Origin of the sequence: Mucilaginibacter sp. OK268, from assembly GCF_900103125.1 — a bacterium.
Taxonomy (GTDB): domain Bacteria; phylum Bacteroidota; class Bacteroidia; order Sphingobacteriales; family Sphingobacteriaceae; genus Mucilaginibacter.
Map to the genome: position 1 here is coordinate 229849 of NZ_FNJV01000001.1, position 57671 is coordinate 287519.

Annotated in this window: 54 protein-coding genes and 1 pseudogene (2 of these 55 only partly in view); 30 read left to right on the forward strand and 25 right to left on the reverse strand. The window is 43.6% G+C overall.

Features of this window, described 5'->3' with window-relative positions; translation table 11 throughout:
- The 5 genes from BLR84_RS01025 to BLR84_RS01045 all read right to left on the reverse strand — a co-directional run.
- Nucleotides 1-423: the beginning of a RagB/SusD family nutrient uptake outer membrane protein gene (locus BLR84_RS01025; protein ID WP_090463076.1), read on the reverse strand. 984 nt of this gene lie to the left of the window's left edge; 423 of the gene's 1407 nt are visible here — the first part of the coding sequence; the start codon lies at nt 421-423; its stop codon lies off the left edge, out of view.
- A gap of 14 nt (nt 424-437) precedes the next feature.
- Nucleotides 438-3968, reverse strand: a complete 3531-nt coding sequence (locus tag BLR84_RS01030; RefSeq protein ID WP_090463079.1) for a TonB-dependent receptor — start codon at nt 3966-3968, stop codon at nt 438-440.
- Between the two features lie 146 nt (nt 3969-4114).
- Nucleotides 4115-5116 (reverse strand): FecR family protein, encoded by a 1002-nt coding sequence (locus BLR84_RS01035; protein ID WP_090463082.1) that lies wholly within the window; start codon nt 5114-5116, stop codon nt 4115-4117.
- Between the two features lie 69 nt (nt 5117-5185).
- Nucleotides 5186-5770 carry a sigma-70 family RNA polymerase sigma factor gene (locus BLR84_RS01040; RefSeq protein ID WP_090463085.1) on the reverse strand — a complete coding sequence of 195 codons (585 nt, stop codon included), beginning with the start codon at nt 5768-5770 and terminating at the stop codon, nt 5186-5188.
- A gap of 189 nt (nt 5771-5959) precedes the next feature.
- Nucleotides 5960-6532: a sigma-70 family RNA polymerase sigma factor gene (locus BLR84_RS01045; protein WP_090463089.1), complete on the reverse strand. Its 573-nt coding sequence runs from the start codon at nt 6530-6532 to the stop codon at nt 5960-5962.
- A 203-nt stretch (nt 6533-6735) separates the two neighbouring features.
- Between BLR84_RS01045 and BLR84_RS01050 the strand changes: the two genes are divergently transcribed.
- The 16 genes from BLR84_RS01050 (at nt 6736) to BLR84_RS01130 (ending at nt 31192) form a co-directional block, all read left to right on the forward strand.
- On the forward strand, nt 6736-7902 hold the full coding sequence (locus BLR84_RS01050; RefSeq protein WP_090463092.1) for a FecR family protein: 1167 nt from the start codon (nt 6736-6738) through the stop codon (nt 7900-7902).
- Between the two features lie 203 nt (nt 7903-8105).
- Nucleotides 8106-11417 (forward strand): TonB-dependent receptor, encoded by a 3312-nt coding sequence (locus BLR84_RS01055; RefSeq protein ID WP_176851904.1) that lies wholly within the window; start codon nt 8106-8108, stop codon nt 11415-11417.
- A gap of 11 nt (nt 11418-11428) precedes the next feature.
- Nucleotides 11429-13240 carry a RagB/SusD family nutrient uptake outer membrane protein gene (locus tag BLR84_RS01060; protein ID WP_176851905.1) on the forward strand — a complete coding sequence of 604 codons (1812 nt, stop codon included), beginning with the start codon at nt 11429-11431 and terminating at the stop codon, nt 13238-13240.
- 30 nt (nt 13241-13270) lie between these two features.
- Nucleotides 13271-14251: a discoidin domain-containing protein gene (locus BLR84_RS01065; RefSeq protein ID WP_176851906.1), complete on the forward strand. Its 981-nt coding sequence runs from the start codon at nt 13271-13273 to the stop codon at nt 14249-14251.
- A 143-nt stretch (nt 14252-14394) separates the two neighbouring features.
- Nucleotides 14395-17601, forward strand: a complete 3207-nt coding sequence (locus BLR84_RS01070) for a glycoside hydrolase family 2 TIM barrel-domain containing protein (protein WP_090463105.1) — start codon at nt 14395-14397, stop codon at nt 17599-17601.
- 1108 nt (nt 17602-18709) lie between these two features.
- Nucleotides 18710-19318, forward strand: coding sequence for an RNA polymerase sigma factor (locus tag BLR84_RS01080; RefSeq protein WP_090463111.1), 609 nt, complete (start codon nt 18710-18712; stop codon nt 19316-19318).
- Between the two features lie 63 nt (nt 19319-19381).
- The gene (locus BLR84_RS01085; protein WP_090463114.1) at nt 19382-20605 is read left to right on the forward strand and encodes a FecR family protein; all 1224 of its coding nucleotides are present in this window, start codon (nt 19382-19384) and stop codon (nt 20603-20605) included.
- 367 nt (nt 20606-20972) lie between these two features.
- A complete protein-coding gene (locus BLR84_RS01090; protein ID WP_176851907.1) occupies nt 20973-24248 on the forward strand; it encodes a SusC/RagA family TonB-linked outer membrane protein in 3276 nt (1091 codons plus the stop codon).
- A 20-nt stretch (nt 24249-24268) separates the two neighbouring features.
- A complete protein-coding gene (locus tag BLR84_RS01095) occupies nt 24269-25831 on the forward strand; it encodes a RagB/SusD family nutrient uptake outer membrane protein (protein ID WP_090463119.1) in 1563 nt (520 codons plus the stop codon).
- 157 nt (nt 25832-25988) lie between these two features.
- Nucleotides 25989-26237, forward strand: a complete 249-nt coding sequence (locus BLR84_RS01100) for a hypothetical protein (protein ID WP_090463122.1) — start codon at nt 25989-25991, stop codon at nt 26235-26237.
- Between the two features lie 519 nt (nt 26238-26756).
- Nucleotides 26757-27347 carry a Crp/Fnr family transcriptional regulator gene (locus tag BLR84_RS01105; protein ID WP_090463124.1) on the forward strand — a complete coding sequence of 197 codons (591 nt, stop codon included), beginning with the start codon at nt 26757-26759 and terminating at the stop codon, nt 27345-27347.
- A 180-nt stretch (nt 27348-27527) separates the two neighbouring features.
- Nucleotides 27528-28178 carry a hydrolase gene (locus BLR84_RS01110; protein WP_090463127.1) on the forward strand — a complete coding sequence of 217 codons (651 nt, stop codon included), beginning with the start codon at nt 27528-27530 and terminating at the stop codon, nt 28176-28178.
- A gap of 89 nt (nt 28179-28267) precedes the next feature.
- Nucleotides 28268-29140 (forward strand): pirin family protein, encoded by an 873-nt coding sequence (locus BLR84_RS01115; RefSeq protein WP_090465662.1) that lies wholly within the window; start codon nt 28268-28270, stop codon nt 29138-29140.
- Between the two features lie 27 nt (nt 29141-29167).
- The gene (locus tag BLR84_RS01120; RefSeq protein WP_090463129.1) at nt 29168-29542 is read left to right on the forward strand and encodes a DoxX family protein; all 375 of its coding nucleotides are present in this window, start codon (nt 29168-29170) and stop codon (nt 29540-29542) included.
- The gene (locus tag BLR84_RS01125; RefSeq protein WP_090463131.1) at nt 29539-30426 is read left to right on the forward strand and encodes a pirin family protein; all 888 of its coding nucleotides are present in this window, start codon (nt 29539-29541) and stop codon (nt 30424-30426) included. Before BLR84_RS01120 ends, BLR84_RS01125 begins: the two co-directional genes overlap by 4 nt.
- Before the next feature lie 481 nt (nt 30427-30907).
- The gene (locus BLR84_RS01130) at nt 30908-31192 is read left to right on the forward strand and encodes a helix-turn-helix domain-containing protein (protein ID WP_090463133.1); all 285 of its coding nucleotides are present in this window, start codon (nt 30908-30910) and stop codon (nt 31190-31192) included.
- Nucleotides 31193-31198: 6 nt separating this feature from the next.
- On the opposite strand, the pseudogene BLR84_RS01135 reads toward BLR84_RS01130, so the two are convergent.
- Nucleotides 31199-32221: pseudogene (locus BLR84_RS01135) on the reverse strand (recombinase family protein); the annotation flags it as partial.
- A gap of 480 nt (nt 32222-32701) precedes the next feature.
- Here BLR84_RS01135 and BLR84_RS01140 point away from each other — a divergent pair.
- From BLR84_RS01140 to BLR84_RS01155, 4 genes are read left to right on the forward strand one after another with little or no spacing between them, the layout of a single operon-like run.
- Complete coding sequence (locus BLR84_RS01140) at nt 32702-33430, forward strand: AAA family ATPase (protein ID WP_143013794.1); 729 nt, start codon at nt 32702-32704, stop codon at nt 33428-33430.
- Entirely contained in the window at nt 33357-34406 is a 1050-nt protein-coding gene (locus BLR84_RS01145) for a hypothetical protein (RefSeq protein WP_143013795.1), read from the forward strand. Before BLR84_RS01140 ends, BLR84_RS01145 begins: the two co-directional genes overlap by 74 nt.
- A 3-nt stretch (nt 34407-34409) precedes the next feature.
- Nucleotides 34410-34940, forward strand: a complete 531-nt coding sequence (locus BLR84_RS01150) for a DUF262 domain-containing protein (protein WP_090463144.1) — start codon at nt 34410-34412, stop codon at nt 34938-34940.
- A complete protein-coding gene (locus BLR84_RS01155; RefSeq protein ID WP_090463147.1) occupies nt 34921-36000 on the forward strand; it encodes a hypothetical protein in 1080 nt (359 codons plus the stop codon). Before BLR84_RS01150 ends, BLR84_RS01155 begins: the two co-directional genes overlap by 20 nt.
- Before the next feature lie 672 nt (nt 36001-36672).
- Here BLR84_RS01155 and BLR84_RS01165 read toward each other — a convergent pair.
- Genes BLR84_RS01165 through BLR84_RS01175 form a run of 3 tightly spaced genes read right to left on the reverse strand, consistent with a single transcriptional unit; the run spans nt 36673 to nt 39483 of the window.
- Nucleotides 36673-37641 carry an ABC transporter permease gene (locus tag BLR84_RS01165; RefSeq protein ID WP_090463153.1) on the reverse strand — a complete coding sequence of 323 codons (969 nt, stop codon included), beginning with the start codon at nt 37639-37641 and terminating at the stop codon, nt 36673-36675.
- Nucleotides 37622-38602 (reverse strand): ABC transporter ATP-binding protein, encoded by a 981-nt coding sequence (locus tag BLR84_RS01170; protein WP_090463156.1) that lies wholly within the window; start codon nt 38600-38602, stop codon nt 37622-37624. Before BLR84_RS01170 ends, BLR84_RS01165 begins: the two co-directional genes overlap by 20 nt.
- A 23-nt stretch (nt 38603-38625) precedes the next feature.
- On the reverse strand, nt 38626-39483 hold the full coding sequence (locus tag BLR84_RS01175) for a COG1470 family protein (RefSeq protein WP_090463159.1): 858 nt from the start codon (nt 39481-39483) through the stop codon (nt 38626-38628).
- A gap of 272 nt (nt 39484-39755) precedes the next feature.
- Here BLR84_RS01175 and BLR84_RS01180 point away from each other — a divergent pair, with 272 nt between their 5' ends.
- From BLR84_RS01180 to BLR84_RS01190, 3 genes are read left to right on the forward strand one after another with little or no spacing between them, the layout of a single operon-like run.
- A complete protein-coding gene (locus BLR84_RS01180) occupies nt 39756-41303 on the forward strand; it encodes an FAD-dependent oxidoreductase (protein WP_090463162.1) in 1548 nt (515 codons plus the stop codon).
- Nucleotides 41293-41757 carry a hypothetical protein gene (locus tag BLR84_RS01185; RefSeq protein ID WP_090463167.1) on the forward strand — a complete coding sequence of 155 codons (465 nt, stop codon included), beginning with the start codon at nt 41293-41295 and terminating at the stop codon, nt 41755-41757. The genes BLR84_RS01180 and BLR84_RS01185 overlap by 11 nt, the downstream gene beginning before the upstream one ends.
- The gene (locus BLR84_RS01190) at nt 41738-42823 is read left to right on the forward strand and encodes a glycoside hydrolase family 130 protein (RefSeq protein WP_090463170.1); all 1086 of its coding nucleotides are present in this window, start codon (nt 41738-41740) and stop codon (nt 42821-42823) included. Before BLR84_RS01185 ends, BLR84_RS01190 begins: the two co-directional genes overlap by 20 nt.
- A 91-nt stretch (nt 42824-42914) precedes the next feature.
- Here the strand turns inward: BLR84_RS01190 and BLR84_RS01195 are convergent, their stop codons facing one another.
- The 5 genes from BLR84_RS01195 to BLR84_RS01205 are packed head-to-tail and all read right to left on the reverse strand — an operon-like array spanning nt 42915 to nt 45265.
- On the reverse strand, nt 42915-43496 hold the full coding sequence (locus BLR84_RS01195) for a DUF4142 domain-containing protein (protein WP_090463172.1): 582 nt from the start codon (nt 43494-43496) through the stop codon (nt 42915-42917).
- A gap of 39 nt (nt 43497-43535) precedes the next feature.
- Nucleotides 43536-43958 carry a DUF1810 domain-containing protein gene (locus BLR84_RS01200; RefSeq protein ID WP_090463174.1) on the reverse strand — a complete coding sequence of 141 codons (423 nt, stop codon included), beginning with the start codon at nt 43956-43958 and terminating at the stop codon, nt 43536-43538.
- 8 nt (nt 43959-43966) lie between these two features.
- Nucleotides 43967-44140 (reverse strand): hypothetical protein, encoded by a 174-nt coding sequence (locus tag BLR84_RS29860; RefSeq protein WP_176851908.1) that lies wholly within the window; start codon nt 44138-44140, stop codon nt 43967-43969.
- Nucleotides 44141-44156: 16 nt separating this feature from the next.
- Nucleotides 44157-44318, reverse strand: coding sequence for a hypothetical protein (locus BLR84_RS29865; RefSeq protein ID WP_176851909.1), 162 nt, complete (start codon nt 44316-44318; stop codon nt 44157-44159).
- Nucleotides 44318-45265, reverse strand: a complete 948-nt coding sequence (locus BLR84_RS01205; protein ID WP_090463177.1) for a manganese catalase family protein — start codon at nt 45263-45265, stop codon at nt 44318-44320. Before BLR84_RS01205 ends, BLR84_RS29865 begins: the two co-directional genes overlap by 1 nt.
- 197 nt (nt 45266-45462) lie before the next feature.
- Here BLR84_RS01205 and BLR84_RS01210 point away from each other — a divergent pair, with 197 nt between their 5' ends.
- The 5 genes from BLR84_RS01210 (at nt 45463) to BLR84_RS01230 (ending at nt 49902) form a co-directional block, all read left to right on the forward strand.
- On the forward strand, nt 45463-47679 hold the full coding sequence (locus BLR84_RS01210) for a hypothetical protein (protein ID WP_090463180.1): 2217 nt from the start codon (nt 45463-45465) through the stop codon (nt 47677-47679).
- Nucleotides 47676-48137, forward strand: a complete 462-nt coding sequence (locus tag BLR84_RS01215) for a low affinity iron permease family protein (protein ID WP_090465665.1) — start codon at nt 47676-47678, stop codon at nt 48135-48137. Before BLR84_RS01210 ends, BLR84_RS01215 begins: the two co-directional genes overlap by 4 nt.
- A 3-nt stretch (nt 48138-48140) precedes the next feature.
- Entirely contained in the window at nt 48141-48623 is a 483-nt protein-coding gene (locus tag BLR84_RS01220; protein WP_090463184.1) for an inorganic diphosphatase, read from the forward strand.
- Between the two features lie 139 nt (nt 48624-48762).
- Nucleotides 48763-49251 (forward strand): DUF421 domain-containing protein, encoded by a 489-nt coding sequence (locus BLR84_RS01225; protein WP_090463187.1) that lies wholly within the window; start codon nt 48763-48765, stop codon nt 49249-49251.
- Nucleotides 49252-49347: 96 nt separating this feature from the next.
- A complete protein-coding gene (locus BLR84_RS01230; protein WP_090463189.1) occupies nt 49348-49902 on the forward strand; it encodes a YciE/YciF ferroxidase family protein in 555 nt (184 codons plus the stop codon).
- Between the two features lie 53 nt (nt 49903-49955).
- Here the strand turns inward: BLR84_RS01230 and BLR84_RS01235 are convergent, their stop codons facing one another.
- The 8 genes from BLR84_RS01235 to BLR84_RS01270 form a co-directional block, all read right to left on the reverse strand.
- The gene (locus BLR84_RS01235; RefSeq protein WP_090463191.1) at nt 49956-50438 is read right to left on the reverse strand and encodes a CinA family protein; all 483 of its coding nucleotides are present in this window, start codon (nt 50436-50438) and stop codon (nt 49956-49958) included.
- Between the two features lie 112 nt (nt 50439-50550).
- Complete coding sequence (locus BLR84_RS01240) at nt 50551-50850, reverse strand: DUF3175 domain-containing protein (protein WP_090463195.1); 300 nt, start codon at nt 50848-50850, stop codon at nt 50551-50553.
- Between the two features lie 47 nt (nt 50851-50897).
- Nucleotides 50898-51563, reverse strand: a complete 666-nt coding sequence (locus tag BLR84_RS01245; RefSeq protein ID WP_090463198.1) for a flavodoxin family protein — start codon at nt 51561-51563, stop codon at nt 50898-50900.
- A gap of 48 nt (nt 51564-51611) precedes the next feature.
- Nucleotides 51612-51800 carry a DUF2188 domain-containing protein gene (locus BLR84_RS01250; RefSeq protein ID WP_090463200.1) on the reverse strand — a complete coding sequence of 63 codons (189 nt, stop codon included), beginning with the start codon at nt 51798-51800 and terminating at the stop codon, nt 51612-51614.
- 99 nt (nt 51801-51899) lie between these two features.
- The gene (locus BLR84_RS01255; protein WP_090463205.1) at nt 51900-52445 is read right to left on the reverse strand and encodes a YciE/YciF ferroxidase family protein; all 546 of its coding nucleotides are present in this window, start codon (nt 52443-52445) and stop codon (nt 51900-51902) included.
- 83 nt (nt 52446-52528) lie between these two features.
- Nucleotides 52529-53533, reverse strand: a complete 1005-nt coding sequence (locus BLR84_RS01260) for an SDR family oxidoreductase (RefSeq protein WP_090463208.1) — start codon at nt 53531-53533, stop codon at nt 52529-52531.
- 20 nt (nt 53534-53553) lie between these two features.
- The gene (locus BLR84_RS01265; RefSeq protein ID WP_090463211.1) at nt 53554-53733 is read right to left on the reverse strand and encodes a DUF6496 domain-containing protein; all 180 of its coding nucleotides are present in this window, start codon (nt 53731-53733) and stop codon (nt 53554-53556) included.
- Nucleotides 53734-53787: 54 nt separating this feature from the next.
- Entirely contained in the window at nt 53788-54642 is an 855-nt protein-coding gene (locus BLR84_RS01270) for an SDR family oxidoreductase (protein ID WP_090463213.1), read from the reverse strand.
- A 493-nt stretch (nt 54643-55135) separates the two neighbouring features.
- On the opposite strand from BLR84_RS01270, the gene BLR84_RS01275 reads away from it, so the two are divergent.
- On the forward strand, nt 55136-55516 hold the full coding sequence (locus BLR84_RS01275) for a single-stranded DNA-binding protein (protein WP_090465667.1): 381 nt from the start codon (nt 55136-55138) through the stop codon (nt 55514-55516).
- A 133-nt stretch (nt 55517-55649) separates the two neighbouring features.
- Here the strand turns inward: BLR84_RS01275 and BLR84_RS29590 are convergent, their stop codons facing one another.
- The 3 genes from BLR84_RS29590 to BLR84_RS01285 all read right to left on the reverse strand — a co-directional run bounded on the left by BLR84_RS29590 (nt 55650) and on the right by BLR84_RS01285 (nt 56821).
- The gene (locus BLR84_RS29590; protein WP_143013796.1) at nt 55650-55856 is read right to left on the reverse strand and encodes a hypothetical protein; all 207 of its coding nucleotides are present in this window, start codon (nt 55854-55856) and stop codon (nt 55650-55652) included.
- On the reverse strand, nt 55853-56146 hold the full coding sequence (locus tag BLR84_RS01280; RefSeq protein ID WP_090463216.1) for a hypothetical protein: 294 nt from the start codon (nt 56144-56146) through the stop codon (nt 55853-55855). The genes BLR84_RS29590 and BLR84_RS01280 overlap by 4 nt, the downstream gene beginning before the upstream one ends.
- A gap of 234 nt (nt 56147-56380) precedes the next feature.
- Complete coding sequence (locus tag BLR84_RS01285) at nt 56381-56821, reverse strand: Hsp20/alpha crystallin family protein (protein ID WP_090463220.1); 441 nt, start codon at nt 56819-56821, stop codon at nt 56381-56383.
- A 290-nt stretch (nt 56822-57111) separates the two neighbouring features.
- Here BLR84_RS01285 and BLR84_RS01290 point away from each other — a divergent pair, with 290 nt between their 5' ends.
- Nucleotides 57112-57671, forward strand: partial view of a sensor histidine kinase gene (locus BLR84_RS01290; RefSeq protein WP_090463223.1) — the 5' portion only. It continues 1411 nt past the right edge of the window; the window shows 560 of its 1971 coding nt (coding positions 1-560); the start codon lies at nt 57112-57114; the stop codon falls past the right edge of the window.

Below are 57671 nucleotides of genomic sequence, written 5' to 3' on the forward strand. Positions count from 1 at the left end.
CATTTCGCCCTTACGTGACTGTTTCTGTGCCGGATCTGTATAGGTTATATTGTCGATCCGGTTGAGCACCACATTGGATTTCTGAATGGCCTGGTAAGAATCTCTCCAGCTAGTTTCGATAATATCATTGGAAGCAATAGTAGTGAATTGATCCAGCTGACCGTAATTACCATTATCATTGGAGGGGACCTGATCAAAAGTATTATCTGATGGAATTTCGGTAAATGCCGGCAAATACAAACCATATAAGCCGGTGGATTGTAAGTTGCCGTAAACGGCATTGATATATTCCTCAGCCTCGGTCTGGTTGGTGAAAAATTTGCTGATATCTTTAGAGGTTATGGGGTTCTGATACAGCTCTTTTTTGCAAGATGACGCCATAAAACTTATGGTTGTCAGTATGATGATGAATTTTGTTTTCATGTTCGTTATATCAATTAAAATGTAACATTTGCGCCAAATATGAATGAACGGGCCACAGGATAGTTGGAATTGGCCAACCCGTCGGTAAGTACATTACTGCTGGTCGCATCGGGATTGTAACCCCTGTATTTTGTCCAGGTGAACAGGTTATTGGCTGTTGCATAAAGGCGTATATGGCTTATTTTTATTTTTGATGTCCATGCTTCAGGCAAATTATACGCCAGTTGGACATTGCGAAGCCTTAAATAGCTGCCATCATAATAAAAAATACTGGATGCACGTGTCAGCCTGCGTGCCGAGGAAAGGTTTCCCAGGTTTGGTGCAGCGTAAGTTCCTCCCGGATTGGCTACAGGATCATAACGGTGATCAAAATAATACTGACTTGGCATAGAAAACCCTTCGCCGGAGTCATCCAAAGTGGCTAAACCTCGGTCAAATATTTTTCGGCCCGATACACCATTAAAGGAGAAACTAAGTTCAAATCTATTATAGCCTATATTACCACCAAAACCGTAGGTGAATTTAGGATTATAGGTACCAAAGGCTTTTTGATCCCGGCTGTCAATGACACCGTCATGATTCACGTCCTCTACCATATAATCGCCTACCAATGTACCTGCCAGGTGCGGGGTGCTGTTGATCAGATCCTGACTTTTATATACGCCGGTTATATTATAACCATATAATTCTGCAACCGGTCCTCCCACTTTGGTGATAAAATTACTTTCAGCACCCTGTATGATCTGCGTTTGCCCAGGGGCAAGTGCCAATACTTTATTTCGGTTAGTAGCTATATTGGCATTAAAGCCCAGCTTAAATGCACCTACATTAAAATTATTTCCGGAAAGCTCGAACTCAAAACCCTGGTTGCTTACTTTGCCAATGTTTTGTATAGATGATACAAAACCCGACTGTTCGGGAATAGGTACATTCAGCAGTAGGTTTTTGGTGGTGGAATTGTAATAATCAGCCACCAGGTTAAAGTTTTGAAACAAGCCCAGATCAATGCCGATATCGGTAGAGTTTTTGGTTTCCCAAGTCAGGTTGTTATTGGCTGTAGTAGTTGCCGCAAAACCCGGAGAAAGAATATTGCCAAAAACATAATTAAAATTATAATCATTGGCCCCATTAGCTGATGCGGACCCGACCAATGCTTTTGAACTGTAGGAACCGATTTGGTTGTTACCAGCCGAACCCCAGCTTGCCCGCACTTTTGCAAAAGTCACTACATTATTCTGCGGAAAGAACGATTCTTTACTCAGTACATACCCGGCTGTAACAGATGGAAAATTTCCCCATTTATTATTATCGCCAAAGCGGGAGGAACCGTCACGGCGCAAGGTCGCCGAAAGTAAATATTTATCAAAGTACGCATATTGGATACGAGCCAGGTAAGAGATCTGCGTCCACTTATACCTTACAGGTACCGCGGTGTAAATGCTCGCCCCGGCTATATTGTTGATATTATCGTCGGATATACCCGAGCCTGTAATTGCTGTTGCATTGCCATTTTCAGATTGGAAGGTATAACCGGCCAATATATCCAGGTCATGGTGGCCTATGCTTTTGGTATAATTGATGGTATTCTCTGTAATATAGTTATAGATATTGCCATCATTTTCTATGGCTATCGCAGGCTTGGGCGCTGCTTGCCGGTAAGCGCCAACGGTTGATGGATTGTAATAATCATAAAAATTGGTCCTGACATCGGCACCAACCAGTGTTTTAAATTTTAACCCGGCCAGGGGTTCAAAGGCTAAATAGGTATTTCCAAAGGTCCGGAAATCATTTCGGTTATTCTTGATCAGTTTAGCTAAGGCCACCGGGCTTTCGCCCAGAGCGCCATCCTCCGGTGTGTTGCCTTTGATCTGCTGGCTTACGGCAATGGATCCATCCGGATTATAAGCCCTAAAAAAAGGATAGCTGATCGTGATGTCGCTGACCACATCACCCGAATTATCGGCATTGTTATTAAAATATTTATCCTTGGTATAAGAGGGGTTAACCGAAACGCCATAGGTAAACATTTTGGATAATTTCGACTCTACCTTAACAGTACCGCTAAACCTTTCGAGGCCATTATTGATTACGATGCCATCCTGCTTAAAGTAATTGGCCGAGATATAATAATTGGTTTTTCCTGATCCTCCTGAAACGGAGAAATCATAGCTGCTCATGGGCGCTTTCCGGAATACTTCATTCAGCCAGTTAGTGTTGGTTAATCCCGGCTGCTTATCCAGGTACGGTTGCAAGTAATTAAGCCGCAGTTCCCGCAGATTGGCACCTTTGGATACCCTGGTGGCACGGTCATCAGTAATGCTTCTGTTCGCTGGATTTTTTGATATGTAGGCATTATCCCTTGCTTCTGTAAAATATACTGCTGCATCATAGGCATTCACATACTTCATATTATCATTACGCTCCTGGAAACCGGTGTATACATCTAAAGAAACTTTTACTTTGTCGGAGTTGCCTTTTTTTGTTGTGATCAGTATCACGCCATTGGCTGCCCTTGAACCGTAGATTGCACCGGCCGCGGCATCCTTAAGTACATCAATAGATTCGATATCCTGAGGATTGATCGAATTAAGACTACTGCCTTCTGATAGTGGAAAACCATCAACCACAATCAGCGGCGACCGACCTGCCGTTAAAGTTCCTATTCCGCGAATGACGATTTGCGGGTCAGTTCCCGGTTGTGCAGAAGCATCGTTAATAACCACGCCGGCAGCCTTCCCGGCAATCTGTTGTGCAAAGTTGCTCCCGGAATAACGGTTCAGATCGGCTGATTTAATTTTGGATATAGCGCTGGTCAGTTTCCCCCTGGATTGATTACCATAGCCGATAACTACTACATCATTAAGCTGGCTTGATGAGGGTTTTAATGAAACGTTGATAATGGTCTGGCTATTTATGAGATGTTCCTGTGGTGTATAACCAATGAATGTAAATATCAAAGCATCTTTTTCATCTGCACTGATGTGATAAATACCCTGGGTATCTGTGGATATCACCTTACCGCCTTCTTTTGCTTTTACCGTTACCCCCGGCAGCGGTTGGCCGGTTTCATCAGTTACTTTACCCTCAATTTTAATGATAGCAGACATCACCTGATCAGAAACCTTTGTCCTGATGGCATCGATCAGTATATTATCCCCGATTTGTTTATAAGTTAAATGTCGGGGTGTTAAAAGGAGGTTTAAAGATTGGGTAATGCTGAGGTTGTTCGCTGTAAATGAGTTCACTTTTTGACCACCTATCTTCGCGCTCGGATACACAAAGTGCAACGAGGTTAAACCTTCTATACGGTGCAGCACATTGGACAGGGCCTCGTTTTTTACGGTAATACTGATGTTGATTTTATCAAGTTCCTGTGCTTTTCCGGTATCGGCCAGTAAAGTAAAAGTGCTGATACTGGTCAGGAAAATTAGAACTGCCGAAATTCTCATGATTTGTTTGATACTTTTTTTAATGCAGATTGAAGCCGTTTCACTGCCATGTGGGCAAAGCAGTTCCTGTTTCTTTTGTTCCAAAAGAAATTTCATAAATTCGTTTGATTTTAAATGTTAGTTGCTAATGATTTAGAGTCGTTTAAAAACCGTTTTGTCTTGACCACAAAGCGGTTTTATTGTTTTCTGTAGATTTACTCAGGTATACTTTTGTTCATTTTTAATGTTTAAAATTGATTTGATTATTCGTTACATCCTGTTCCTAAGAAGGTAACGGTCTTTTGTGTAGTATCTATTTTATAGTTTACCAGGCTTATCGCCTTCATTACCTTAAGCAGTTGTTTCAATGGTATCTGGTTGTTAAAGCTGGCGGTATAGTGGCAGTTTTGGATGTTTTTATGTTCAAACCTGAAAGCGTAACCATACCACCGGCCCAATCTACCGGCAATATCCTGCATGTTTTGATTTTCGAACTGAAGCTTGCCATCCTTCCAGGAAATGGCCGATGATGAAGACATGTCTGATAGTGTGCTTTTGCCGCTTTGGGTATTATATTCTATATGTTTATCGGGCGTAATAAAACATAATACGCGGCGGTTATGCATGACGCTTACCTTACCCCGCATAACAGTTACAGCTTCTGTTGGCATATTTTTATAAGCCGTCACCGAGAAAGCTGTGCCTAATACATGGGTAATTAAACCTTTAGTATGTACCGAAAATGGTCTTGATGGGTCATGAGCTACATCAAAAAAAGCTTCGCCCTCCAGATATACATCGCGATGCTGCGCCGAAAATTGCTGCGGATAACGTAGTTTACTCCCGGCATTTAGCCATATCTCGGTACCATCGGTTAATATGATTTTTTGGATTTTGCCTTCACCAGTTGCTGTGCTCAGCAAGGTTTCTGCCTGGAGATGCGAATTACCAGCATATTTCCAAACCAGAGCCCCGGTAACAAACATCAGGAATATAGCCGCGGCCGAAAACCATCGCAGCCTTTTGCGGTAGTTTATTGATCTAACTGGTGTTTCTTCCGGGAAACCAGCTTCGATGATCCGATTCAGGAGCTTTTGTCTGACCTGCAATTCATGGTCTGCATTTTTAAATACGACCATTTCCCGCTGGGTCTTGTCAAACGAGTTGTACCACTCGTCAAGCAATTGCTCTTCGGCTGAGGTAAGGGTTCCCTGTGCTTCTTTTATAAATAGTTGCCTTAAGCTGGCCTTGTCTTTTTTGGTCATCTACAACATAACCAATTGAAAAAAGCACTTGTACTATGTGAAAGTAAAATTTAATGTTTTAATATGTATTTATTTATAATTACTTAACATTAAAAGACTGATTGTTATCAGGATATTAAGGCTTGTTGCAGATAGCTCGACCCGGTTATATATTTTAACCGTAGCCCTGATCCTTTTGATGGCTGAGCTGATCTGGTTGCGTACAGTTTGGTTGGAGAGATTAAGTCGGGTTGCAATTTCTTCGCTGGTTAAAAATTCATTACGGCTCAGCAGGAATATCTGTTTCATTTTTTCGGGCATACGGTCAATTTCTTCCTGCACAACAGCCTCCAGCTCCTGGCTCATGAGGCGGGTTTCGCTATCTGTATCAGATAACCCGCTGACCGTTAGTTCCTGTTCTTCATAAAGTTCGGTCAACAATTGCTTGCGGAAAAAATTAATGACCCGGCTTTTTAGTCGGCGATGCAGAAATGCACGAACTGATTCATCATTATCCAATATGACATCACCTGTTAAAAGCGATAAAAAAATGTCTTGTAAAATATCTTCAACATCCTGTTCCGACTGTAGGCGGCGATAGGCAACCACATACAGTTCTTTCCAAAATCTGCCGTATACTTTCTCAATAAATTGCCTTTTTTCTTCGGCCTGCATTTTGGGGTATCTTAATCAAACAAAAGTCGGAAATTAGTATTATGAAAATGTTAAATTTAGTATTAATAGAGTGCTTGAGGACATTTTTTATTGGTGAGTATAAAAATGTACAAGACCAGCACCAATTATATTTACGAACAATTTTATTGCGTACTGTATCAGCTGTTTTCCAGATAAGGATTTGGTGTATCACCTTAGGAAAATAAGCAGGATCAGATAACTATGTTTAAAGCAAACCTTTAAATGCCTTACCGCCACCGTTAACTGGTTTTCAACGGTCCGTTTAGAGATATGCAACTGTTCGGCGATCTCCTGGTTAGAAAGGCGGTCAAAGCGGCTCAGCTCAAAGATTTGCTGGCATCTTTTTGGTAATTTGTCAAGATACCCGCTGAACACCTTATCGATTTCCTCTTGTTGGATACGAATGTCCCCGAGGTTGGGTTCATGCAGGTTGTCAGCAGTAAGATGCTCACGGAAAATGATCTCCAGTTTTACAGCTTTACGGCGTTTATAGATCTGAAAACGAACAGAGGTCTGCATAAAACTATAAAAAGAAACGATCTCCAGTTCTTTGCGCCGGTTCCAGATGCTTACAAAAATATCGTTGACCACCTCGGCGCAGGCTTCTGTATCATCCAGGTAATAATGAGCTGTCTTATAAAGACTCTTCCAATATCGCTCAAACAGGGAATTAAATGCCGTATGGTCATCCATACGCACCGCCTGCCACAGTTGAATATCTGATTTAGGGGAGTTCAGCATTATAATTGGTTGGAAATAATGAGATAAAGAAACATTTTAAAATAATCAATACCAAACTAAATTAAAAAAACTCCATAAACTTTCGACAAAATCAAGGGCTTCAGGTATAGGGTCTATGGTTAACTTTCAGGGCATTTAAAATAAATAAAAAAAGTATGTGTGTTTTTTAAAGAACCGAGTACTATAGTTATATAAACCAATACATGTCTAAGCAAGATTTTATTTCACTTTATGAAAAGTTCCTTTCCGGAAAATGTTCCGACGAAGAAAAGAAGCTTTTAGAGACTTACTATACCGAAATAAAACTGATGGATAACCAGTGGGAAAATTCATTGGGTAACGAAGACGAGATCAGGGAGGTGATCGTTTCCAGGATACAATCCGCCACGGGTCATCAGAAGCCTTTAATCAAAACAAATCACCGGAGGTATGGCTGGTTGGGATACGCTGCGTCCATTCTGTTGGTGGTAGCAGCAGGTCTGATTTCCTGGTATTATTTTTCAGAAAAACAACAAGCGGATCAGACCGCTAAAGCCAATATACGCCGCAACGATATTCATCCCGGAAGCAACCAGGCCTATCTGAAATTAGCCAGCGGTGTATCTATCATGCTTCGAGGGTTAAAGAACGGTGAAATTTCCAATTCAGCAACTGTAAAGATAAGTAAGGTCAGTGATAGTATAATAACTTATTCTGCTAACCAGCGCGCTAATGGTAATCCCGCCACTACGGCAGATAGCAACTCACTTGTCATTCCCAAAGGTGGAATCTTCCAAACTATATTATCCGATGGGACTAAGGTATGGCTTAATTCGGCATCCTCGTTGAAATATCCGGTTACCTTCGCTGGTAAAGAGCGGCGTGTAGTCCTTTCTGGTGAAGCCTACTTTGAGGTAGCCAAAAATAAAAACATGCCTTTTAAAGTGTCTGTTAACGGCGTAGATGTACAGGTACTGGGAACTCATTTCAATGTACTGGGTTATGCCGATGAAACGGAGATAAAAACTACGCTGCTTGAAGGATCTGTCAAACTGCAATCCGCAAAGGGAAAGGCCTTACTGGTTCCTGGTGAACAAGGTGTATTCAGTCAACAACGTATTGATTTTACCATCAATAAGGTTAATACGGAGGATGCTGTTTCCTGGAAGGAAGGCTTTTTTGTGTTTGACAATGAAAGCATACAAAGCATTATGCCCAAGATTGCCAGATGGTATAATGTAGAGGTGGTGTATCAGGATAAGCCAGGACAAAGCAAGCTTGGCGGTACCATTTCCAGATACAAGGATATCAATACCGTATTGAAGGCACTTGAATCCACAGGTGCAGCTCATTTTAAAATTCAGGGAAGGAGGGTGATCGTCATGGCTTAACACCTACTTCACTTCAATTTTCTTAGTTCTAAATAAGACCAGGAGCAGGTCGAAGTGCTCCGGGTCTTTGCCTTACGGCATTAAGGATTAATAACCGATTATTCGTAAACCAATTATTTACTAACCTTAACCAAATGTATAAATTTTCTATTGCATTCCCGTGCAAAAGGGATTCCCTTGTCCTATCAAAAATTTTGTCGATAATGAAACTCACATTTGTTTTTTTGCTGGCTGGGTTACTCCAGGTAAGCGCTGCAAGTTATGCGCAAAACGTCAGTCTGAAGGTCAAAGATGCTTCTCTGTTAAGTATTTTTAAACAGCTGCATAAGCAGAGCGGCGTGGAGTTCGTGTATGATAACAAAATTCTAAACGAGTCAAATCCGGTAAGTATCAACGTGGTAAACCAGCCACTATCCAAAGTGCTTGACCTTTGTTTTGCCCAGCAGCCGATAAGTTATGAGATCGTTCAAAACATGATTCTGATCAAAAGAAAAGTAATTAAAGAAAACCCACCGGATCCTGTTCCTATCCAGATACTGCCTATCGTTGTAAGTGGTAAGGTTACAGATCAGACTGGTCTGTCAATACCCGGGGTAACCGTAAAGTTAAAGGATGGAAACATCAGTGTCTCTACCCGGAAGGATGGGACCTATTCCATCAAACTGCCCGACGGAAATGGTATCCTGGTATTTAGCTTTATTGGGTATAGTACCGAAGAAGTGCCTGTAAATAATAATAAAGAGATCAATGTCATCATGAAAGAGGTAGCCACCGGCCTGAATGATGTTGTGGTGGTGGGGTACGGTCAGCAGAAAAAAGTGAGCCTGATCGGTGCCATAAGCACCGTAAATGCTGAAGAACTGAAACAGCCGGTTGCCAATTTAACCGATGTTATAGCAGGGCGCGTGGCGGGTGTTATTGGGGTACAGCGAAGCGGGCAGCCAGGCTACGATGGTGCCGAAATATATATCCGGGGTATTTCTACTTTTACCAACAGTGGACCTCTCGTGCTCGTAGATGGAATTGAGCGGGATTTTTCCAATGTGGACCCCGAGGATATTGCCAGTTTCAGTATCCTGAAAGATGCGTCAGCGACCGCGGTTTACGGAGTGCGCGGAGCTAATGGCGTTATTTTGATCCAAACCAAAAAAGGTAGGGTAGGGAAACCGACTATCAATGCCCAGTACGACCAGGGGATCACCCAGTTCACTAAGATCCCAGAGTTTGCTAATGGGATAACTTATATGCAGATGGCAAATGAAGCCTACCATAATAGTAATCCCAATGACCCTAATCCGAAATATTCCCAGGATAGGATACAGAAAACAGCCAGCGGTGTTGATCCCGATCTTTATCCTAATGTGGACTGGTTTAAAGTTCTGTTCAATAAGTTTGGACAAAACCGTAGAGCAAGAGTCAATGCCAATGGAGGATCAGAGAATGCGCAATACTATCTTTCAGTTGGGTATTATGATGAGAACGGCCTGTATAAAACAGACCAATTGGCGAGCTATAACTCTGCTATCAAATTTAACCGGTATAATTTTACCTCCAACCTCACTTTAAAGGTGACCAAAACCACCAAGGTTGAGTTTGGCGCTGCCGGATGGATCAGCAATGGTAATTACCCGGGGAACTCGGTTGATGCGATCTGGAGTTCGGCTTACCTCCTCCCGCCAATTGTGATCCCTCCGGTGTATTCCAATGGCTTACATTCCCAAATCAGGACCGGAGATATAAACAACCCTTATAACTTGTTAACCCAAAGTGGTTATGTAAGTGAGTTTAAAAGTCAGCTTTGGAGCAATATCCGTGTTACTCAGGACCTTGGTGCTATATTGAAAGGGCTTTCCGCAACGGGTATGTTCTCTTTTGACAACTACAACGCTCACATCATTAGCCGAACCAAAAGTGTTGATGGTTATCTGGCATCTGGCCGTGATACCAAGGGTAATTTAATTCTGGATAAGACAGCTATCGGAACCAGCTTTTTGGGTTACAGCAGATCAAATGGAGGCACACGTCAGTTTTACACCGAGGCGGCTATTAACTACGCCAATTCATTCGGCAAGAACAGTGTAAGCGGGCTGATCCTCTTTAATCAATCTGATAAGGAAGACGCGTTTGCTAATGACTTTATCAGTTCCATACCTTACCGCTATATGGGCCTGGCCGGTCGTGTTACTTATGCATACAACAACCGCTATCTGGCAGAGGCTAATTTCGGCTACAATGGTTCCGAAACATTTGCACCAAATCATCGATTCGGATTCTTTCCGTCATTCGGTGGTGGCTGGGTGTTATCCGAAGAGCCTTTCTTTAAACCACTCGCTAAAACCTTTCAGTTCGTCAAATTAAGATATTCGTACGGCGTTGTTGGGAACAGTAATATCGGCGGCCGCCGCTTTGCTTACATTTCTACAGTAGGTGGGGGTAACGGTAACTATTCTTATGGTCAGAATGGTGTGGATCAAAGCATCAACGGACTCGATATTGGTGACTATGCGGTCAGCGTAACCTGGGAAAAGGCGAAAAAACAAAATCTGGGGCTGGAGATCAAGATGCTGGATAACCTCATCTCATTAACAGCAGATGTATTTCAGGAGAACCGGACCGGTATCTATCGTCAGCGTGGAGATGTGCCAAACTATGTGGGGATAGGTACTTTGCCTTACGCCAATCTTGGAGAGATCCATAACCGCGGGCTTGATGCAACCCTGGAATTGAATAAAAAAATAGGTGCAGATTGGCAGTTAGGTTTAAGAGGGAATTTCACCTGGAACCGGGCCATTGTGATCAATGACGCCAATGCACCCTGGCCATATCCATGGCAGCAGCGGATCGGCCGCAAATTTGGACAGCGGTTTGGTTACACTGCATTAGGCTTATTTACCAGCGATGCTGATGTGGCCAACAGCCCGTACCAGACAGGCACTAATAAGGCGGGCGATATTAAATACAAGGACCTGAATGGTGACGGTAAAATAAACTCCTATGATCAGGGTCCGATTGGCTATGGAAGTATTCCCGAAATTGTTTATGGCTTTGGTCCCACCATCAGTTGGAAAGGCTTTGCTATTGCCGGATGGTTCAAGGGTATCAGCAATGTAGATATATCTCTGAATGGTGATGGGCTTCAGCCTTTCAGCCAGGGCGGCGAAAGAGGTAATTTGCTGGCGCAGATCACAGACCGCTGGACACCGACCAACCCTAATCCGCATCCGCTGTATCCGCGCCTTACCTACGGTAACGATAATATGAATTATGAAAACAGCAGTTGGTGGGTGAAGAATGGCGCATTTATGCGCTTGCAAACACTGCAGCTAAGCTATGATTTTGCTGGCGCAAAATGGCTGACACACACAGGCATGTCGCACCTTAGTATCTATTTTATCGGCTATAACCTGTGGACGGTGAGTGGCTTTAAATTGTGGGATGTGGAACTGGGAGATGGCAGAGGGGCACAGTATCCACTGTTAAAAACCTACAATATGGGAGTTAAATGCACATTTTAATAATGGCTTTTATGAAAAGAACAGATATGAAAACTACGATCTTAAAATACAGCGCAGCCTTGCTGACCATTGCATTAGTTTTTAATACAGGCTGTAAAAAATACCTGGATCAGGTACCTAATGACCGGGAAACTATCGAACAGGTGTTTAAAAAAAAGGGCCCATCAGAACAGTACCTTGCCAATGTTTACAGTTACATAGATGATGAGGCTGACCAATGGAACTCCAATCCCTGGCTGGGAAACGCTGACGAAGCGGACGTTACCTGGTCAAAGTATACTATATATGCACTAAACATTGGTAATATCAGTGCCGGGAACGCTCTTTTCGATACCTGGGGATATTACTACAAAGGCATTCGCTCTGCTACCTATTTCCTGAATCATATTGATGGCAATGCGGAGATCCTTGCACTCAATGGTCAGCAACTGATCGATCAGTACAAAGCGGAGGCCAGGTTTCTGCGTGCTTACTATTATTTTTTACTGATGCGTCAGTATGGACCTGTTGTGCTTATGGGCGAAAAGGAGATTCCGGCTGATGCCACCGCGGATGCTATGCAACTGCCGCGCAGCCCATACGATGATTGTGTAAACTATGTGAGCACTGAGTTGGATAAAGCCGCCGCGGTACTACCCCGCATACCTTCTAACAATGGCCAGCCAAGTGATGCTCAATACGGGCGGGCCACAGTAGGAATGGCGCTGGCCCTTAAGGCCCGGCTGTTGTTGTACGCAGCAAGTCCGCTATATAATGGAAATGCAGATTTTTCTGGCTTTAAAACCCTCGATGGAAAGCTACTGATCAACCAGTCTTATGATATACAAAAATGGAAGAAAGCAGCCGATGCAGCAAAAGCGGTTATTGATATGGGGCTGTATTCATTATATAAAGATCCAAGCGGAGACCCCATCAAATCATATCAAGGCATCTTTCTGCAGCCCTGGAACACCGAACAGATCTTCGTCAGAAAATCTAACGGTTTGCCCAATTTTGATGTGAATGCTATGCCAAGGCAGGCGGGCGGATGGAATGGGATTGGCGTAACCCAGGAACAGGTAGATGCCTATTTCATGACTGATGGCAGGCCGATCAAAGAGTCTTCGCTTTATTCAGAGACCGGTTTTACTAGTGTCAACGGTGTCCAGATCTACAACATGTATATCAACAGGGAGCCTCGTTTTTATGCCTCAGTAACCTATAATAACAGCGTTTTTCAAGGCGGCACCATGCAGGCTCCTGCACCGATCTCTTTTTTCGCAAGTGGGCCTAACGGGAAGAACGGACATCCGACCGACTGGACAAAAACGGGTTATCTGGTAAGAAAGAATGTTGCCCCCCAAACCAATGCGGGTTCTGGTGGTACCGGTGCCCAGCAGCAGCGTCCCGAGATTTTGTTCAGACTGGGAGAGATTTATTTGGATTATGCAGAAGCACTAAATGAGTACGCCCCCGGCAATCCCGACATTGTTAAATACCTCAACCTGATCAGAGACCGGGCGGGTATTCCCCAATATGGTAATGGCACCAACGCCTTATCCGTTCCTTCGGCGCAGTTAGATATGCGTACCCGCATATGGCAGGAACGTAGGGTCGAGCTTGCCTTTGAAGAAATTCGCTGGTTCGATATCAGGCGCTGGAAGATCGCGTCACAGGTTATGGGTGATGTGCATGGAATGGATATCAGCAAAGATGATAACAGCTTTTATAAAAGGGTTGTGGCGAGTAATCACCTATTCCGTTCACCTGCATCTTATTGGTTCCCGGTGAGCCAGTACGATCTCGACAGGGAAAAATTAATGGTTCAAAACCCCGGGTGGTAATTTTTAATCAGATCACTTAAAATTATAATGATGTCAACTCAACATATTTCCAGGAACATATTATTTCTCCTCTGCCTGAGCTGTAGCTCATGGTTATCTGGCTGCAAAGATAAATTGGAATTACCCAACCAGCCTGTGGATAGCTATAACCGCGTTTATATGCCGCAGGCAGTAAACAACCCGATCAGCAAAACATTGAAAATAACCGACAGTGTGCAAACCTTAATATATGGCGCCAATTTTGGCGGTCAAGGGTATCCTGGAGCCGATATACCGGTTTCCTTTACCATTAACAAAGCTGCTGCGGATAGCTTCAATGTCGCCAATAAAACCAATTATCCTGTGTTGCCGGATGGCAGCTACACATTGTCGGCTCCCAGTTCTGTAATTCCCAAAGGTCGACTAAGCACCTCTCCCTTAACCATCAGTATTAAAACAAATGGAGCAGGTGCTATGGATGCCCTCAAAACCTATTTGTTAGCGGTTAGTATAACAAGTGTTACAGTAAAGTTAAACCCTACACTGCGTACAACTTTCTATCTGGTGACTGCCCAACCGGATTTTAATGACTATCCCGTTTATGACAGATCCAACTGGCAGGTGATCGGTTTTTCTTCTCAGGAAGCTAACGGTGAAGGGACGGATAATGGCCGCGCCATATTTGCGCTTGATGGTAGCACCTCCACCTTCTGGCACACCCAATGGTCTGGCGCTTCTCCCGGACCACCTCATTATCTGACTATTGATATGGGCGAAGTAAAAACACTGCACGGCCTTTCATTTGTAGGCAGGCAATCTGATGGCGGCGGGAAACCAAACGATGTCAGCGTACAAACCAGCCTGGATAATGTTACCTGGACCGATGCCGGTGCTTTTAATCTGCAAAACAATAAGGATCTGCAGAAACAGTTTCTACCCGGAGGGTTTAAAAGCGCACGATATTTTAAGGTGATCATCAATTCCGCATACAATGCTACTTATACGCAAATAGCTGAGTTAAACGCCTTTTAAAATCGCTCCCAATAGGTTGATGGTTCAACCTATTGGGTTTTCACCCTGCACTACATGAAAAAACAACCTTTAAAAAAGGTATAATTCTTTACTATAACCTAACGTTCATTCTGTAAAACCAATTTCAATTAACATCAATACTTATGAATAACACTTTTTTCAGAAAGCAATTTGTTAAACTTTTATTGATCTCTCTTTTTATTTTTAGTTATAAAATAAGTCTCGGATTTCAACAGCAAAAAAGTACGGGACTGTCTCAATCAGATACTGCCTTTGTGCCAAAAGAAATTGAGGACCCCGAAAATATTGGTATAAACAAAGAAGCCAATCATGCTACCCTAATGCCGTACGCTACTTTAAAAGAGGCCCTGGCTGCTAACCGCCATGCCTCCTCATTTAGCCGCAGCCTGAATGGCCCATGGAAATTCAACTGGGTCGACTGGCCTCAAAAACGTTCGGTTGACTTTTATAAGCCCGGTTATGATGTATCCGCATGGAAGGATATCAAGGTGCCCTCCAACTGGCAGATCGAAGGTTATGGCACCCCTTATTACAGCAATTTTACTTATATCTTTCAAAAAGATTTTCCAAGGGTGATGAGCACACCGCCCGAAAAATATACTGCCTACAAAGAGCGTAATCCGGTTGGCAGTTATCGCCGTGAATTTACTGTCCCTGCCGAATGGAAAGGCCGCCGTGTATTTATCACCTTTGATGGTGTGGATGCCGGTTTCTTCATCTGGGTCAACGGCCGCAAGGTTGGTTACAGTGTTAACAGCAGGAATGCCGCTGAGTTCGATCTGACTAAATATCTGCAGCCTGGCAAAAATACTTTGGCTGTTGAAGTTTATCGGTTTACCAGCGGAAGTTATCTTGAAGATCAGGATATGTGGCGCCTCAGCGGCATATTCAGAAATGTTACTTTATGGAGCAGCCCGGAGGAACATATTCGCGACTTCTTTATAAAAACAAACCTCGATAAACAATACAAAAATGCAGAGCTTGTTGTAAGCGCCAAAGTAAAAAATTACAGCGCTACAGTAACTAAGGCACGTGAAGTTAATGTTTCTCTGTACAATGGTATCGTACCCGTGCCCGGGGCTATCGGCAAAAAAGTAATTCCTTCGTTAAAGCCAGGTGAAGAGGTAACGGTTGATGTAAAGTTCAGAGTAAATAATCCGCAAAAGTGGACGGCCGAAACGCCTAAACTTTATACCTCCGTGATTACGCTTAATGAAGGCGGCCGCAGTATAGAAACGTTGTCTTCGCGTACCGGTTTCCGCAGTATAGAGATCAAAGGCCGCCTGTTCACCGTAAACGGAGTTCCGATCAAATTAAAGGGTGTAAACCGCCACGAGAACTGGCCAAATGACGGTCATGCGGTTACCGAAGAACAAATGATCAGGGATATCGTCCTTATTAAACAGGCCAACTGTAATCATGTACGTACCTGCCATTATTCTGATGATCCCCGCTGGTACGAGCTGTGTGATGAATACGGCATCTACCTTGTTGCCGAAGCCAACCTGGAAAGCCATGGCGCCTGGGATGAATTTAATGAAGAGCCGAGGATCAAGGCGGCGCTTATTGAACGCAATGTAGCTAATGTGGAGAATTTTAAAAACCACCCTTCAGTGATCATCTGGTCATTAGGTAACGAATGCGGCAGCGGCGGTTCGAATTTCAGGGCCATATTGAAAACTATAAAGGGGATTGATACCAGTCGCCCAACACATTACCAGGGCTTTGGTATAGGCGATAATAATCCTGCCGATATGGATAGTGAGATGTACACCGATGTTCAGAACCTGGAAAAACATGCGAACGATAAAAAGCTTACCAAGCCATTTTATCTGTGCGAGTATGCTCATGCCATGTTCAATTCCATGGGTTCGGTAGATATTTATAATGATCTGTTTGATAAATATCCGCAGTTACTGGGTGGCGCTATTTGGGAATGGCAAGATCAGGGCGTATACAATAACCGTGATCCTAAACATCCCATTACGGCTTTTGGGGGCGGCTTTGGTGAATATCCAAACGACCAATATTTCATCCACAAAGGTGTGGTATTCTCTGACAGGTCGTTGAAACCGCATTATCCAGAGCTTAAACATGCTTATCAATGGATCACTATCCGTGCAAAAGATCTTAAGAACGGATTGGTTACTATTAAGAACCGCTACCAGTTTATCAACCTTAACGGACTTATGGCAAAGTGGGACTTGAGTGAAAACGGCAATGCTATATCCTCGGGTAACTTAATCGTTGGTTTGGTTAATCCTGGAGGAGAAAAAGATATCAAGATCCCATTTAAATTAACTCCAAAGCCTGGAGCCGAATATTTTCTAAGAGTTTCATTTGACCTTGCTTCTGATAAATTGTGGGCAAAAAAAGGCTACGAAGTTGCCGAACAGCAGTTTGACCTGCCGATTGGTATTCCGGCGCTTGCTGACAGATCACAGGGAAGCGCATTAACTTTAAATGATTCAAAAGAAGAGATCAAAGTAAAGGGATCTGATTTCAGTCTTGAATTTGACAAAGTGAAAGGCACTTTCTCGAAAATGGAGAAAGCCGGTGAAAGTATCCTGCAGAAAAATGGGGGGCCAATGCTGCACCTATGGCGCGCGCCGCATCGTAAAGATGATATGTGGGCTTATAGCGACTGGCAGAAAAATGGATTAAAGGATATTAACTGGGTAGCTGATGAGGTGAAAAGTACACAGTTGGCCGCAAATGTAGTAGAGATTAAAGTGAACCTGACTGGAACCGGTAAACATGATTTTGTTGTTCATCACCAGGCGGTTTATACCATTAACGGCAAAGGTGAGATCAACGTTGTTAATAATGTTAGCTTCAGCGATCCTAAACTAATACTGGCTCGTATAGGTGTGCGTATGTTCCTCAACAAGAACCTTGATCAGTTTGATTACTTGGGTCGTGGACCAATGGAAAACTATGGCGACCGTAAAAGTGGTTTTGATGTGGGGCATTATTCCAGCAGCGTAGTTAAGCAGATGACTCCATATGAAAAACCTATGGAATGCGGTAATCATGAAGATGTGCGCTGGGCTAATGTTAAAGCGGCAAAGGGATCGGGAATAAAAATCAAACAGCTTGATTCCTTATTACAGGTGGCTGCACTTCCTTACAGCGACGAGGAAATGGAAAATGTAGAATACAAAATAGATCTGCCCAAAAGTAAAGGCACCGTACTTTGTATCAGTCATAAAACGTTGGGTGTTGGCTCCTGGGGCTGTGGGCCAAAACCGCTGGAACCTTATTTGGTATATGCAAAACCAACAGCATTTAATTATCAGATACTGTTAACCACATTTGTGAACAAATAGGATTTTAAAATTATTGTTCTGAAATGGGAAACAAAATATACATGCTGGCTGCACTGATCATCGTATTCCGGAAAGTCCTTCAATGCAATCAGCAACATTTTGAGCCTGTTCTAACATTAAATGTAAGGTCATGAACAAGATTGGTCAATTGAGTTCGCCGATCAAAGTAGACTGCCAGAGTTTATCAACATAGCTATGACAAATCAATTATCCATTGAAGAGAGATATGCAGTAGTTTCTCTTATATTGAGTTCATATGACGATTATCTTGGTAGCAATCAGAATGGTCAAGATACTTGGCCTGATATCGTTAAACTATTAAATCACGATCCTCTGTACGACGATGTGTTAAACTACTGGGCTTTGTGGGGTGAAGAGAGAAAGGATCACTTGTTTCATATTACACCACAGATAAGGAGCTATTTAAAAGGTAATCATTAACAAGTAAAGCCCAACCAAGCGTTGGGCTTTACTTGTTATAAGCTAACCTTGTTTTAGCATGCTGGATAAGGCCATCTATAGCATATATGATGTGTTCTCTGTCCTCATTAGGGAGTTGTTGGATAGATAGTACTTTGTCCAGGAGCGATTGATCCCCGCTACCGCAAGCGGGATGTAAAATAAAAGTGGCTAAATAATGTAACTTAAGTGGACATCCAACTCTAAAAAGACGTTTTTTCAACTAAAAGATTGTTTTTTCAGAATACGGAAAATATAAAAAAGCAAAAACCTCGATTCCAGTTCGGAATCGAGGTCTTTGCTTTTCTGTGGTGGCTACTTTACAAATTTCGAACTATTTCCTGTCTGATTTGCGTTTAATCGTCGATTGGGATTTATAAATTTTTGTTTTACTTCCGACTGTGATTATCTGAATGAATTCGTTAATATACCTACATGCAGCCGATGATCAATTACCTCGAAAGAGTGTTGGAAATTGAGTTGAGCCTAACCACGGGTTACAAGTTCGCGGGAGCAAGAATTTGGTGTTATTACAAAAGGATCTGAAAAGAAATAAACTAACCTGTTATAAGGTTACAAGTGAAATAATTTACAAATTTTGTTTGTTATTGCATAAATTTAACGACCGATTATTTAAACAACTGATACTTTGCAGATAAAGTCATTGTATGATCAGCAACATATACGCGCCAGGATAGCCCTTGGAGACCAGCAGGCTTTTGCCTTATTTTTTAACTACCATTGGCCACAGGTTTATAGCACGGGTTTAAGGCTAACTAAATCGCCAGAAAAGGCCCAGGACCTTGCGCAGGATATTTTTATTAAGCTCTGGGAAAACCGGCATAAGCTCATCGAAATAAAGGAAGAAGATGCCTATATCTATATATTATCGCGCAATGTTATTTTTGATTTTCTGCGAAAAAAGGTTTTCGATACCGAAAATATTGAAGCCTTGATTGATTACTTTGAAGACAGCACCATTACAGCGCAGGAGAAGCTGGAATATAATGAATTGGAAAATATCCTTAAATCCGCTATCGATCAGTTACCGGGAAAAGTAAAAGATGTATTTATGCTGAGCAGGGTGGATGGTCTTACCCATGAACAGATTGCCCATCAACTAAGTATATCTGTAGTATCCTCTAAAACCTATATAGTGAGAGCACTACAGGACATCCGTAAATTCATGGCTTTACACACAGATAATCCTGCCATCATTTTTGCCGCCGGGGCTATTTTGTACAGCATATCAAAATAAATAAATATTTTTTGTCTTACCCTATCGCTCTTTTACGTCTTTAGTATCAGTAGGCCCTGATTAATGCATGTCGCAAGGGGTACGTCCTATACCAATAAGATGCACCAGGAAAGATTTAAAGTATTATTTGAACAATATCTCCATGATAGCCTTCCTCCCGAAGATCTTTCGGAATTACAGGCAGCTATTCAGGATGACCGCTATCGGGCATTATTCGATGATTTGCTTAAAAATGCATTCCAGGAACCAGCTTTTGCAGAGGTAGATGAAGGGGCTAGGCAATCCGTTTTAAACGCCGTCAGTTTCAAGATCAACCAGCAGGAAGATACTGAGTTAAGAAACACCGATAAAAGGCGCTTAATTCCTTATCGTTGGTTAACCGGTGTAGCGGCTTTGCTATTTTTTGCATTCGGCGTAGGATGGTTTTTTCTGCGGAATAAAGATCAAGGGCAGCATGAAAATACTTATGCCCATAATATCAAACCAGGCATCAACAAAGCCACACTGACCCTTGCAAATGGTAAAAAACTGATCCTTACTGATTCCCTGCAAGGTCAATTGGCCAGCGAGGCCGGGATTATAATCAGTAAAACAAAGCAAGGCCAGATTGTTTACACCGTTGCGTCGGATAAGGATAGCGACCATCAGGCACTGCAATATAACACCTTAACGACAAAAGAAAGCGAACAATTCCAGGTAATTCTTCCCGATGGTTCCCATGTTTGGTTGGATGCCGCCTCCTCGCTGAAATACCCCGTAGCTTTTAACGGAAATGAACGCAAAGTAGAATTGACCGGACAAGGTTATTTTGAAGTGAGTCATAATGCAGCGGTACCCTTTATCGTAAAAACGGCCAAAACCGAAGTGCAGGTATTGGGGACACATTTCAATGTTTCTGCGTATGATGATGACCAGGATACCAGAACAACCCTGCTTGAAGGTGCGGTAAGAATAAAAAGTAAGCTATCGGCTGCTATGCTGAAACCTGGCGAACAAGCTGTTTTAAATGATAGGGGACAGCTAACGGTTAATAAAGAAATAGATGCAGAAATGGAGATCGCCTGGAAGAACGGGCTATTTGATTTCAAAAAAGCCGGTATTGAGCAAATTATGGCCCAGGTATCACGCTGGTATGGCATTAAGGTTACCTACGAAGGAAAGATCCCTACCACAAAGCTTACCGGAAGAATGCCACGCAACGTAGACATTGCTGAGTTATTGGAAGTATTGCAATTTGAAGGGATCAAATTCCGGATAGAAGGAAAAAATATTACTGTTACCGACTAAGGCAAAGGCAGGCTCATGAGAAGGCCAACCTATTCAATGTCTCAGGCAGCAGGCTGATAATCAACAACCAATTATTCACTTTAATACTAATTTATGGAGAAATAAATACGAAAGACCACCTAAAAAACGGGTACCTTTTTAAAGCTGGTAGATAGGATACAAGTAGAGCCTACCCGTATCCCTTCAATCCATCTGTAAATTAAAAGACCGGGAAGTGCTCTAACACTTTCCCGGCTAATATCCGGGTATTCAATCATCAGAAGTAACCAATTTAAATCTAACGTTTAACCCCAAACTAACCAAAATTATGAAAATTAATTTAAAGTGCGCGGAAGCGTCATGGCGCACTATGTCCAAAATTTTTCTAATGATGAAACTAACGATCGTCTTATTGATTGCAGGACTTGCACAAGTAAGTGCGAAAAGCTATGCTCAGCTAATAACCCTTCATGAAAAGAATGTATCCATAGAAAAAGTTTTATTACTGATAGAAAAACAGAGCGGGTATCATTTTATATATGATGATAATCTTGATGTTCTTAGATCCAGAACCTTAAATATCAGTGTCGAAAAGCAAACTATCGGCAATGTGCTTGACCAGTGTCTCAATGGGATACCGGTTAGTTATAAAATATTTAAAAAGACTATTGCCTTAAAAGAAACGGAGCAGTCACAAATCGAAAAATCGGTTATTACTGTTCAACGGATCAGCGGAACAGTTACAGATGACAAAGGGGCACCATTGCCCGGTGCGTCCGTTATGTTAAAAGATGTGCAAAAGGGTACGGTCACTAATGCTGCGGGGCAGTTTTCGATCGATGCCAAACCGGGTGATGTACTTGTCATTTCTTTCGTAGGATTTCAAACCAGGGAGATTGTAATTGGTGCACAATCGAAAATTGAAGTCAGCATGACCGCGCTCACCAGTGCGTTAAATGAAATGGTTGTTGTCGGCTACACTACACAAAGCAGACACAAGCTCACCAGCGCCGTAGTCACCGTTTCCGGCGACGAACTAAACAAAAGGGTGGCCACCTCTCCTTCCACTTTACTACAGGGAAAACTTCCCGGTTTACAGGTTGTTCAGGGTTCAGGTGAGCCAGGAGCCGAAAATGTCCAGCTTACGATCAGGGGTACCGGTACCTTCAGCGGTGCAGGGTCAAATCCATTAGTGATCGTTGACGGCCTTCCCGGCAGCCTGGATGTGCTGAATGCGAATGATATAGAGTCGATTTCCGTATTGAAGGATGCGTCATCTGCCGCGATTTATGGATCACGCGGGGCGAACGGTGTGATTGTGGTAAAAACCAAGCGGGGCAAAGCTGGCAGCCTTACAGTTCAATACACCTACAATTTCGGGATTTCCAATGCGACGAAGCTTCCGGATCTGGTAACTAATTCCGCTACCTATATGCAATTATCGAATGAAGCGCGCACCAATTCTTCATTGGCCCCATTATATACGCAAGCTCAGATCGATTTGTATCAAAATGCGACGGACAAGGTGAAATACCCTAACCATAACTGGCTGGACGATATCTTTCGCACCGCTTACACACAAAATCATTACCTGAACATGAGCGGAGGTAAAGATAGCACAACCTACAGTGTGGGTATCGGTATTACTAACCAGCCTGGAGTTATGCGGGGATTTGACTACTCAAAGTATACGCTCTCGCTGGGTCTGAATTCGAAGCTTAACAAGAGAATAACCTTTGGAAGTGACATACAGATGCGTTACGGCAAAAAGCTCACGCCTGAAAACGGAGCAAGTGACCAGTTTCTTTCCGCACTGGCGCAATCTCCTTTGTATCCGGCGCAGGTGGATGGAAAATGGATAAAGAAAGCCTATTCAAATGAACTGGGCAATAAAAATCCGGTGGCCATCGTGGATGAAGACATCAGGACCCGGGGAGATGACAAATACATTCAAGGTAACCTGTCACTGGATATTGATCTTTTCAGGGGGCTGAGATGGGAGAATAAAGCGGGATTCAATTATGGGATTTATAAATTCAATGATTTCAGACCCATTATACCCACCTATTATTATAGTGATATGAGCCCAGCGGGTAATCTCGATGACGGATCCCCCGGCCTGAATGTAGGCAATTCGGACAACTTATACACCGTTTATTACAGCCAGCTGACCTATAAAAAGAGTTTTGGAGGGCATAATTTTTCGGCGTTTGCCGGCTTGCAGCAGGAGAGGAACACGGGTAGTAATATCAATGCATCCAGGACACAATATGTAACAAATTTCCTGAGAGAACTGGATGCGGGACCCTCTGACGGACAGACAAACGGCGGTACATCCTCTTCCTGGGCGATCAGTTCTTTATATGGTAGTGCTAATTACGATTATGAAGATAAATATTTGCTCGGCGCCAGCATCAGGTATGATGGAACATCCAGGTTGCCCTCTGATACCCGTTATGGAACATTTTACTCATTTTCAGGCGGATGGAGAATTTCGAAGGAAAATTTCCTGAAAGATGTTTCCTGGTTAAATGATTTGAAGATCCGTGGTTCCTGGGGACAATTGGGTAACCAGAATATTGGAACATATCCTTATCAGTCTACATTATCGGGCGCTAATTATGCTTTTGGCGGTACGGTTACATCTGGCTTTGTTTCCAATACATTGGTTGACCCAAATCTTACCTGGGAAACTACCCGGGTAGCTGATGTAGGTCTTGATATGACTGCATTTAATAATAAACTGGTTTTCTCGGCAGATTATTTTAATAAATATACCTTCGATATCTTAAGGGGATCCCAGGTTCCTTACTACGTCGGCCTTAATGCACCTACCATAAATAACGGAGCCCTGAGGAATAAAGGCTTCGAGTTTGCAGTTCAATACAATGACAGGATTGGCAAAGATTTTACGTATACCGTGGGGTTAAACCTTCAAACCTACAAAAACAAGCTTGAGCAATACGGATCAAAGGACATCAGCGACCATACCATCAGAGAGGAAGGGCATGAGCTCGATGCTTACTATATGTATGTTTGGGATGGTATATTTCAAAGTCAGGCCGAGATAGATAATTCTCCGAAACAACCGGTTACCCCAACACCGGGCGATTTGAAAATAAAAGATATAAATGGTGACGGGAAAATAGATGCAAATGACAGAACCTATGTAGGCGGTAAATTTCCGTCTTATCAATATTCAGCTAATTTGGGAGCCGGATACAAGGGGTTCGACTTTAGTGCGCAGATTTATGGTTCGCAAGGTCAGAAGACATATGTTAACGGCTGGGGGATAGAACCTTTCAGACAGGGCTCTATTCCAACAACAGACTGGCTGAACCGTTGGACACCAACCAATCATACCAACACTATGCCTAAGATATACGTGGCAGATGGCTATGCACCTGTACAAAATTATCCTTCTACTTATTTCTTAAAAGACGCTTCCTTCATCCGGCTCAAAAGCCTGCAACTCGGCTATAGTTTTCCTATATCTATGCTGAACAGGATCTCGGTAAAAAGCCTTCGGATTTTTGTAGCTGCTGACAACGTGTTCACCATTAGTAAATATCCAGGTTTGGACCCTGAACGTGTTGGAGACGGTAACTATGTTACCTATCCTCAGAACAGGACAATAACCTTTGGTGCATCCATTAAACTTTAACCCAATCAAAGCAAACGATTATGAATCTTTACAATAAATATATATTCATGCTGATCATGTTATCAGTCATGCTGGCATCCTGCAGGAAAAGTTCATTGAACCTTAATCCGCCTGATCAACTATCTACGCAAAATTTCTGGAAATCAGAAAGCGATGCAGATCTTGCATTAACAGGGTGTTATAACTTTTTATATGCCTCAGGAGGAGGCTATTCGACTTCGCAATACGAGGTGGTGGCCTGGGATAATTTTAGTGATAATTCTTACGGGCAATATAACTACGGAGGTGGAACAAGCGCATTATCTTCCGGTCTTTCTGCCGGCGTTTTTGACACCTATAATCTTTTCCAATCATCTTATTACGTGAATAATTATAAAGCGATAGCCTCTATTAATTATTTCCTGGCCAATGTGGATAAAGTGCTCACCGGTGATAAACTGAAGCAATACAAAGCTGAAGCTTATTTTCTGCGTGCCTTTAATTATTACTGGCTTGCTGTTTTGTACGGCAATGTCATTATAACAACAGCAGACCCATATACCCTTGACTATACCAAACACATGACCAAATCAACCAGGGCAGATGTTTTAAAGCAGGTTGAAGCGGATCTGGATCTGGCGATCGCCGGCTTGCCGGATGTTGCCTACAGCAGCGGACATGCGGTTAAAGGAGCAGCACAAGGTTATAAAGTCAGAGCGTTGTTATTTGAGAAAAAGTATACAGAGGCCGCCGCCCTGGCCAATGAAATAATAACCGGAGGAAAGTTCTCATTGAATACTTCCTATCCCGCAAACTTCTATAAGCCTGCTCAAAACAGCAGTCCTGAAATTATGTTTTCGGTAAAATATCAGCTTCCGAACTTGTCTCATCAGGATAATGGGATCAGTGTTCCCCTACAGCGCTGGAAAGGTGAACTGGCCACACAGGACCTCGTAAACGAATATGAAGCCGCAGATGGCAAAGACACGACCAGTTCCGGGGTGTATGTTCAAGGGAAACCTTATGACAACAGAGACCCTCGTATGCGTATGACCCTGTTCTTTCCAGGCGATACCAAAGCCCTGGGATGGCCGTTCACCGGATCTTATGCAGTGGCTACTCCAGGAAAAGATTCGTGGATTGTCGGCTACTATCCGGTCAGGAAGTGGCTTGACCCCGCCTTGGTAGACCCTGATTACGGCGTAAAAGGTGATAATGATTTTGTTTTACTCCGTTACGCGGATATTTTACTGATGTATGCAGAAGCACAAAATGAAGCGTCCGGGCCGGACGCAAGTGTTTATAATGCAATAAACCTTGTCCGGGCCCGGGTTAATATGCCTGGTTTATCTGCTGGTTTGTCACAAGCGCAGCTAAGGGAAAGAATCCGGCATGAGCGGCGCGTCGAATTTGCCTTGGAGGGAATACGCTATTTTGACCTGAGGAGATGGGGCATCGCAACGCAGAAATTAAACGGTTTCGCCCAAAATCCTTTATTCCCTACTGTAAAAACTAAATATGCTGACAACTATGATTTCTGGCCTATTCCACAACCGGAAATTGACAGAAATGCGCCCGAACTCACGCAAAATCCCGGGTATTAAGCAAGCCCCAATGATTTGCGCCGCAAATTAATGATCTTTGATTGAGGAGAGCAGGCTGTTTGGTGCCGCCTTGCAAGAGTGGGTACCAAACAGTTTCTAAGCTGGTAACCGTAGTACAATTATACAGTTCCTTTATGAGCTAAACAGCAATAGTTTTATGACCATAAGCGGGAAGGAAATATCTGGATACCTGAATTCTGAAATTCTCGAAATGATCCTCATCAACAGCAAAATAAGTTCCGCGTTCAATTATGATGATTTGGCTATAACCCTGTCAGGCAAAAGCTACCGACATCATATTCCAGGAAGCTCTGTGCTCTTGGAAACAATCGATGGCAGGATGAACCAACAAGAAGCAGTTAATAAGATTCCAAATGTAGCTAAGTTTGACCATGAAACCCCTTGATAGCAGTACTTAATTCGAAGCTATAAGCATAAAAAAATATGGCAGGTGAACTAGGGATTTCTCTATCGGCTGTTTCGAGAGCGCTGAATGGCCGGCGAAGAAATATGTCAATAACATTTGAAGGTTACTTTAAACACAAAAAAGCCACTTAGTTTATCACTAAATGGCTTTTTTTATTCTGTGGTGGCTACTGTACAAATCTCGAACTTTTTCCTGTCTGATTTGCGTTTAATCGTTGATTTAGAATTATAAATTATTCGGCTTAATTTGACAAGGCATGGTTAACTCAAATAACGCATAGCTGCGTGCTTTCATTTAACTGAGCTTCTATAGCTTTAACTACTCCTCCAGTACTATTCATTGCAGTTTCACGAAATTCAAGTAAATGAACTAATCTACTGAAATATTGGCGTAAACACATATTTCTACGGAGATTAGTTAGCAGAACACAAGAACTATTAAACTCCACAACTTAAATTTGTAAATTTGCATTACATCGATTTAAATTAGACAAAGTTTATGCATACTAGTCTTTTAAAATATATCAATGGACATACATCTTCGGTACTTTCAAGCGAAGAAGTCATTTTGATTGAGTCTGTATTTAAACCAAAAAAATTTAAAAAAAAACAATATTTTCTGCAAAAAGGAGATGTATGCAAATATTATGCATTTATTGTTAAAGGGGCAATGCGACAATTTAGTGTTGATGATAAGGGCACAGAGCATATTATACATTTGAGTGTTGAGAATTGGTGGGTCGGCGACCGTGAAAGTTATACGGCACTTACGCCATCTGTTTATAATATAGAGGCATGGGAGGAAACTGATCTGCTCACAATTACAAAAGCCGACTTCTTTTTTATTATTGACAAAATACCTGCAATAGCATTGATGATCCGAACGATGGATCAAAGAAATTTTATCGCAAATCAAAGAAGATTAAATTCCAGTATCAGCGACACAGCTGATAAACGCTATGAAGAATTTGAAAGGTGCCATCCTGAATTTGTGAGGCGTTTTCCACAACACCTGATCGCCTCATTTTTAGGCATTACCAAAAGTAGCCTAAGTCGTATCCGTAGACTTTCTTTAAAAAAAACTGTTTAGTAGCAATGCTGCGTCCAGCGCATAGTATCTTACCAAAATAGCGCTTTTAAAATCACTTCCTTCATATAGGGTTGTGTATTTACGAAGATGTTGTCAAATGACAACATCTTTTTTTGCCATTTGATATCGTTTGAAAGGTTATTCTACTTGCAATTTTGATTCATTAAAAAATTTAACGAAATGGCAAAAAATGCAAAAGTAGGACTGGAAGCTTTGCTTCGTCCTGAAGACAGTATCGTGGTGTTAATTGATCACCAGCCTTACCAGTTTACCAATTTAAACAGCCACGAGCCTACAATGATTATCAACAACGTTGTTGGCCTGGCAAAAGCAGCTAAAGTATTTAACGTTCCAACAATTCTTACTACGGTAGTGGAAGAACGTGGCGGTTACATTATTAAAGGGCTTCAGGATGTATATCCCGATCAAAAACCAATCAATCGCACTACGCTTAATACCTGGGAAGATCCCAGAGTAACGGATCTTGTTAAAGCAAGCGGCCGTAAGCAGCTTATTATAGCCGGGCTTTTTACAGAAATCTGTGTAGCGTTTCCAACAATCCAGGCTTTGGGCGAAGGCTATGATGTATTTGTTGTTGCAGATGCGTGTGGCGCAGTATCGCTGGAAGCGCACGAACTGGCCATGCAGCGTATGATACAGGCAGGTGCGGTGCCAATTAATTGGTTTGCTGTACTGGCCGAATGGCAGCGTGATTGGGCCAGAGAAGAAACAGTTATGGGTATAGGTGAAGTTATTATGGAACACGGTGGTGCCAGTGGTGTTGCCTTAGCCTGGGAATTTCAGCTTTTGGCTACTCCGCCAGCAAAATAATACCCTTTTGAATTGAGCATAATATGCAGTGTAAAGCTGCATATTATGCTCAATTCAATTTCAAAAAAACATTGAAAACTTATTACGATATGGCATTTAAAAGAAAATTGGCAGATAGCTATCTACCTCAAAAGGAACAAGGTTTCTTAGGGCAAGGTCATATTGCCCGCACCTTAGTAGGGAGAGATTTTAAACTATCTGATCCATTTATTTATTTGATGGACGACAATATTGATAAAACAGACTACATTCCGGTTGGAGGCCCACATCCGCACGCAGGTTTTGAAACAGTTTCACTGCTTGTAGATGGCAAAATCGTGGAACAGACAGAATCTATGGAAAAGGGCGATTTCCAGATTATGACAGCAGGAAGTGGCATCGTTCATACAGAAACTATAGACAAGCCTACCAAAGGCAGGTTATTCCAATTATGGCTAACATTGCCGAAAGAGAACCGCTGGGCTGAACCCAGATTGCAAATCCTTAATGCTGACAAAGTACCCGTATCAGAAAAAGACGGAGTGGGCATAAGATTGTACAGTGGTTCCCTCGCAGGCATCAGCTCCCCAGTTTTGAATTATGTTCCCTTGATAGTAGCAGAGATCAATTTAGGTGCTGGTAAATCTACAACCTTAGATTTACCAGCAAATTTCAATGCTTTTATAGTGGTAATAAACGGAAATGTAGAAATAGGCGAAGAAAAACAACTGTTAACTGCTGAGCAGGTAGGCTGGCTAAACCATTCTGATGAAGATTCAGTAAGTGAGCTGCAACTTAATGCAGGAAAAGAAGATGTCCGCTTAATTTTATACGCAGGAAAACCCCAGGATGAGCCCATTGTTTCCCAAGGCCCCTTTATAGCTGATAAAGCTGACCAAATCCAAAAACTTTACCGGGATTTCAGGTATGGAAAAATGAATCATATAGCAGCATCTCCCAAGCAACAAATAATAACTTATTGATAAGAATTAACTAAAAAGAAAGCAAAAATGAAAAAAGATAAAATTATATACTGGGTAACAACGGGTATTGTTGCGGCAATGATGGTATTCAGTGCTTACGGATATTTTACAAACCAGGAAATGAAAGGTGCATTTGTACACTTAGGTTTTCCAAACTATTTCAGAATTGAATTAGGTGTAATGAAAATTTTAGGTGCATTGGCCCTGATACTTCCTATGGTTCCAAAAAAACTGAAGGAGTTTGCTTATTTTGGTTTTGCGCTTACATTCATTTCTGCATTTATAGGCCACTATGCCAGTGACGATCCGTTACCTACACCAATCATGCCTTTGATATTTTTAGGGATTTTGGCTGCTTCATACATTTATAAAAATAAAATTCAAAATTATAACCAGGCATGAAAAAGAAAATAAGTTTTTCAGCTCAAGGGCGGCAGGCTGATGTTGGGCCAATGATAATTCATAGAATGCTACCTAACACGTATGCTCAAAAGGTGGGATCATTTGTTTTTCTTGACCATGCTACTCCCACCCTTCAAAAAACACGGAATAGCGGTGGCACAGGAGTGCATCCACATCGTGGCATCGCAACCTTAACCTATATTATTCATGGTGAGGTAGAGCATTTTGATAGTGCTGGGAACCGTAAAACCGTTCATTCGGGTGGAATACAATGGATGAAAGCGGGTAATGGCATCCTTCACGATGAATTAATGAATTACGATTCAAATACTGATAGTAAATTAACACATGGATTTCAATTTTGGATAAACCTGCCCGCAAAAATAAAAGCTGAAAAGCCCGATTATCTGGCCGTTGAAGGCAGTGAAGTCCCACAAAAAGCATTACCTGATAGTAGCGGATGGATAAAGGTAATCCTCGGGAATTATGAAGATTTGAATGCCAATATTCCTAATTACCTACCCCAGTTCTTATACCATATTCATTTGCAGCCAGGCAAAACATTTTCTATTAAGATGGAAAATGAAGTGGAAGTTGCAGCACTTCTACTTTCGCAGAAGGTGGTCATCAATGACGCTTTATTTCAATCAGGTGAATTTGTCGAATTTGATAGAGAATCTGGAACAATTGAAATCAGCAACGAGTCAAACGACGACATTGATGTATTACTCTTTGGCGGAGCACCCTACACGGAACCTGTTGTAGCAGAAGGGCCATTTGTGATGAATACACCTGCCGAAATTGTAGATGCATATCGGGATTTTTACACTGGAAAATATGGTAAGATAGAAGCTAAAATTGGCAGAGTACAACACGAAAGTTAACCAAACACTTAGGAGAAAGAATTTCGGTTAGTAAAGTAAGAGGAATATGTGTTTTGCTTAAAGTCCCGATGCAATAAAAACCGCTTTTTCGCATGGTTTTGAGGGGAAAAAGCCATTTTAATATTTAAGAATTGAAGTTTATAATATTATAAAATAAAAACGTTCGCAAGTGTTTAGCAACTTGCGAACGTTTGTGGTATCAGCTGGGATCGAACCTTTAGTCGTAATCTATTGATTTTTAAATGCTTAAAAAGTATGTAATTTTAAAGGTTACCGATTAGGTATTGACTTTAAAATCGAAATTTAATCAGCAATCTGCACGCTATTAACGTTCTGCTTTGCAAAAATAAATAAAAAATTTTAACAGTAGATTGATATATAAATTAAAAATTGTTACTCCGAGTCGGAGTAAATCGGATAAGATCGTTTTGGGAAATAGTGAAATTGGGTCAGTTTAATCACCAAATAATAAATAACGATTATGGCAGCAGAGATTATTACGAAGGAGGACTTGCAGGAGTTCGAAGAGCGTTTAATTAATAAAATTATTTCAATCGTAGGCAAATCAACCGAAGAACCTCGAAAATGGTTAAAGAGTTACCAGGTTAAAAATCTGCTTAAAATTTCAACAAACACCTTGCAAACGTTAAGAGATAATGGTACACTCCCTTTTTCTAAAATAGGTGGTATACTTTACTATAAGTATGATGATATTCTGAAAATTTTGAATGATGTGGACAGAAGCAAGCGCTCGGTTTTTAATTAGTTGTGACTATTGTTTATATTGAGTTTTTTGTGATATTTTAGATTTGACTATCAATAAGAACATCGCTGGTTCGAGCCCAGGCTCAGGAGCCAGAATGGGCAAGCACGAGAAATCGGTCGCTTGCCCTTCTTTTTTGCCTTTTATTTCGCTGTTAATCAAGTAAATACAAGAGTACAATTCACTTGTCAAAGCGGTTCGATGTTGCAATTCCTCGAAAGTGAATTTTTGGGGGTACATCGAACCAATTAGTTCTCGTTTATTGGAACTATCTGATTTTGAATAAATTGTATTTAATCTCGTTAATTTGCTAATAGCCGGTCTAAGTAGCGGTTCAATGTTCGCAGTCTTGGAATTAGCCGCTGCCGCTTCCGATAACTTCGCTTCTAATACATTTACCTTGTATTCATTTTCTGATTTGATGGTCTTATAATCGGCACCGTCAATGTCTCCGTTTAAAAGAAGTTCCCTTGCTTTACTGGTGCGATTATTCAGCTCATTGATTTCCTTTAGCAATTCAGAACGGGATGCCAAAGTTGTCGTGTTTTGGTTTTTGTACGTATCCCTGATAACTTCAGTAAAGAGATCTGCATATTCCTCCTGGATAGTAAATTCCTCTATTACCTGGTCGAATACTTTATTTACCTCTTCGGCCTTATATCTGCAGCCACAAGCTGAAGAACAATGATAGTAGTAGTAATATCCATTGCGGCCTTTAGATGCGCTCCCGCATAAGATTCGGCTGCATCTTGAGCATTTAATAAAGCCCCTTAGAGGCAACATATCCGGCGAATGAACCTTTGTTTTCTCCTCTCTCTTTTTCCCGCTTAAAATGTCCTGAACGTCGTAAAACAAGGATTCAGAGATAATGCCATCATGCAAACCCTTAACAGTGTGTGCAGCTTCGTCCTTATATTTAACGATTAGTATCTTTCCGCAATAAACAGGATTGCGCACCGCCACATAAAAGTTGTTCCGTTTACACTTTAAACCCATTTCCGCGGCTTTTTCATAAACTTGTTGCGTGTGGGCGTTTCGGAGATATGTTACACCCTATTCCGTGGCAAAACTGACCACCTGTTTGCTGGCAAAGAAATGCAGCCCATGCTTTAGTAGCATAAACAAAGATAATTATTTACCGATTTCCATTTAGCCTGCCGCCGCTCAAGCTATAACATCTTTATTTTTTTCGAAGCTTAAATACCTGGGTAAGTTACCAGGTATGTCCTTCTGGTGATGGCCGTTCATCGCTTTAATAGAGGCATTCCAGGGCGCCTTCGCATACATAATGAGGCTCCCGGTCAACTCGTCCCTCCGGAAACGGCATCTGGCATTTAAACAGGATCGCTGTGGTATCTAAAGCATAAAACAAAAAAGGGGGTGGTCAGTTTGATCCGGAATTAGGTGGTCACTTTGGTCCGGAATACCCTGGTCACTTTAAATCGGAATCAGGTGGTCAGTTTGAGCGGAATCTCCAAAACAGACCGGCATTTATGGCTAAACGATATCCGGATGAGAACCGATTATATCGGACCTTTTCGTGTATATGCAAATAGCATGCGGACATTCCAATTGCGGACATTCCGGGCGATAGATAAGGTTGGCGTAGATGGTACCGACGCCTATTATATTCTTGGTATCGATTCTCTGAAATCAGAAGGTAAGCTGGTTAGGGCGGTTAGTGATTGGTATAAATCCAATTTTGACGGCTGGGGATTGACCGTAAATAATAACCTTCAGTCATTTTGTAAGATTGAACTTACCAGAGAAGATAAAAGATTTAATGTCAATATTGCTGATGCCGGTCAGGGTATGAGCCAGGCTTTGCCATTGGTGGTTAATGCGCATTTGCCGGGAAATGATTATCTCACGATCATCGAACAACCCGAGTTGCATCTACACCCTGCTGCGCATGGCAACCTGGCACAGCTTTTTGCAGAAGCCACCCAAAAATTGAATAAACGTTACCTGATCGAGACCCATTCGCAAAACTTTGTGCTGAGACTGAGACGAATGATTGCAGAAGGGAAGCTTAATCCGGAGGATCTTCGTATGTATTGGGTCGACTACGACGGAGAAACAAACTCCAGTTCTTTAAAAAAGATCAATGTAAACGCATCCGGAGAGGTTGATTTTTGGCCTGAAAATATCTTTAGTGAAACTTTGGATGAAACGCTGGCTATCCGAACTGCTCAACTTGCCACTCGCACCGCATCAGCCGATAAGAAAGATGATCATTGAATTTGACCCGGCTATCTTTGAATCTGAGGCCAATCATAACCAGTTTTGTTTGTTATTGCATTTAAGCGCTATCGATCATCGCTATGATATCTTTGTGGATTTGAGTGTGATACGCGAATCTGCGCTATATATCAGCTTGAGCAAAAATGACAAGGAAACATTAGAGGATTATTATAACCACTTTATCACACAAAGCGCTGCACCTGATTATTTTGTTTCCATAGAACCAGATGATGACATTTTAAGTTTGGTTGAGGGTATCATGTATTTTAATCAGCCGCTTTCTATCATCCTTGAAAACAGTCTGAATGACAAGCCTTTTTTAGAATCACTAGTCAAGAATTTCAAAAAAAGAAGCAAAAAGATAAGTCGTTATCTGGAGCACAGATGGATCAATATTGTTAATGGTGGTGGCCGGGGAAATATTAAGCACGTGATCAACGAACAGCTGGCGACCTTTGAAAATCGTCCCAAACCGCCAAAGTTTTATCTCAGATGTTTTGTGCTTGTAGACAGCGATAGCAAATACCCGGGGCATGAATCAAACGAGCTGGCTGAGTTAAAAACTTTATTAGCCGGTCTTGATATCGATTTCCATATACTGGTAAAAAGGGAGATGGAGAATTATATGCCGGATGAAGGATTTGCATTAATTGACAACAACGACGATATCATTGCGGCTTACCTGAGACTGAATCCTATACAACGGGACTATTTTGATCTGGAAAACGGATTTGTTCATCCCTTAGAGCACTATGATCAGCAAATCCAGGATCTTTTTGGCGATGTCAGCGAGGCAGACATGAAAATTTTCCGAAAAGGTGGGATAAAAATGGATAACTTTAAACTGGATTTTCCAAAACTGTTTTTAAAGAATGAAGTTAATCGTGATAACCTTCAGCAAAGGGTTGTACATCAGGGAACAACCCCGGACGAACTCGAGACAGTTTTGGACAAAATAAAAAAGCTATTATAAGGGATGCTAAAAGTAACGCCAAAAGTAACACGACTGATAAATTATATCAGGGATATCGAAGAGGGTAAATTACAGATTCCCACTTTTCAGCGTGACTTTGTTTGGGGAAAGAAGGAGAAACTGGAACTCTTTGAAAGTTTAAAACTGGGTTATCCCATTGGCTCTTTGTTGTTCTGGAAACCAACGGACACTTTTTTTGTCAAAGAAGAAATAGGCCCTTACCGGGTTCCAGCAAGGGTTCAAAACGAACAATATTTATATATACTTGATGGCTTTCAACGTTTGTCCACGCTGTTTGGCTGTCTTATCAATCCTGACAATACAGAGCTTCAACGAAACGAGGTCGAGCGGGCTAAAGAATTTGCGATATATTATGACCTGATGGCTGAGGAGTTTACGTTTTCACGAAGTGCAACAACCGATATTACTTTTATACCGGTTAACACACTAATCGATACTTATGCATTCTTGGACTACGGAGAGCGTTTGAGATCCACGTTAACAGACAGGGGCGTTGGCCAGCGAACTTATTGACCGGGCAAGGACGCTTTCCTCCTCTATTTTGGATTATGAGTTACCTTCAATAGAAATTGTCGGTGGCAGCATTGAGGACGCGGTGGATATATTTTCACGGATTAACTCCAAAGGAGCAAAAATATCACCGGACTGGATGGTGTCCGCGCTAACTTATAATCAGGAGCATAATTTTAGATTAGGTACCGAGATTGATAGATTGATTTTCCGGTTAAAAGAGTACAATTTTGAGAAAATCAAAAGAGAGCTTGTCTTACAATGTATCCAAAGCGCATTTGGTAAATATTATTTTGATGAGAAGGTTGCCGGTTTAGTAAAGAAATCAAATTTTATTCCTGTAGCTATTCGTACACTTAATAGCATTGTAAGAGCAGTTGCATTTCTGTTTGAGGAATTACTGGTCATCGACAGTAAACTATTGCCTTATAACAGCCAGCTGATCTTTCTTACCTATTTTTTTAACGAAGTGCCACAGCCGACACATTTTCAATTAGAAAAATTAAAGTATTGGTTTTGGGTAACTACTTACTCTGGTTATTTCACAATCTATTCTTTAAGCAAACAGAGACTGGCGTTTAACCAGTTTAAAGAGTTTATTACAGATCCTGATGTTGATATGATTTTTAATGATAAACCAGGAACACCTTTTATCGTCTCTGAGTTTCCCAAAACCATCTATTTTGGTAGCGTAAGAGCAAAAGCATTAGTATTATTTTTATTGAATAAGGGTAACGATTTCACCCCGATAAATACTGCAAATGTGGATGAACTCAAAATTTATTATCTCTTAGAAAACCACCAGATTCCCGAAGGCGTCGTACCGATGATCAGCTATACACCGGATCAATCTGATGCCGAGGTTGTTCAAACCAAACATCGTGATCTTTCCTATATGTTTGACAGTCCTAATTTTCCAGAGTATGCCGAACGCTTTTTATTAAGCGATCAAATGCGAAATCAATATCAATTCGGTGATTTACAGGGAATCCTTCTGAGCCGAAAAGACCTAATGCTTTACCATGAGTCCCAATTTGTTCAAAGCCTTGGTCTGGTTTATTAATCTTCATACCTGTATTGACATTACACAGAGTATAATATGTTGCTCGCTTTTACTCATTGCCCATTCCGAAATCCCTAATCGTTCAGCGATCTCTTTGTGGGTTCAGGTGATGTCAATAGCAGAGTTTCAACATATCCCACGGGCAATTTTATAACGGCAATTCGTTGAATAGTTCTTCTGCACTTGCCAGTTTAGATGATAGTCCGTAGGGGAATCGAACACGATTCTTAACCAATTGGCTTACAATATTTTATATGGTTTAAAATTGGCTACGCACCGAATTACCAACCATTTTTTGATGCAGATTATTTTTATTTGCAAATCTTACTTTACGAAGATACAAAATATTGAAAACCCTAACAATTTTAACATCACAAAAAAAGGCCGTACCATGATTCATTATACAGTTTTTAATTTCACTTATAACAAGATCACATTATAGATCGAAAAAAACAAAGTAGTAACCATTGTGGATGTTTGTGATAGTAAGAAGCTTTTTTAACTATGGTCAGAAAGCTCTGAGATGTTGGGCTGTTTGGGAATCCATCAACGCACGTTCCGATAAATAAATTCACGAATTTTAATATCAGGTCGCATATTACTTATGTGATTTTATGCCGGTAGTCGCTACGATCTGTTCCTGATGCCCAAAGATAGCGCGTCATCGTTTTATTAACTACGTATCTCACGCCGCATGAAAAAGTAATAAGCAAATGCAAAACATCCTACTGTTGATGCCATTAAACCGCTTACTTGCGGCCATACGATCATGACACTTTCCTTAAACGGCAGCGGAGCCGGTATAGCGCCCGCCATTTGCTCCATGGTTACCGGACCAAGGCTGCGAACCGACGGCATCAGCAAAGTGGTGACTGCATCGGAGTAAAGCTGATTCGGGGCGATGCGTTGCAGATTCAAAATAAGATCATTATAACTAATGATCTCGGCCTGGGTAAGGTAAGCCGGATCAGGTAAAAAGGACTTGACAATAAGGTTAATGACAATCTGGTAAAATATCGTAAAGAACAACCAGATCCCGATAGCCGTAAGCGCGGAAGTTGCCGCTTGCTTAAACATGATGGAAAGCATGATAGATAAACTCAACCAAAAAGCTACATAAGCAATAGTGATCACAATAAACCCCAGTATGCGAAGCAGTTCCTGCGGCTCCGTACGCACACCGGTCAGTACTAATCCGCCGCCTATCATCAGCAAAGCCAATGCAAAAAACAAACCGCTGACGATCACCAGGGCGCTCACAAATTTGGCCAGCAGCAAATTATCCCGGTAGATGGGCTGCGCCATCAGGCGGGTCAAGGTACCGCTGTTCTGTTCGGAATTAACCGCGTCAAATCCTAAGCTGATACCCAGCAACGGTGCCAGAAAACTCAGGAACACATGAAATGGCGGGATGGAATTATCGGTTGTGGTTAACAACTTCAGATATAAAAAAAGATGATCCGGATCTTTGGTATTTCCTATTGCTGATTTAATATTCGCCAGCGATACATATATCGCGGCGATAAATGTAAGAATAATAAGCGCAATCAGTATGCTGAAGCGCCAGCTGCGTATATGATCCGCTATTCCCTTGTGAACCATAACGCCGAAAGGCCCCGGATCAGGAGATTGACTTTTCATAGCTTGTTTTTTTAGTACTATTTGATTCAAAATATTTCTGGTAAATATCATCGAGTCCATAATTTTTTTGATTGACACCAATCACGTCATAGCCTTTTTCAACCAGGAAACGAACCAATGCGGCCGTTATGTCGCACCTGCTGGTAAATTCCAGTTCATTTTCGAGGATGCTAATCCGGGTAATGGCTTCCCATGCCTGGAGTTCCGGTTCCAGCTGCCAGGGCTGCGGAACGGGTTGTACTACCCTGATAGAAGTGACATGGCTATCGGTGCCGAATAACTGGGCAGACAAAGCACCGATATCTCCCTGTGCCAGCAATTGTCCGTTTACGAAAATCCCTACGCGGTCGCACACCTGCTGAACATGGTGTAAATGGTGCGATGAGAGTAAAACGGTGAGCCCCTGCTGCCGGCTCAACTGTTTGATGAGCGCCAGAAAATCTCTAACCCCGGTGGGGTCGATGCCGAGTGTCGGTTCATCCAGGATGATGACCTCAGGGTTCTTGATCAGCACATCGGCCAGACCAAGACGCTGTTTCATGCCACGGGAAAAAGCCGAAGTCTTTTTATGTTGGTCTGCGGCAAGGCCCACAATCTCCAGCACTTCGGCCGAACGCTTTTTTAGTTCATTTTCCGATATGCCGTTCAGTCTGCCGATATACACCAGATTTTCCAGCGCGGTCATGTTATCATAAAAGCCAACACTGTCCGGCATGTAGCCTACTTTTTTCTTAACCTGTATCGGACTGTTGGTCGCGTTATGCCCGCAAACAAAAGCGGTACCACTCGTCGGGTCGGTAAGCCCGAGCATCATCAATATGGTGGTAGTTTTGCCAGCGCCATTAGGCCCCAGCAATCCGAAGATCTCGCCCTTGTCTATGTCAAGGTTTAAACCATCTACCGCTTTAACAGCGCCATACTGTTTGGTTAAACCCTTTAATTGTATAATAGGATCTTTCATTGGTAAAAAATCGATTGGCTGTTTTATCTTCTGCCATATTTACGAATGAGGTAATAAACGATGCCGACGGCCAGCAGGATGACCAAAACGCCGATCCAGCCGGAAAGCAGGGATGTTTTGACCGCCAGACGGAAAGCGATCTGTGAGTTGGTATTGCTGTTCGTCGCCGTAAAGTTGGCAGCATAATCACCGGCTATTGTTTTGTCCGGCACTTTTACAGTAGCTTTAACATCGATGGTTTTCCCGACTTCCAGTTGTTTAATATTCGCGGGTTCAAAAGTAGATTCCCAGCCGGTGGGCAACTGTGCGGTAACCTGGAGGTCATTCAACGGCAGCGTGCCGGTGTTTTTGACGGTAAGCTGCAACTCTTTTTGGCTGCCCGAAGTTACTTCGTCGCTTAATCTTCCGGTAGGCGTGGTTAGTGCCAGGCTGTAGGAGCCTTTAACTACGGCTTCCAGGTTCAACGATAGGGTGTCCGAACCGGATACGGCTTTGATCGGAACCTTGTATTTTTTCGGGGAGGCGGTGGCCGTGGCATTGATCTCGATGGCGATGTCCTGTGTTTTGCCGGCGTCCATGTTGATGGAAGTAACCTGGCTGCCGTCTACTTTGTAGGCAATCGTCCAGCCAAACGGAAGATCGGTTTTAAATTCGTAGATGCGGGCGCTCGCCGAACCGTTATGCAGCGTTGTACTATAACGGAAGGTTTCGCTGGTCGCAGCCTCGATATTGATCAGTTTGGCGATAAAGCCTGATTTGCCGACCGGCCAGGTGACCGGCTGCTGTTGCGCTTGTGATGCGAAGGCGGATGTCAGAAATAATAAAAGAAATGCAAAGCTGCGCGCTGCGCTGAAACGGGTGATAGTGATTTGGGATAACATGATCTAACAACTAAAACGGTTAATGATAGCTTTCAAAAAATGCTTTTTTCGATAATTGGTTCAATATTTAAAAATAGACGGTCCAAAGAAAAAAAGTCGCCTCAAATTTTCAAACAGCTTTAACATTTTTTAACAATTAGCTATTAGCCTGGACGATTAAGCCCTGAATCCATTGTTGCCGGGTTATAAAAGATCGGGTATATGAGCGGATTTGTTTGATAAATAGGTAAACTATTGCCAAACAGAGTGATGTTGATTTTTGTAATAGAATTATGGGAAAGAGAACGAATACCGTATTGGCGCGCGACGGAGCACAGCGGGCTCCCTGGCAGTATGGCGCAGCGACTATAATTTCGAAAGCTTTATTTGATACCACCGCCGTTTATGATGCGCTGATCGTAGGTGCTGGCATTACCGGTATCACAACGGCACTGTTTCTTCAGAAAGCAGGAAAAAAAGTAGTGATCGCCGAAGCGCATAATCCGGGATTTGGAACTACCGGCGGGACCAGCGCCCACATCAATACCTTCGCGGATACTACTTATGCGGAAGCAGCGAACGCTTTCGGTGAAGAAGGAGCTCAACTTTTCGCGGATGCGATCAACGAAGGTTTCACGACCATTAAATCCAACATTGATACTTACCAGATTGATTGCGATTACGAAATCAATCCTGGCCACCTGTATGCAGAAACCGGGGACGAGGCCAAACAACTCGACGAGATCTACAATGGCGCCTTAAAAGTAGGTGTGCCTGTAAACTATACGGAAGAAGTGCCGACACCGGTAGAATATTTAAAGGCCCTGGTTTTCGATAGGCAGGCACAGTTTCACCCGTTAAAATATTTGCGGGGTTTACAAAAAGCTTACCTGGAAGCAGGTGGTATAGTTTTGGAAAATACGTTGGTAACCGGTATCGAAACTGATAATGGCGTACATACCGCGCATTCGCCAACAGGTGTTATCAGGGCTAAAACGGTGATTTACGCTACGCATATGCCGCCCAATATCAATTTGTTCAATTTTGAGTGCGCCCCTTACCGCAGTTATGTACTGGGCCTGAAATTAAAAACGGATACTTATCCGGATGCCCTGGTTTACGATATGCAGGAACCTTATCATTATTTCCGGACACAGGTAATTGACGGGGAGAAACTCTTGATCGCCGGTGGTAATGATCATAAAACGGGTCATGCCGACCCGGAAAAAGCCTTTGCCGATCTGGAAAAATACATCCGGAAATATTATAACGTGTCGTCGGTTAAATACCGCTGGTCATCACAATATTATGTACCTGTGGATGGCCTTCCTTATATCGGACAGATGCCGCTGGCGGCGGACGGTATTTACTGCGCAACCGGCTATAACGGTAACGGGATGATGCTGGGCAGTATCGCTGGCAAAATACTCAGCGACCTGGTCAGGAGGCGGCCCAATAGATACCGGGACTTGTTCAGTCCTTCACGGATCAAACCAGTGGATAGCTTCAGCGAATTTGTTAAAGAAAATGCGGATGTAGCTTACCACTTTATAGCAGACAGGTTTCATATCCACGAAACGGATTCATTAAAACGGCTTCAGCGAGGTACCGGCAAGGTGCTGGAAGTAGACGGTGAGAAGATAGCGGCATACCGGGATGAAAAAGGAGCCGTCCACGCGCTCAGTCCGGTTTGTACGCACGCGGGCTGTATCGTGAACTGGAACGGTGAAGAAAAAAGCTGGGACTGCCCCTGCCACGGTGCACGTTATGATATTGACGGAAATGTATTGACAGGACCGGCAACCAAAAACCTACCCAAGATCAGCAGCGATGAAAACTAAGGAAATATTAGCCGGCGGAATTACCGGTACAACTTTCATGACCCTGTTCAGCTACCTCATTTCGCTGGCCGATGGCGAAAACTTCAGCGAACCGGAGCGCCTCGGACAACTGGCTGGCCGTCTCATTCCGAAACTGGACAAGCAGCAGAGTCAGGCTTTAGGCTGGCTCGGTCATTATGGGGTAGGCCTGCTTTTTGCACTAGTCTATGTGGAGCTTTGGCGGCGCGGAAAATTAAAACCTGATCTGAAAACAAACCTTTGGCTGGGTGGCTTAAGTGGCTTGCTGGCGGTCGTGGTCTGGAAAGCCACATTTAAAATGCACCCGCTGCCACCTTCGTTAAGTTTTAATAAATATTACCTGCAACTCGTTCCGGCTCATCTGGTCTTTGCAGTCTTCGCCGGGATCGGTTATCAAATCTTAAAAAGAACAAATCATGTTACAGATCATCAATGAGTCGGAAAAAAGCAGGACGGATCTGGCCCAACGTTTCCCGGAAAATCCTTTGTTATTACCTAAAGACCTTGCGCCCAGCGCCGGTGGTTTACAAATCATTAGTCTGCTGAATCCGGGCGTATTTCGTTACGGGGGGAAAATATGGATTCTGGTCAGGGTAGCAGAAGGTGCTGTGCAAAAGGAAGGCGTACTATTTTTCCCCGCCCTGAACGCGACTGGGAATACCGAGATCATCGAAGTACCATTAAACGATCCCGACCTGATCGCCATCGATGCTCGGGTAATCAGCTATAAAGGCCTGGATTACCTGACCACAATCTCACATTTACGCTTATTATCCAGTGATGATGGTGTGCATTTCACCGAGCCAGGAGACTATGCTCCCATATTGGGACAGGGCTACCTGGAACGATTCGGCATCGAAGATTGCCGGGTGAGCCAGATAGGTGACACTTATTATCTGACCTATACCGCAGTCTCTGATAGTGGTGTTGGCGTAGGTTTGCAAACAACCAAAGATTGGCAACACTTTGAAAATGCTGGCATGATCCTGCCGCCGCATAATAAAGACTGTGCCATCTTTGAAGAAACCATCAACGGTAAGTATTATTGCCTGCACCGGCCGAGCAGCAAAGAGATTGGCGGCAATTATATCTGGCTGGCCGAATCTTCCGACGGCAGGCAATGGGGGAACCATCAATGCCTGATCAAGACCCGGCCCGGCCTTTGGGACAGCGCACGCGTCGGTGCCGGGGCGGCACCGATCCGTACCGGGCGGGGTTGGCTGGCGATTTATCACGGTGCAAATACGGAGCACCAGTATTGCCTGGGCGCTTTCCTGATGGATTTGGATAATCCTTCGAAGATCATTTCACGTACCGTTGAACCCATTATGGTGCCTACGGAACCATATGAATTAAGCGGCTTTTTTGGGCACGTAGTTTTTACCAACGGGCACCTGATTGATGGTGACCGCTTGACGATGTACTATGGCGCGGCAGATGAGTTCGTGTGCGGCGCGCATTTTTCCATCAGTGCAATACTGGAACAATTGGTTTCTTATTAGCATATCGAAAGTTCTTCAGCAACGCTGCAAACCATCGGACTCCGGCAGGAAAATAAAAAAGGCCGCCCTGGCAAAGGCGGCCCGCTATAGTTTATTTCATGCCGTCATGGATCTTTTGGATCGCGTCGAGGTGCATTTTTAAGGTTGGTAATGTCTTCACCGCAAATGCTTTCAAATCCGGGTCCTTCAGGTTTTTAGTGGCATCCTCAAATTCTTTAATGTCGTTTTTGTGATCTTCGATCATATTATCAACATAGGCTTTATCAAAGTCCGCGCCTGATTTTGAAGAGAGATTATCTTTCACCTTTTGTTCGTCACTATCTAGCGTTGTTGGCAAGGTGATCCCTTTGGATTTTGCAAGGGCCTTCATTTCCTCGTTGGCTTTGCTATGGTCACTGACCATCATGCCACCGAAATCTTTAACTTTTTGGTTGGCAGCTTTTTGCTGGGCGAGCGTGCCGAACTCGACTTCTGCCATGCCGCCATTAGCTGCCGCCACGGCAAATTTCGCATCGTCCTTGTCGACTGCTGACGAGGATGAATCCTTTTTGGCCGTATCAGCTTTTGCTGTATTCGCGCTGTCTGCGCTGGCTTTGCTGTCCTTGTTGCCGCTGCAGGCCTGTACCATACAGGCGACACCTGCGATCAGGCTGATGTACATGAGCTTTTTCATGGTGGGTGTTTTTTGATTTGTATCTCTTTTATCGTCAAGCTATTTTATACCAAGTATTTCCAGCGTCCTTTCATCGCGTTCGCCATGATAGAACTTGTCCAGTACACGGCTAAAAACCGGGAAGGTCGCGGGCACAGCATCAAATAGGGTCATTGACGACTTCAGCTTGAGGTCGTCGGGGCTACCGAAAACAGCATGCGGGTCATTTGTTTCCAATTCCAGCAGCGCTTTACAGATAGTCGTCAGCCGCAGCCCGAGTTCCGGGTCCATCAGCAGGTCTCCCGCCTCCTTGATATCTTTTATGGCATAAAAGCGTGACATTTCGGTCATGCCCAAACCTGCGATCTGCGGGAAGATATACCACATCCAGTGGCCTTGCTTGCGGCCGTCTTTGATTTCCGCCAGCGCGGTATCATAATCACGGTCCTGCGCAGTTTTAAAACGTTGTAAGTGCTCTTTCATTTTTTTACTTAGTTGCTTTTCCCCCTGAACAGCGAGATGATCCATATGATAATGGCGATCACGATCACGACTGCTATAATGCCCACCACCGCGCCGGCTTTGAAAATACCTGCAATGGCGGTACAGCTTGTAAATAAGGCAGCCATCATGAGGATGGCCACCGGCAAAATGATTTTTTTCATGGTTATGTTTTATGGTTCAGCCTGCGCTGCTATTATCCTGTATGTCGCCCGAGGGATAAGTTTCTGTTGATCCGGTATCCAGCCTGACGACGATCTTATCGCCAATAGCGTCAACGACCTCACCTTCACCTGAAGGGGTGATCACACGCTGTCCTTTCAAAAATAGGTGCTCATCCATTATACTTGTACCTTTTCAGCGCCATAGGCACTCCATTGATCGACACCTTTTGGTTCTGCATTTTTTACTTCAGCGCTTTTGATCTTGCTCATGTCTTTATTGAGTTTTTCGCTTTCTTTTACCTCCGCGCTGAAATCATCCGGCAATTTCGTTTGGCCTTCTGTTTCCTGTACCTGTGCAATGGGGGCTTCAACGTAATTAAATTCTTTGCCCATGCCTTTGATCTCACCCTCATTCCACGGCCCGCGAACGGTACCGTCGGAAAGGTTGTAAACGTTTTGCAGGTAGCGGGGATCGGCAGCCAATACTCCCGGCGGAAAATTAGGCTGAATGCTGTTCAAAGCTGCCTCAAACATTTTATAGTGTGTAACCTCCCGGGTCATCAGGAAGGATAAGGTTTCGTGGATGTACGGATCCTCTGTAAATTTCATCAAATGCTCGTAAACGAGCTTGGCCCGTGATTCAGAAGCCAGATTGCTGCGCAGGTCTACGGTCAGGTCGCCGTTGGAGTGGATGTAGGAAGCACACCAGGGAATGCCCTGGCTGTTGCGCGGGGTGACGCCGCCTCCGGTGATGATGCCAAACTGCGGATTAGCAAATACCGCTTCGTGGATAATATCCTCTTTAGCGGCCTTGCCGTTTAATACCTGCATGATTTCGGAACTATCGGCAGCGTTTTTGAGTTCGCCGTTCACACCCTTCAGCAGCATCTGGATGGTAGCGCCCACGATCTCCAGGTGACTGAATTCTTCGGTGGCGATGTCCATCAGCATATCGTATTTATCCGGGTGCGGAACTTTCGCGCCGAAGGCCTGGGTGAAATATTGCATGGCAGCGGCCAGCTCACCGTTTTCGCCGCCGAATTGCTCCAATAACAGGTTCGCAAAACGCGGATCGGGACGAGATACCCGGGCATTAAATTGAAGGTCTTTTACATGGTGAAACATAATCTTATTTGTTTTAGGTAAATGGATAATGATAAAACTACAGGAGTTGATATTATGTTTTTAATTAATTAAATAATTTATAAAGAAATACAAAAACAATATTTAACTGAAAATAGTTGTTGTACTACCTTTTAAGCGCTTTCCGCAAGCGTTTGCAGCGTAATTAAGCCAATTGTTGAAAGATTATTTTTTTTACCATGAAAGCAACCTCAGCCTGGCTATTGGCTGTTAATTCAAAATTGAACAGTCCCGGCCTGACCGCTGTTTATGAACAGCAGGCAGTAGGTTATGTCTTTAAAGTTTATCTGATTGATGACTCCTGCTGGATGGTTGTAGCCTGGCCGAAAGGCAGCCGGATCGCTTTCCGGCTTGCTTATTCACCCAACGATCACCTGGAACTCCGGAAAGTCATGGAGAAAGATCAAAACATTACTTTTCGGATCGCCTCCCTGATGGGCGAATACGAGGCTGTTGTCCGGTTACCGGTTGGAGAAATCCCCGTGCTGCGCCTGACGACAACACTGAGAGCGGCAGCGCCGATCTTGTTCCCTTTCTGGCCGCGGGATATCGTGCCGCTCGGCGCGGCAAGCAGCGATAAGCCGGCTGAAGGCAAGATCAAAGTCAGCCAGGTAGGCACACGTTCCGGACAGCTCTATTTTAGCCTGACCCGGCCGAAGGCGGGTTCTGTGCTTTACCTGCAGAATCTGACCGCACTGGCGGATTATAACCAGCAGACCGAGACCTCGGCCGGGGATACGGTGGGTGGCGAATGGCCGGAAATTGGATTTGCCCTGCCACCTACTTTGAAAAATAAACCATTGGAAGCCGGGAAAACGTATGCCCTGAGTGACGCGTTTATTGTCTTTTCTGAAGAAGTACCTGTAGATGAGGGAGCCATGGTACGCCAGTATCTTGATTTATTAGCGGCAGTTTATCTGGAATTGCCAAAACCCGCTACTACTTATAAAAACTGGCCGGAAACTTTGCAAAAAGGTTTAACTGACCTGACTGAAAGCCCGGGTTGCTGGTCACAGGTGAACGGGAATCATTACCTGAATGCTTATGTCTGTGATTATGCAACACCACCCGAGATCATGGTACAACTGGCAGTACTCCTGCCTTTGCTGGATTATGTAGAATGGAGCGATGGCCAGCTGGAAGTGATGAAAAAGATCAAGGAAGGCCTGCCCGCTTTTTATAATGAGGAATTTGGCACGATCATGCGCTGGCACCCTAAAGTGGCCGATAAGATGGAAGGAGAAGAAGAACACAAAAAGCCAATGGTTATGGATTCCTGGTATCTGCACCACCCGCTGCTGAACTTGTCACGCTTAGCGCTCAAAGGGGATAAAGTTGCCGAAAAGCTGTTCCTGGATTCGCTGGAATTCGCAATAAAGGTGGCCCGTCATTTCAATTACAGGTGGCCGGTGTTTTATAAAATGGATACGCTCGAGGTGATCAAAGCGGAAACACAACCTGGAAAAGGCGGCGAAAAGGATGTGCCGGGTTTGTATGCACATGTGATGCTGCAGGCCTGGGAACTGACAGGCAACAAACGTTATTTGGCCGAAGCTGAAAGAGGCGCTTTAAAACTGCAAGGCTTAGGTTTTGACTTATTCTACCAGGCGAATAATACCTCCTTCTCGGCAGGTGCCTTATTACGGCTTTATAAGGTCACCCAAAAAGAAGTATATAAAGAGCTCAGTTATTTATGCCTGGCTAATGTGTTCAGGAACGTAAAACTCTGGGACTGCAATTATGGCTACGGGCGAAATTTTCCATCTTTTTTTGCCCTCTTCCCGTTGAACGATGCGCCCTATACGGCGGTTTACGAGGAGCAGGAAGTCTTCTGTGCCTTTCATGATTACCTGCGGCATGCCGAAGGCCTCGATATTCTGCCTTCCCTGCGTTTGCTGATGGCCGAATATATACGGTTCCTGGTGGAACGCGCGGTTTACTACTATCCAACGATGCTGCCGAAGGCGATGTTGTCAGATGAGGTCAAGACTGGTGAAGTCGACCCGAATCTGTGGATCGCGCTGGAGGATATGCATGACGGCTGGGAGAAATCCGGCGAAGTGGGGCAGGAAGTGTACGGCGCGGGAAATGCTTTCGGTATCCTCCCGCGCCATTATATGCAGGTGGAAGATGAGCCCTTTATGATCTATACTGATTACCCCACTTATGGCTTCTCGCCAAAAAAGCACCGTCCGGCCAGATTCAGGCTGGCGGGAGATGCACGGCTTAATTGCCGCCTGATGCTGGTTAAAACGGATAAAGGTAAAATGCCGGAATTTACGGTGATGTTGAACGACGATAAAGAGCCTGCTAAAGGCAAAAAAACAAAAGAAGGCCACCTGGAGTTTACCATCCCCGGTGACAGTGAAATTCATATCAAATGGAAAGCCTTATGAAAAAAAAGACGAATTTGTTCGAACGTTTCAGCAACTGGGCGACAGCTGCCACCGGAAGTTCCGCGGCATTTATCATCGCTACATCAACCGTGCTCATCTGGGCAGTTACCGGACCGTTATTTCATTATTCGGAAACATGGCAGCTGGTCATTAATACGGGCACAACGATCATAACTTTTCTGATGGTGTTTCTGATCCAGAAATCGCAAAATAAAGATTCCAAGGCCGTCCACCTGAAGCTGAATGAATTGCTGGCCTCGCATGAGGGCACCAGTAACCGCATGGTGAATATCGAGGACCTGACCGAGGAAGAACTGGACCATCTTTATAAATTTTATATCCGCTTGTCCGATCTGGCAGAAAAGGAAAATGATCTGACCCGCACGCATTCAATAGATGCTGCTGCAGAAAACCAGAAAAGAAAATCACAGACACGGAAGCCGATTAAAAAGACCTGAGCCATGAATAAGCCGACTACAATCACCGCGATGATCGAATGTCCGAAGGGATCGAATCAGAAGTTCGACTATGATCCGGCGGAAAAACGTTTTAAACTGAATAAGATCCTGCCTGCCGGACTGGTCTTTCCCTTTGATTTCGGGATGATCCCGGGAACCAAAGGCGAGGACGGCGACCCGCTGGATATCATCGTGATCTCTGAAGGTTCCACTTTCCCCGGCTGCCTGGTAGATTGCCGGATCATTGGCGGACTAAAGGCGGAGCAAACCGAAAGGAACGGGCACAAGGTACGGAATGACCGTTTTATCGGTATCCCGGATGTTTCCCAGTTATACTCGAACATCAATACACTGGAGGAGCTGCCACAGCTTCTCCTTGATCAGCTCGAAGCCTTTTTCAAAAATTATAACGAACAGGCAGGCAAGAAATTTAAAGTGACCGCGAGGCTAAACGCCCCGCAGGCCGCCAAATTATTAAGTCACTGAAGAAAAAAAGCAGCAGCTCATACCGGCCATGCTGGCATCACTGTAAATTACCGCCTGCCTCGTAAGCCGGGAACGGCGTCAAAGAAGCCCGCAGCTATATGCGGCAAGAGAAACTAAATAAGAACTAAAATCAATTGCTATGGAACTTCTGCTAAAAATTTTTGGTGAAGGCAAAGACCTCAATGTCCTGCAGATGAGCAGCCGGGGCGTAGTCATTTTTATAATTGCCTTCCTGCTCATCCGCGTCTCGGGCCGGCGCTCGTTTGGCGTGCGGACGCCGCTCGACAACATTATTACCATTTCACTGGGAGCCATCATGAGCCGGGCGGTGGTGGGTGCATCGGCTTTTGTACCGGTAATCGTCTGCTGTTTTGTGATTGTTTTCCTGCACCGGGTCTTTGGCTGGCTGATCGTTCATCATAAGGCATTCGGCCGCTTTGTGGAGGGCGATAAAATCCCGCTATTTGATCAGGGAAAGTTCATTAAAAGCCATATGGAAAAAGGATTGGTCTGTGAAGAAGATATCATGCAGGGTGTCCGGAAGTCAGCGCTAACCGAAGATATGGAGGGGATCGAAAAAGTTTATATGGAAAGAAACGGCGAGATCAGCGCCATCCGGAAAAAATGAAAATTGTTCTGATTTTTCAGGGAGTTTGGAACGCTTCTTGTTTTTTTAACAACAGCGTTGTTCACTATAGTTTTAACCAAAATAAAATCTACAATCATGCCTACAAAAAGCAACAAAAAGTCTGCAGCAGCAGCCAGCCGCACACCAGAAGCTGAAAGTGCGCTGAAAGAATTATTTATTGATGAGATCAAGGACATCTACTGGGCGGAAAAACATTTAGCCTCCGCTTTGCCGAAACTGATCAAGGGAGCGACCTCGGAAGACCTTAAACAAACCATTAGCAACCACCTGGAAGAAACCAAGAACCATGTGACCCGTCTGGAAAGCGCTTTCGCTTCGATCGGTGAAAAAGCAGTGGCTAAGAAATGCCTGGCCATGGAAGGCCTGCTAAACGAAGCTACTGAACTACTGTCCGATACGGACAAAGGCACAGAAGTAAGGGATGTAGCTATTATTTCTGCTGCTCAAAAGGTAGAACATTACGAGATCGCATCTTATGGTACCCTGCGGACCTTAGCCGGAACCCTGGGCTATAGTGAAGCGCACAGCCTGTTTGATGAAACCTTAGCTGAAGAAAAAAATGCCGATACCCTGTTGACCCAAGTAGCCGAAAATTATGTGAATGAAGCCGCTGCCGCTGAAGTAGAATAAAAGAAGCAAATTGTGATCTTTAAGGGGATACCGGAAGGTATCCCTTTTTTTATTTAAGTTTTGCTTAGCGCCGCGATCAAAAGTTCAGCGGTCGCCTCAATGGTCTGGTGGATTACATCCTCGCAGGAGCCGGAAAACACTTGACGGAAGCTGGCCTCACGACCACAGATCAAAGCAAAAACGAACATGGTGCCGACCGGTTTCTCCGGTGTTTCGCTGCCGCCGGGAGTGGTCAGGCCGGTAACGGTTACCTGGATATCCGAATCGATTATTGTTTTTAAGCGGTAAGCCATCTCCCGGGTCACTTCCATCGATTCCGGCGTGTATTTATCAATGAGTTCCTGTGGTACGCCTAATAAACTGACTTTCAAACTCGCATCATAACAGGCAATACCCCCTTTAAGCACTTTACCAGATTCTTCGGTCAGCGCAAATTCGGAGCAGAGCCAGCCCGCTGTCGCGCTTTCTGCAAAAGCGATAGTCAGCCCTCGTTGAGCTATCAGTTTACTGCAAACGATGATCTTGCTTTCTGCCATTTATACTAAACGATCTGGCGCCGAAAATGGTTTGGATATACAGACATTTGGCGCAAGCATCAGGTCTTTTCCTAACAATCATAAATTCCGGATACAGACCGACTACTGCTTATCACTTATCGTCCTTACCGAATAACTCCCTCAGCTTATCCTTTGCTTTTTCCAGCGTGTCTTTTTCGTCTGCGTTTAAGTTCTTCCCGGCCCGGTTCTCGTAAAAGGTCAGCATGGACATTGCGCTTTGATAAGGCGAAGATTTTCGCCGTTTGCTTGTCTCCGCTGAATGTTTTACTGATGCCGCGATTTTATCCGGATCTCCGGATTTAAAAATATCTTTCTCCAGATCCATCGCATCGCTGTGCTCTGTAACATCTGCAGACCATTTGTTTACTGTTTTTTTTGTTTTCGTAGTCATAGAAGTATAGTTTATCAGTCAGTAAATGATTTTAGTATCGGTTGATACTAGCCTTCCTGCTTGTCGCTTTCTGCTTCCGCTTTTTTATCCTCTTCCAGTAGATTGGTACCGATAGGGTTAGCGGCTAATAGTTTGGCAAACCAGGCCAGGTTTGCGGTCATATAACGCAAGGTTTTATTGGTATATAAATACCGTTCGCCGCCAGCTTCCACATAATCTTTTTCTCCTCCGGCCATACCAACCCAATAGGCGTTAACATTTGGTGGAATTGTAAAGCCCACTTCCTGCAAAGCCCAGAGTACTTGCGCCGCGCAGCTATGGGCACCGTCTTCGTTGCCGGTAACCAGGCAGCCGCCTACTTTATTATAGGGCATATATTGTCCGTTTTCTTGATTGCTCAGTTCTTCGTCCCGGAAAATAGCATCTAACCGTTCAATCACTTTTTGAGCGGTCGAGGCCAGGTGTCCCATCCAGATGGGCGTGGCGATAATAAAAATCTGGCAGGATTTGATCTTTTCCAGGATAAGCGGCCATTGGTCACCCTCTCCTTCATCAGAAGAATTACCGGTAAGCACCTGGTAATCATTAAGACGGATAATCTCCGTTTCAAACCCCTGCTCACGAAGCTGGCTTGCCGCCTTGTCAGCCAATGCGCCTGTGTTGGAAAAATCCGGTTGGCGTTTGAGCGTACAGTTAATGAGTAAAGCCTTCATGAAGTTTTTTTTAATAATTAGTTAGAAAAAATAACAGTCTGATGTAGTTCAGCTATCATTGTTCTTCTTTTTTTCTTTTGCAAAATGAGCGCGCGCCTGCTTTAAACCAGTCGCTATTGCTTCCCCTTCATTGCCGGTTGTTCGCAACACTTCATTGGCGATCTCCGTTGCCTTTTCCCTGATTTTCTTAGGTTGGTTCTTATAAGATGGCGGATAGTTTCCGTTATACCATGGCATAAACTAATTTTTAAATGTTTCCTAAATACGCTTTCATTTCACCCTTGTTTTCCATTTGCGTTCAGCAGCGCCTGCCTGATGACAGGCGCTGTAAAAAGATCAGGAAAAAAATCCCTTGTCTTCTTTGGGTTCGGTGCTTGCCTGGTAATTGATATTATTTTCAGCGATCTGGGTCAGCAGGTTGTCTGCTTCCTTTTCTTCCTCCAGGGTCTGGACCAGGAGGTCGGCCGCATCATTATATCCTAAAGTTTTAGCCAGTGTGACCATGCCGCCGTATGTGGCGATCTCATAATGTTCTGCCTTTTGTCCGGCGAAGATCAAACCTACATCCCGTTGCGCGGTGCCTTCTTCGGTTTCATCTATAATATCTTCGCCTTCGTCAACAATACCGGCCATCGCCGCGCATTTGGTGGTGTCCACGTCTTCGCCAATCAAACCAAAGACCTGTTCCAACCGGGTAACATGGTTTTGAGTTTGTGCGAGGTGATTACCGAAGGCATCCTTCAGTTCGGCGGATGTAGCGGCTTCCTGTAATTTCGGCAAGGTTTTAACCAGTTTTTTTTCTGCCCAAAGCAAGTCTTCTAATTGATCGACAAAAAACTCCCTGAGTTTTGAATCGGTAGTCTGTGCGGTTTGTGTTTCCATGATATTTGTTTTTGATAAATGATTTAGTAATTTCTTTAAATTGGATTCGATGCCTGGATCATGGCCAGGCGAGCCGCTATGTATTAAGGCTGTCCTGAGCCGCCGGATGAACCGTAGATCTGTCCGGTTGCGTAACTGGCATCTGAGGCAGCCAATTGTACATAGATAGAGGCTAGTTCTGCGGGTTGTCCGGGTCTGCCCAATGGTGTTTGTCCACCGAACTGCTTCAGCTTTTCCTGGCTGGCACCGCCACTAACCTGTAACGGTGTCCAGATCGGTCCGGGTGCGACACCATTTACACGGATACCTTTCGGCCCTAATTGTTTTGCCAGTGACTTGACATAATTCATTGTCGCAGCCTTTGTTTGCGCGTAATCATACAGATCGGGTGAGGGATCGTAAGCCTGTTCAGAAGTGGTACCGATGATAACCGAGCCGGCCTGTAAATGCGGCAGAGCCGCTTTAATGATCCAGAACGGAGCATAGATATTGGTTTTCATCGTCCAGTCAAACTGTTCTGTAGAAATATCCAAAATAGACTGGTTGCTTTGCTGCCTGCCTGCATTATTTACTACAATATCCAAACCGCCCAAACCCTTAGCCGCCTCGTCTACGAGTTTTTTGCAAAAAGCTTCATCACGCAGGTCGCCAGGAATTGCGATAGCTTTTCGGCCCTCAGCATTGATCAATGCGATCACCTCTTTGGCATCTTCTTCCTCTGTCGGGAAATAATTGATCGCCACATCAGCGCCTTCACGGGCGTAGGCTATGGCCGCAGCTCGTCCCATCCCCGAATCGCCACCGGTGATCAACGCCTTGCGACCAGCTAACCGTCCCGAACCTTTATAGCTTTTTTCGCCATGATCCGGTTTGGGGTTCATTTTACTGGCTAAGCCTGGCCAGGGCTGTGACTGGCCTTCAAAAGGCGGCTTGGGGTATTTGGTGATCGGATCCTCTAATGCTTTTGCTTCCATTATACTGTTTGTTTTACCGCCTGCTGCGAAGACAGGTGTTACTGCCGCGACAGCTAAAGTGGCACCTAACCCGGCGACCGCTTGCCGCCGGGTGATTTTATGTTCTTCGTTCATGGTAGTGTAGGATGTGTTTTTTACGATTTCTTTTTTGGAACCTTAGCGCCTTCCTTGCGGGCTTCCGACAATCCGATTGCCACAGCTTGTTTTCTGGACGTTACTTTTTTACCGCTTTTGCCGCTTTTTAGTGTTCCTTCTTTTTCCTCATGTAAGGCTTTGTGGACCTTGTCCTGTGCCTTTTCTGAATACTTTGCCATTTTTTTGATTTAATTGTTATTCATAGTATAAACGATTCCTTTGATTATATAACCTTATCCGTTGACTACTTCACCACCGTTTACGTGGATGACCTGGCCCGTTATAAAAGAAGCGTCATCTGAAGCCAGAAAAACATAGGCAGGTCCAAGTTCCGAAGGCTGTCCAGCCCGTTTCATGGCTGTTTCACTCCCAAAACTTTTGATCTTTTCCTCATCAAACGTGGATACGATCAGGGGTGTCCATACCGGCCCGGGAGCAACAGCATTTACACGGATCTTTTTTTCAACGAGATTTGTTGCGAGTGAGCGTGTAAAGGTTGTAATAGCTCCTTTAGTCGAAGAGTAATCAATCAGCGAAGGAGAGGAACGGTAAGCGGTTACCGAGGTGGTATTGATAATACTATCACCTTCATGCATATGCACCACTGCTGCCTCAGCGAAGTAGAAATAAGCAAATATATTGGTGCGGAAAGTGGTGTCCAGCTGCTCGGGGTCAATCGCCTTGACATCTTTTTGTGGAAATTGCATTCCTGCATTATTGACGAGGATATTCAGCTTTCCATATTCCTTAACGGTCCTTTCGACCGCGTTTTTGCAAAAGGCAGCGTCCTTCACATCTCCTTTGATAAGCAGGCAATTTCTGCCCGCGGCTTCCACCAAATTTTTAGTGGTTTCGGCGTCATTATCTTCATCGAGATAAACGATGGCTATGTCCGCACCTTCTTCGGCGAAATGAACGCTGACAGCCCGGCCGATGCCGCTGTCACCACCTGTGATCAGGGCTATCTTGCCCTGGAGTTTGCCGGCAGCCTTGTAACTGTCCTTAATATATTCCGGTTTCGGATCCATCTCTGCTTCAATACCCGGCTGGCGATCTTGTTTTTGTGGCTTTTTTGTTTTCGTTTCCATATTGGTCAAATGTTTTTTCCTTCAAATTACTTTTTCAATTTTAGCCCGGAATGGCAGATCAACTATTTGCATACTCTCTTTATCGGCAATGCTGCCTGATTTGTGAAAAATTACTGCTTGCATCATACAGATTCATTCTTTGATAAATGAATAAAATTAGCGGCGGCTGAAAGCGGGCGGGAGCGGCAAAATAATCTGAATAAATCACCTCCAATATTATTCCAGTAGCGGATATATGGATAAAAATATTTTATATTTTAGCTATCTATACTTAAAATTATTTCTTTTTAATTTAATAATTGTACTAAAATCAACTATATGTGTCATTAATTTAGAACAGAGGTGTTCAATGAAGTATAGAGGCTGACGAGCTGATCTCTGAGATTTCAATTTCAGCTTTAAAGAATATCAAGAAGGCTAATTGTTTAAAACCCAATGCGGTAACTGGTGTTATCACATTGGGGAAATTGAAATAACCTTAAATTTAAAAGCTATGTCAGGAGTTAATAAAGTTATCCTGGTCGGCCATTTAGGAAAAGACCCGGAATTCAGGTATTTGCCGGATAACGCTGCAGTTTTAAGTTTTCCGCTTGCGACGTCAGAGTTTATCATCAAAAACGGTGTTAAAACGGAACATACAGAATGGCACAATATCGTGATGTGGCGTTCGCTAGCGGAAGCTGGTCATAGATCGCTCCGTAAAGGAAAGCTGATCTATGTAGAAGGTAAATGTCGTACCCGCTCTTTTGAAGATAAAGAAGGTATCAAACGTTACACTACGGAAATTATTCCTGAAACCTTTACCCTTTTGGGACGGAGCAGTGATTTTGAAATTAATGAATTACTGGAAAATGTGACTCATTCACAGAAGTAGAAGCATTCAGCTACTATACGCTTTGAGAGGGAAATGGACATAATACCTGTTGGCGGCTGCTTCGAGATGCCGCAGATTTATTCAAATATTAGTCTTTGCCGCATTATGCAATTTTTTAATCGGCCAGATTTTCCTAAATCTCTCCTGCCCAATCGTCGTCATTACTGCCCTGGTTAGTAATTACTGAAACGATCCATAATAAAATCCCGGTCAGTAATAGCTTTTTATGCTCGGGAAAGGCATCAGCCGAATGGCTCATTATCCGCAGCACGTCAAAGATCAACATGCAGATCATCATGGAGATGATCAGTGTTCTAAGTAAAAATAACTTATTCATCATTCCATTTCCTCCAGGTTCTTTAAGCGAAAAACCTCTCTTGCGATCAATTTACAATTGTAAGCCAATTCATCCAGCGTACAGCAGATGGTTTTGACCTTTACCTGTAGTTCATCGACGGTTTCCATCAGGTCAATATGTAAAAGGCAAGAATCTTTTAAATTTTGGTGACCTTTTAACTGCCCGAATAACTCATAGGCGGTACCGCGGTCGTCACCGAAGAAGTACTGTCCATAGTCGACAAAGCCGCGCGGCGTCTTCAGGCTTAATAAAATATAGAATTGTGTTTTCATAGCAGTTATAAATGAAAGAGCCATTGCAAGGGGAGTACCTGTATTTTTTAACGCCGGCGCATATCAGATGCTGCCTGTTAAAAGCAGCCATCCTGCCGCCTGTTTGGGCGTCAGCAAAGGCGGTTAACCGAATAACTTTAAATTTAAAGTCCTACTATAATTAAACTGACTTCTTGGTACATCCTGAAAAAGGCCGCCATGACGGCGGCCTTTCCGGATATATGATGGAATCGATTATTTTATCTCGATCTGCCTGCGTACACTTTTCGCTTCTTCACGTTTGGCAATATCGATGCGGAGGATACCATCGGTATAGCTCGCGTTGATCTGGCTGTCATCCGCGCTTTCCGGCAGCGTAAAGGAACGCACGAAAGCGTTGTAGCTATATTCGCGCTTGCTGTAATTTTTCTGATTGTCTTCCTGACTGGCGGTTTGCTCAACAGCAATGTTCAGCACGTTACGTTCCAGGTTCAGTTTGAAATCTTCTTTCTTCAGACCCGGCGCAGCCAGTTCCACATGATAGTTGTTTTCCGTTTCGCTGATATTGACGGCAGGTACGCGGGTTACCATACGGTCATTGAAAAAAGTGTCATTAAAAATAGAATCGAAAACATCACTAAAACCTGGTAATAGTGAACTATTTCTTTTGTCGGGATTAAATTTAACCAATGTCATAATTTTTTCTTTTAATTGTTTTAAAGGATCAAACCATTATCTATTAAACTTAAAGAACGATTGTTCGACAGCAATCTTACAAGTGAGATGCCAAAGCCGGAAATGGAATTAAAACTGAAATTTTTGCAGCGGGCATCTGAAAAATTTACAGCTTCGCTGCCAGATTTTCATCGGCCTGGCCTCTTTTAAGGGCTTAAAACCTTTCTGTGTTTTTAAGGTTATTATTAGATTAAATCAAACAAAAGAGCCACTGAACAGATAATGCCGTTTTCTGGCCGCACCGAATAGTAATGGCCAGACTCCAGCATTCACAAGAATTATCAACCCTGCAATCTATATTTGAAGGCATTGACGACGCGATATTTTGCCATGACCTTGATATGCGGATCACCCATTGGAATCCGGCAGCTGAACAGCTATTCGGCTATAGCCATGAGGAAATAATCGATGAATCTGTTTACCTGCTGATCCCTGAGGACAGGCAGCAGGAAAAAATGGACATCATGCGTGATATTATGGAGGGGAGACGGATCGGGCAATTTAAAACGATTCGCAGAACCAGGGAAGGCGTTGAAATCCCCGTGTCTATAACCATTTCGCCTATCCGGGACCAGGAGGGACAAGTTACAGGATCGTCACAGATTGCCCGCAATATCATCGAAGAAAATGCTGCCGAAGAAAAGCAGGCCAGGCTGGCTGCCATTGTCGCCAGTTCGGACGATGCCATTGTTGGTAAAAGCCTACAGGGCATCATCACCAGCTGGAATATCGGCGCAGAAAAAATGTTTGGCTATACGGAGCAGGAAGCTATTGGTCAACATATTTCATTACTAATACCGCCGGAGCGTCT

Bases quoted from the DNA above. Each gene is read 5' to 3' on its own strand.
- BLR84_RS01030 (WP_090463079.1), bottom strand. From the start codon at position 3,968: ATGAAATTTCTTTTGGAACAAAAGAAACAGGAACTGCTTTGCCCACAT.
- BLR84_RS01035 (WP_090463082.1), bottom strand. From the start codon at position 5,116: ATGACCAAAAAAGACAAGGCCAGCTTAAGGCAACTATTTATAAAAGAA.
- BLR84_RS01040 (WP_090463085.1), bottom strand. From the start codon at position 5,770: ATGCAGGCCGAAGAAAAAAGGCAATTTATTGAGAAAGTATACGGCAGA.
- BLR84_RS01045 (WP_090463089.1), bottom strand. From the start codon at position 6,532: ATGCTGAACTCCCCTAAATCAGATATTCAACTGTGGCAGGCGGTGCGT.
- BLR84_RS01050 (WP_090463092.1), top strand. From the start codon at position 6,736: ATGTCTAAGCAAGATTTTATTTCACTTTATGAAAAGTTCCTTTCCGGA.
- BLR84_RS01055 (WP_176851904.1), top strand. From the start codon at position 8,106: ATGAAACTCACATTTGTTTTTTTGCTGGCTGGGTTACTCCAGGTAAGC.
- BLR84_RS01060 (WP_176851905.1), top strand. From the start codon at position 11,429: ATGAAAAGAACAGATATGAAAACTACGATCTTAAAATACAGCGCAGCC.
- BLR84_RS01065 (WP_176851906.1), top strand. From the start codon at position 13,271: ATGTCAACTCAACATATTTCCAGGAACATATTATTTCTCCTCTGCCTG.
- BLR84_RS01070 (WP_090463105.1), top strand. From the start codon at position 14,395: ATGAATAACACTTTTTTCAGAAAGCAATTTGTTAAACTTTTATTGATC.
- BLR84_RS01085 (WP_090463114.1), top strand. From the start codon at position 19,382: ATGCATGTCGCAAGGGGTACGTCCTATACCAATAAGATGCACCAGGAA.
- BLR84_RS01090 (WP_176851907.1), top strand. From the start codon at position 20,973: ATGATGAAACTAACGATCGTCTTATTGATTGCAGGACTTGCACAAGTA.
- BLR84_RS01095 (WP_090463119.1), top strand. From the start codon at position 24,269: ATGAATCTTTACAATAAATATATATTCATGCTGATCATGTTATCAGTC.
- BLR84_RS01100 (WP_090463122.1), top strand. From the start codon at position 25,989: ATGACCATAAGCGGGAAGGAAATATCTGGATACCTGAATTCTGAAATT.
- BLR84_RS01105 (WP_090463124.1), top strand. From the start codon at position 26,757: ATGCATACTAGTCTTTTAAAATATATCAATGGACATACATCTTCGGTA.
- BLR84_RS01110 (WP_090463127.1), top strand. From the start codon at position 27,528: ATGGCAAAAAATGCAAAAGTAGGACTGGAAGCTTTGCTTCGTCCTGAA.
- BLR84_RS01115 (WP_090465662.1), top strand. From the start codon at position 28,268: ATGGCATTTAAAAGAAAATTGGCAGATAGCTATCTACCTCAAAAGGAA.
- BLR84_RS01120 (WP_090463129.1), top strand. From the start codon at position 29,168: ATGAAAAAAGATAAAATTATATACTGGGTAACAACGGGTATTGTTGCG.
- BLR84_RS01125 (WP_090463131.1), top strand. From the start codon at position 29,539: ATGAAAAAGAAAATAAGTTTTTCAGCTCAAGGGCGGCAGGCTGATGTT.
- BLR84_RS01130 (WP_090463133.1), top strand. From the start codon at position 30,908: ATGGCAGCAGAGATTATTACGAAGGAGGACTTGCAGGAGTTCGAAGAG.
- BLR84_RS01140 (WP_143013794.1), top strand. From the start codon at position 32,702: ATGAGAACCGATTATATCGGACCTTTTCGTGTATATGCAAATAGCATG.
- BLR84_RS01145 (WP_143013795.1), top strand. From the start codon at position 33,357: ATGAAACGCTGGCTATCCGAACTGCTCAACTTGCCACTCGCACCGCAT.
- BLR84_RS01150 (WP_090463144.1), top strand. From the start codon at position 34,410: ATGCTAAAAGTAACGCCAAAAGTAACACGACTGATAAATTATATCAGG.
- BLR84_RS01165 (WP_090463153.1), bottom strand. From the start codon at position 37,641: ATGAAAAGTCAATCTCCTGATCCGGGGCCTTTCGGCGTTATGGTTCAC.
- BLR84_RS01170 (WP_090463156.1), bottom strand. From the start codon at position 38,602: ATGAAAGATCCTATTATACAATTAAAGGGTTTAACCAAACAGTATGGC.
- BLR84_RS01175 (WP_090463159.1), bottom strand. From the start codon at position 39,483: ATGTTATCCCAAATCACTATCACCCGTTTCAGCGCAGCGCGCAGCTTT.
- BLR84_RS01180 (WP_090463162.1), top strand. From the start codon at position 39,756: ATGGGAAAGAGAACGAATACCGTATTGGCGCGCGACGGAGCACAGCGG.
- BLR84_RS01185 (WP_090463167.1), top strand. From the start codon at position 41,293: ATGAAAACTAAGGAAATATTAGCCGGCGGAATTACCGGTACAACTTTC.
- BLR84_RS01190 (WP_090463170.1), top strand. From the start codon at position 41,738: ATGTTACAGATCATCAATGAGTCGGAAAAAAGCAGGACGGATCTGGCC.
- BLR84_RS01195 (WP_090463172.1), bottom strand. From the start codon at position 43,496: ATGAAAAAGCTCATGTACATCAGCCTGATCGCAGGTGTCGCCTGTATG.
- BLR84_RS01200 (WP_090463174.1), bottom strand. From the start codon at position 43,958: ATGAAAGAGCACTTACAACGTTTTAAAACTGCGCAGGACCGTGATTAT.
- BLR84_RS29860 (WP_176851908.1), bottom strand. From the start codon at position 44,140: ATGAAAAAAATCATTTTGCCGGTGGCCATCCTCATGATGGCTGCCTTA.
- BLR84_RS29865 (WP_176851909.1), bottom strand. From the start codon at position 44,318: ATGGATGAGCACCTATTTTTGAAAGGACAGCGTGTGATCACCCCTTCA.
- BLR84_RS01205 (WP_090463177.1), bottom strand. From the start codon at position 45,265: ATGTTTCACCATGTAAAAGACCTTCAATTTAATGCCCGGGTATCTCGT.
- BLR84_RS01210 (WP_090463180.1), top strand. From the start codon at position 45,463: ATGAAAGCAACCTCAGCCTGGCTATTGGCTGTTAATTCAAAATTGAAC.
- BLR84_RS01215 (WP_090465665.1), top strand. From the start codon at position 47,676: ATGAAAAAAAAGACGAATTTGTTCGAACGTTTCAGCAACTGGGCGACA.
- BLR84_RS01220 (WP_090463184.1), top strand. From the start codon at position 48,141: ATGAATAAGCCGACTACAATCACCGCGATGATCGAATGTCCGAAGGGA.
- BLR84_RS01225 (WP_090463187.1), top strand. From the start codon at position 48,763: ATGGAACTTCTGCTAAAAATTTTTGGTGAAGGCAAAGACCTCAATGTC.
- BLR84_RS01230 (WP_090463189.1), top strand. From the start codon at position 49,348: ATGCCTACAAAAAGCAACAAAAAGTCTGCAGCAGCAGCCAGCCGCACA.
- BLR84_RS01235 (WP_090463191.1), bottom strand. From the start codon at position 50,438: ATGGCAGAAAGCAAGATCATCGTTTGCAGTAAACTGATAGCTCAACGA.
- BLR84_RS01240 (WP_090463195.1), bottom strand. From the start codon at position 50,850: ATGACTACGAAAACAAAAAAAACAGTAAACAAATGGTCTGCAGATGTT.
- BLR84_RS01245 (WP_090463198.1), bottom strand. From the start codon at position 51,563: ATGAAGGCTTTACTCATTAACTGTACGCTCAAACGCCAACCGGATTTT.
- BLR84_RS01250 (WP_090463200.1), bottom strand. From the start codon at position 51,800: ATGCCATGGTATAACGGAAACTATCCGCCATCTTATAAGAACCAACCT.
- BLR84_RS01255 (WP_090463205.1), bottom strand. From the start codon at position 52,445: ATGGAAACACAAACCGCACAGACTACCGATTCAAAACTCAGGGAGTTT.
- BLR84_RS01260 (WP_090463208.1), bottom strand. From the start codon at position 53,533: ATGAACGAAGAACATAAAATCACCCGGCGGCAAGCGGTCGCCGGGTTA.
- BLR84_RS01265 (WP_090463211.1), bottom strand. From the start codon at position 53,733: ATGGCAAAGTATTCAGAAAAGGCACAGGACAAGGTCCACAAAGCCTTA.
- BLR84_RS01270 (WP_090463213.1), bottom strand. From the start codon at position 54,642: ATGGAAACGAAAACAAAAAAGCCACAAAAACAAGATCGCCAGCCGGGT.
- BLR84_RS01275 (WP_090465667.1), top strand. From the start codon at position 55,136: ATGTCAGGAGTTAATAAAGTTATCCTGGTCGGCCATTTAGGAAAAGAC.
- BLR84_RS29590 (WP_143013796.1), bottom strand. From the start codon at position 55,856: ATGATGAATAAGTTATTTTTACTTAGAACACTGATCATCTCCATGATG.
- BLR84_RS01280 (WP_090463216.1), bottom strand. From the start codon at position 56,146: ATGAAAACACAATTCTATATTTTATTAAGCCTGAAGACGCCGCGCGGC.
- BLR84_RS01285 (WP_090463220.1), bottom strand. From the start codon at position 56,821: ATGACATTGGTTAAATTTAATCCCGACAAAAGAAATAGTTCACTATTA.